Origin of the sequence: Antrihabitans auranticaus (genome assembly GCF_016481275.1) — a bacterium.
Taxonomy (GTDB): domain Bacteria; phylum Actinomycetota; class Actinomycetes; order Mycobacteriales; family Mycobacteriaceae; genus Antrihabitans.
Genome location: NZ_JAEMNW010000004.1, coordinates 288,358 through 346,028, shown reverse-complemented (window position 1 = coordinate 346,028; position 57,671 = coordinate 288,358). Strand labels below are relative to the sequence as shown.

General features: G+C 64.2%; 53 protein-coding genes (2 of these 53 only partly in view). 17 read left to right on the top strand and 36 right to left on the bottom strand.

Going from position 1 to position 57,671, the window contains the following annotated elements; translation table 11 throughout:
• Window positions 1-47 carry the 3' end of a hypothetical protein gene (locus JGU72_RS19610; protein ID WP_199685722.1) on the top strand. Its footprint begins 199 nt before the window's first position, so 47 of the gene's 246 nt are visible here — the last part of the coding sequence; its start codon lies beyond the left edge, outside the window; it ends in the stop codon at window positions 45-47.
• 126 nt (window positions 48-173) lie between these two features.
• Here the strand turns inward: JGU72_RS19610 and dnaG are convergent, their stop codons facing one another.
• Genes dnaG through JGU72_RS19595 form a run of 3 tightly spaced genes read right to left on the bottom strand, consistent with a single transcriptional unit; the run spans window position 174 to window position 4,046 of the window.
• Window positions 174-2,084, bottom strand: a complete 1,911-nt coding sequence (gene dnaG, locus JGU72_RS19605) for a DNA primase (protein ID WP_199685720.1) — start codon at window positions 2,082-2,084, stop codon at window positions 174-176.
• Between the two features lie 25 nt (window positions 2,085-2,109).
• Window positions 2,110-3,369 carry a deoxyguanosinetriphosphate triphosphohydrolase gene (locus tag JGU72_RS19600; RefSeq protein ID WP_374101133.1) on the bottom strand — a complete coding sequence of 420 codons (1,260 nt, stop codon included), beginning with the start codon at window positions 3,367-3,369 and terminating at the stop codon, window positions 2,110-2,112.
• Window positions 3,366-4,046 (bottom strand): YdcF family protein, encoded by a 681-nt coding sequence (locus JGU72_RS19595; RefSeq protein WP_307828538.1) that lies wholly within the window; start codon window positions 4,044-4,046, stop codon window positions 3,366-3,368. The genes JGU72_RS19600 and JGU72_RS19595 overlap by 4 nt, the downstream gene beginning before the upstream one ends.
• 154 nt (window positions 4,047-4,200) lie before the next feature.
• On the opposite strand from JGU72_RS19595, the gene JGU72_RS19590 reads away from it, so the two are divergent.
• Window positions 4,201-6,222, top strand: a complete 2,022-nt coding sequence (locus JGU72_RS19590) for a TPM domain-containing protein (protein WP_199685718.1) — start codon at window positions 4,201-4,203, stop codon at window positions 6,220-6,222.
• 44 nt (window positions 6,223-6,266) lie between these two features.
• Window positions 6,267-7,082: a MerR family transcriptional regulator gene (locus JGU72_RS19585; protein ID WP_199685716.1), complete on the top strand. Its 816-nt coding sequence runs from the start codon at window positions 6,267-6,269 to the stop codon at window positions 7,080-7,082.
• 39 nt (window positions 7,083-7,121) lie between these two features.
• Here the strand turns inward: JGU72_RS19585 and JGU72_RS19580 are convergent, their stop codons facing one another.
• From JGU72_RS19580 to JGU72_RS19560, 5 genes are read right to left on the bottom strand one after another with little or no spacing between them, the layout of a single operon-like run.
• The gene (locus JGU72_RS19580; protein WP_199685715.1) at window positions 7,122-8,477 is read right to left on the bottom strand and encodes an ABC transporter substrate-binding protein; all 1,356 of its coding nucleotides are present in this window, start codon (window positions 8,475-8,477) and stop codon (window positions 7,122-7,124) included.
• A 25-nt stretch (window positions 8,478-8,502) separates the two neighbouring features.
• Window positions 8,503-10,155 (bottom strand): glycosyltransferase family 39 protein, encoded by a 1,653-nt coding sequence (locus JGU72_RS19575; protein WP_199685713.1) that lies wholly within the window; start codon window positions 10,153-10,155, stop codon window positions 8,503-8,505.
• Entirely contained in the window at window positions 10,152-11,576 is a 1,425-nt protein-coding gene (locus JGU72_RS19570; protein WP_199686099.1) for a glycosyltransferase, read from the bottom strand. Before JGU72_RS19570 ends, JGU72_RS19575 begins: the two co-directional genes overlap by 4 nt.
• A 56-nt stretch (window positions 11,577-11,632) precedes the next feature.
• Complete coding sequence (locus JGU72_RS19565; RefSeq protein ID WP_199685712.1) at window positions 11,633-13,150, bottom strand: hypothetical protein; 1,518 nt, start codon at window positions 13,148-13,150, stop codon at window positions 11,633-11,635.
• Window positions 13,151-13,158: 8 nt separating this feature from the next.
• On the bottom strand, window positions 13,159-15,123 hold the full coding sequence (locus JGU72_RS19560; protein WP_199685710.1) for a hypothetical protein: 1,965 nt from the start codon (window positions 15,121-15,123) through the stop codon (window positions 13,159-13,161).
• Window positions 15,124-15,327: 204 nt separating this feature from the next.
• Here JGU72_RS19560 and JGU72_RS19555 point away from each other — a divergent pair, with 204 nt between their 5' ends.
• Window positions 15,328-16,422 (top strand): glycoside hydrolase 5 family protein, encoded by a 1,095-nt coding sequence (locus JGU72_RS19555; protein WP_233532696.1) that lies wholly within the window; start codon window positions 15,328-15,330, stop codon window positions 16,420-16,422.
• Between the two features lie 3 nt (window positions 16,423-16,425).
• Here JGU72_RS19555 and JGU72_RS31280 read toward each other — a convergent pair whose 3' ends face one another.
• Complete coding sequence (locus JGU72_RS31280) at window positions 16,426-17,922, bottom strand: serine/threonine-protein kinase (protein WP_199685708.1); 1,497 nt, start codon at window positions 17,920-17,922, stop codon at window positions 16,426-16,428.
• A gap of 45 nt (window positions 17,923-17,967) precedes the next feature.
• The gene (locus tag JGU72_RS19545; RefSeq protein WP_307828520.1) at window positions 17,968-19,359 is read right to left on the bottom strand and encodes a glycine--tRNA ligase; all 1,392 of its coding nucleotides are present in this window, start codon (window positions 19,357-19,359) and stop codon (window positions 17,968-17,970) included.
• A 225-nt stretch (window positions 19,360-19,584) separates the two neighbouring features.
• On the opposite strand from JGU72_RS19545, the gene JGU72_RS19540 reads away from it, so the two are divergent.
• Window positions 19,585-19,950: an ArsR/SmtB family transcription factor gene (locus JGU72_RS19540; protein WP_199685704.1), complete on the top strand. Its 366-nt coding sequence runs from the start codon at window positions 19,585-19,587 to the stop codon at window positions 19,948-19,950.
• Window positions 19,947-20,369, top strand: a complete 423-nt coding sequence (locus tag JGU72_RS19535) for a Fur family transcriptional regulator (protein WP_199685702.1) — start codon at window positions 19,947-19,949, stop codon at window positions 20,367-20,369. The genes JGU72_RS19540 and JGU72_RS19535 overlap by 4 nt, the downstream gene beginning before the upstream one ends.
• 725 nt (window positions 20,370-21,094) lie before the next feature.
• Here the strand turns inward: JGU72_RS19535 and JGU72_RS19530 are convergent.
• Genes JGU72_RS19530 through recO form a run of 3 tightly spaced genes read right to left on the bottom strand, consistent with a single transcriptional unit; the run spans window position 21,095 to window position 23,078 of the window.
• Window positions 21,095-21,496: a YbjN domain-containing protein gene (locus JGU72_RS19530; protein ID WP_199685701.1), complete on the bottom strand. Its 402-nt coding sequence runs from the start codon at window positions 21,494-21,496 to the stop codon at window positions 21,095-21,097.
• The gene (locus JGU72_RS19525; protein ID WP_199685699.1) at window positions 21,497-22,312 is read right to left on the bottom strand and encodes an isoprenyl transferase; all 816 of its coding nucleotides are present in this window, start codon (window positions 22,310-22,312) and stop codon (window positions 21,497-21,499) included.
• Window positions 22,257-23,078: a DNA repair protein RecO gene (recO, locus tag JGU72_RS19520; protein ID WP_199685697.1), complete on the bottom strand. Its 822-nt coding sequence runs from the start codon at window positions 23,076-23,078 to the stop codon at window positions 22,257-22,259. The genes JGU72_RS19525 and recO overlap by 56 nt, the downstream gene beginning before the upstream one ends.
• A 699-nt stretch (window positions 23,079-23,777) precedes the next feature.
• Between recO and JGU72_RS19515 the strand changes: the two genes are divergently transcribed.
• The gene (locus JGU72_RS19515; protein WP_374101132.1) at window positions 23,778-24,062 is read left to right on the top strand and encodes a hypothetical protein; all 285 of its coding nucleotides are present in this window, start codon (window positions 23,778-23,780) and stop codon (window positions 24,060-24,062) included.
• Window positions 24,063-24,650: 588 nt separating this feature from the next.
• Complete coding sequence (locus tag JGU72_RS19510) at window positions 24,651-25,892, top strand: neprosin family prolyl endopeptidase (protein ID WP_199685695.1); 1,242 nt, start codon at window positions 24,651-24,653, stop codon at window positions 25,890-25,892.
• 4 nt (window positions 25,893-25,896) lie between these two features.
• On the opposite strand, the gene era is transcribed toward JGU72_RS19510, so the two are convergent.
• The 10 genes from era to JGU72_RS19460 form a co-directional block, all read right to left on the bottom strand.
• Entirely contained in the window at window positions 25,897-26,805 is a 909-nt protein-coding gene (gene era / locus JGU72_RS19505) for a GTPase Era (RefSeq protein ID WP_199685692.1), read from the bottom strand.
• A complete protein-coding gene (locus tag JGU72_RS19500; protein WP_199685684.1) occupies window positions 26,798-27,148 on the bottom strand; it encodes a cytidine deaminase in 351 nt (116 codons plus the stop codon). Before JGU72_RS19500 ends, era begins: the two co-directional genes overlap by 8 nt.
• Window positions 27,141-28,457, bottom strand: a complete 1,317-nt coding sequence (locus JGU72_RS19495; protein ID WP_307828519.1) for a hemolysin family protein — start codon at window positions 28,455-28,457, stop codon at window positions 27,141-27,143. The genes JGU72_RS19500 and JGU72_RS19495 overlap by 8 nt, the downstream gene beginning before the upstream one ends.
• Before the next feature lie 72 nt (window positions 28,458-28,529).
• On the bottom strand, window positions 28,530-29,063 hold the full coding sequence (gene ybeY, locus JGU72_RS19490; protein WP_199685681.1) for an rRNA maturation RNase YbeY: 534 nt from the start codon (window positions 29,061-29,063) through the stop codon (window positions 28,530-28,532).
• 37 nt (window positions 29,064-29,100) lie between these two features.
• The gene (locus JGU72_RS19485; RefSeq protein WP_199686096.1) at window positions 29,101-30,138 is read right to left on the bottom strand and encodes a PhoH family protein; all 1,038 of its coding nucleotides are present in this window, start codon (window positions 30,136-30,138) and stop codon (window positions 29,101-29,103) included.
• A 184-nt stretch (window positions 30,139-30,322) separates the two neighbouring features.
• Window positions 30,323-31,084: a 16S rRNA (uracil(1498)-N(3))-methyltransferase gene (locus tag JGU72_RS19480; RefSeq protein WP_199685680.1), complete on the bottom strand. Its 762-nt coding sequence runs from the start codon at window positions 31,082-31,084 to the stop codon at window positions 30,323-30,325.
• Window positions 31,085-31,113: 29 nt separating this feature from the next.
• Complete coding sequence (gene dnaJ / locus JGU72_RS19475) at window positions 31,114-32,265, bottom strand: molecular chaperone DnaJ (protein ID WP_199685679.1); 1,152 nt, start codon at window positions 32,263-32,265, stop codon at window positions 31,114-31,116.
• Between the two features lie 41 nt (window positions 32,266-32,306).
• The gene (gene hrcA / locus JGU72_RS19470) at window positions 32,307-33,350 is read right to left on the bottom strand and encodes a heat-inducible transcriptional repressor HrcA (RefSeq protein ID WP_199685678.1); all 1,044 of its coding nucleotides are present in this window, start codon (window positions 33,348-33,350) and stop codon (window positions 32,307-32,309) included.
• A 103-nt stretch (window positions 33,351-33,453) separates the two neighbouring features.
• Entirely contained in the window at window positions 33,454-34,656 is a 1,203-nt protein-coding gene (gene hemW, locus JGU72_RS19465) for a radical SAM family heme chaperone HemW (protein ID WP_199685676.1), read from the bottom strand.
• 14 nt (window positions 34,657-34,670) lie between these two features.
• The gene (locus tag JGU72_RS19460) at window positions 34,671-35,024 is read right to left on the bottom strand and encodes a hypothetical protein (protein WP_199685674.1); all 354 of its coding nucleotides are present in this window, start codon (window positions 35,022-35,024) and stop codon (window positions 34,671-34,673) included.
• Window positions 35,025-35,204: 180 nt separating this feature from the next.
• Between JGU72_RS19460 and JGU72_RS31440 the strand changes: the two genes are divergently transcribed.
• The 7 genes from JGU72_RS31440 (at window position 35,205) to JGU72_RS19430 (ending at window position 41,739) form a co-directional block, all read left to right on the top strand.
• Window positions 35,205-35,306, top strand: coding sequence for an Ms4527A family Cys-rich leader peptide (locus tag JGU72_RS31440; protein ID WP_374101131.1), 102 nt, complete (start codon window positions 35,205-35,207; stop codon window positions 35,304-35,306).
• Window positions 35,307-35,421: 115 nt separating this feature from the next.
• Window positions 35,422-37,221, top strand: a complete 1,800-nt coding sequence (locus tag JGU72_RS19455; protein ID WP_199685672.1) for a nitrite/sulfite reductase — start codon at window positions 35,422-35,424, stop codon at window positions 37,219-37,221.
• A 26-nt stretch (window positions 37,222-37,247) separates the two neighbouring features.
• Window positions 37,248-37,964, top strand: coding sequence for a phosphoadenylyl-sulfate reductase (locus tag JGU72_RS19450; protein ID WP_199686095.1), 717 nt, complete (start codon window positions 37,248-37,250; stop codon window positions 37,962-37,964).
• Window positions 37,961-38,902, top strand: a complete 942-nt coding sequence (cysD, locus tag JGU72_RS19445) for a sulfate adenylyltransferase subunit CysD (RefSeq protein ID WP_199685670.1) — start codon at window positions 37,961-37,963, stop codon at window positions 38,900-38,902. The genes JGU72_RS19450 and cysD (JGU72_RS19445) overlap by 4 nt, the downstream gene beginning before the upstream one ends.
• A gap of 1 nt (window position 38,903) precedes the next feature.
• Window positions 38,904-40,196, top strand: a complete 1,293-nt coding sequence (locus tag JGU72_RS19440; protein WP_199685668.1) for a sulfate adenylyltransferase subunit 1 — start codon at window positions 38,904-38,906, stop codon at window positions 40,194-40,196.
• A gap of 1 nt (window position 40,197) precedes the next feature.
• Window positions 40,198-40,944: a sirohydrochlorin chelatase gene (locus JGU72_RS19435; RefSeq protein WP_199685660.1), complete on the top strand. Its 747-nt coding sequence runs from the start codon at window positions 40,198-40,200 to the stop codon at window positions 40,942-40,944.
• 150 nt (window positions 40,945-41,094) lie between these two features.
• Entirely contained in the window at window positions 41,095-41,739 is a 645-nt protein-coding gene (locus JGU72_RS19430; RefSeq protein ID WP_199685659.1) for an RDD family protein, read from the top strand.
• 87 nt (window positions 41,740-41,826) lie between these two features.
• On the opposite strand, the gene cysC is transcribed toward JGU72_RS19430, so the two are convergent.
• The 10 genes from cysC to JGU72_RS19385 form a co-directional block, all read right to left on the bottom strand.
• Window positions 41,827-43,704: an adenylyl-sulfate kinase gene (gene cysC, locus JGU72_RS19425; RefSeq protein WP_199685657.1), complete on the bottom strand. Its 1,878-nt coding sequence runs from the start codon at window positions 43,702-43,704 to the stop codon at window positions 41,827-41,829.
• Window positions 43,704-44,615, bottom strand: coding sequence for a sulfate adenylyltransferase subunit CysD (cysD, locus tag JGU72_RS19420; RefSeq protein ID WP_199685655.1), 912 nt, complete (start codon window positions 44,613-44,615; stop codon window positions 43,704-43,706). The genes cysC and cysD (JGU72_RS19420) overlap by 1 nt, the downstream gene beginning before the upstream one ends.
• The gene (gene stf0, locus JGU72_RS19415) at window positions 44,612-45,415 is read right to left on the bottom strand and encodes a trehalose 2-sulfotransferase (protein WP_199685654.1); all 804 of its coding nucleotides are present in this window, start codon (window positions 45,413-45,415) and stop codon (window positions 44,612-44,614) included. Before stf0 ends, cysD (JGU72_RS19420) begins: the two co-directional genes overlap by 4 nt.
• 98 nt (window positions 45,416-45,513) lie before the next feature.
• Window positions 45,514-46,896, bottom strand: a complete 1,383-nt coding sequence (locus JGU72_RS19410) for a sulfatase family protein (RefSeq protein ID WP_199685652.1) — start codon at window positions 46,894-46,896, stop codon at window positions 45,514-45,516.
• 7 nt (window positions 46,897-46,903) lie between these two features.
• Window positions 46,904-47,920 (bottom strand): sulfate/molybdate ABC transporter ATP-binding protein, encoded by a 1,017-nt coding sequence (locus JGU72_RS19405; protein ID WP_199685650.1) that lies wholly within the window; start codon window positions 47,918-47,920, stop codon window positions 46,904-46,906.
• Window positions 47,917-48,723 (bottom strand): sulfate ABC transporter permease subunit CysW, encoded by an 807-nt coding sequence (gene cysW, locus JGU72_RS19400; RefSeq protein WP_199685648.1) that lies wholly within the window; start codon window positions 48,721-48,723, stop codon window positions 47,917-47,919. Before cysW ends, JGU72_RS19405 begins: the two co-directional genes overlap by 4 nt.
• Window positions 48,720-49,475 (bottom strand): sulfate ABC transporter permease subunit CysT, encoded by a 756-nt coding sequence (cysT, locus tag JGU72_RS19395; RefSeq protein ID WP_199686094.1) that lies wholly within the window; start codon window positions 49,473-49,475, stop codon window positions 48,720-48,722. The genes cysW and cysT overlap by 4 nt, the downstream gene beginning before the upstream one ends.
• 172 nt (window positions 49,476-49,647) lie before the next feature.
• Window positions 49,648-50,664 carry a sulfate ABC transporter substrate-binding protein gene (locus JGU72_RS19390; protein ID WP_199685647.1) on the bottom strand — a complete coding sequence of 339 codons (1,017 nt, stop codon included), beginning with the start codon at window positions 50,662-50,664 and terminating at the stop codon, window positions 49,648-49,650.
• Window positions 50,665-50,811: 147 nt separating this feature from the next.
• Window positions 50,812-50,901 carry an Ms4533A family Cys-rich leader peptide gene (locus JGU72_RS31435; protein WP_374101130.1) on the bottom strand — a complete coding sequence of 30 codons (90 nt, stop codon included), beginning with the start codon at window positions 50,899-50,901 and terminating at the stop codon, window positions 50,812-50,814.
• 137 nt (window positions 50,902-51,038) lie between these two features.
• Window positions 51,039-51,218, bottom strand: coding sequence for a hypothetical protein (locus JGU72_RS19385; RefSeq protein ID WP_199685645.1), 180 nt, complete (start codon window positions 51,216-51,218; stop codon window positions 51,039-51,041).
• A gap of 72 nt (window positions 51,219-51,290) precedes the next feature.
• Here JGU72_RS19385 and JGU72_RS19380 point away from each other — a divergent pair, with 72 nt between their 5' ends.
• Complete coding sequence (locus tag JGU72_RS19380) at window positions 51,291-53,327, top strand: glycoside hydrolase family 15 protein (protein WP_199685643.1); 2,037 nt, start codon at window positions 51,291-51,293, stop codon at window positions 53,325-53,327.
• A gap of 65 nt (window positions 53,328-53,392) precedes the next feature.
• Here the strand turns inward: JGU72_RS19380 and JGU72_RS19375 are convergent, their stop codons facing one another.
• Window positions 53,393-53,833, bottom strand: coding sequence for a hypothetical protein (locus JGU72_RS19375; protein ID WP_199685641.1), 441 nt, complete (start codon window positions 53,831-53,833; stop codon window positions 53,393-53,395).
• A gap of 286 nt (window positions 53,834-54,119) precedes the next feature.
• A complete protein-coding gene (locus tag JGU72_RS19370; protein WP_199685639.1) occupies window positions 54,120-55,049 on the bottom strand; it encodes an NAD(P)H-dependent flavin oxidoreductase in 930 nt (309 codons plus the stop codon).
• A 42-nt stretch (window positions 55,050-55,091) separates the two neighbouring features.
• Here JGU72_RS19370 and JGU72_RS19365 point away from each other — a divergent pair, with 42 nt between their 5' ends.
• On the top strand, window positions 55,092-56,603 hold the full coding sequence (locus JGU72_RS19365) for a cryptochrome/photolyase family protein (protein WP_199685637.1): 1,512 nt from the start codon (window positions 55,092-55,094) through the stop codon (window positions 56,601-56,603).
• 3 nt (window positions 56,604-56,606) lie between these two features.
• Here the strand turns inward: JGU72_RS19365 and lepA are convergent, their stop codons facing one another.
• A protein-coding gene (gene lepA / locus JGU72_RS19360) for a translation elongation factor 4 (RefSeq protein WP_233532695.1) crosses the window boundary here: on the bottom strand, window positions 56,607-57,671 show its 3' portion. Its footprint extends 852 nt past the window's final position; only the last 1,065 of its 1,917 coding nucleotides appear in the window; its start codon lies off the right edge, out of view; its stop codon occupies window positions 56,607-56,609.

Sequence of the window (57,671 nt, the reverse complement as noted above, 5' to 3'; positions counted from 1 at the left end):
ACGAGCGGACGACCATCCTCGTCCCGCATGAGCACCTTCGCCGCTGAGCCGCACGCACCGCAAATCCCTCGTTTGCATGCCGAACAGGCGCTTAGCTGACCCAATCGCGAGTAACCGACACGACAGCAGCCCCGCCGACGACCAAGCGGTTCGGCACGCCCTCGAGCGGCAAGCTAGCCGGCAGCAAAGTCCTCGGTGTCGGCGTTGCCCATCGCCTGCTCGAGCAGACTGCGCCGATATTGCTCCAACGCAACAAGATCGCCGAAGAGCGCGTGGTAGTCGTCGGGTGCGTCGGCCGGCGAGATCCGCTGCAGCTTCGATTTCAGCTCGGCGACCTGCTTACCCACCCAAACCTCTTGCAGGCGCGCGAGAACGCCTGTGATGTACCGCGGAATGACGTCCTCGCCCGCCGGTAGGGACTCGACAGCGAGTTCCATGACCAGCGAGCGCGCGGTGAGGTCGGCAGTCTGGTCCGCAACCGTCGACACCCACTCGTTTCCGCCGAGCCCGGAGGCCGTCCCGCCGGCATCCGCGACCGCTTTCCGAACCGCCGCATAGGCGGGGTGCGTAAACGAGTCTCCGGGCAGCGAATCGAAGACCGAGCCGGCCAGTCCCGGGTATTGCAGCACAGCCTTCAACGCGTTCCGCTGCGGACGGAGACTCGGATCCGTCGACGACGGTGGCGCAGCAACGTGCTCGCGCGCCTTCGCCGGCCGCCGCCGCTGGGGTCCGCCGGTCGATGCGGTGCCGCCTTTGGCCGCTTCCTCGCCGACCCGCGCGATGACAGAGGGGATGTCGTCCCAACCGACCCACCCGGCGAGCCGGGTGGCGTACGCCTTGCGCAACGCGTCGTCCTTGATGCGCGCTACCGTTGGGACGGCACGGCGCAGTGCCTCGACCTGCCCCTCCGCCTCCTCGAGGTTGCACTCGGCGAGGACGCCCTTGATCGCGAACTCGAACAACGGAACTCGCCGCGCAACGAGATCACGCAAGGCCGCGTCGCCGGACCGCAACCGCAGATCGCACGGATCCTGACCGTCCGGCGCAACCGCGACATACGTCTGCCCCGCCAGGTTCTGGTCGCCCGCAAAGGCTTTCATCGCAGCCGACTGGCCCGCCGAATCGCCGTCGAAGGTGTAGATGATCTCGCCGCGCCAGAAGTTGTCGTCCATCAAGAGCCTGCGCAGCAGTGCGAGGTGCTCGTCACCGAACGCGGTACCGCACGCTGCTACAGCAGTTTTGACGCCCGCGAGATGCATGGCCATGACATCGGTGTAGCCCTCGACGATGACCGCCTGGTGCCCTTTCGCGATGTCGCGCTTCGCGTGGTCGAGACCGAACAAGACCTGAGACTTCTTGTACAGCATCGTTTCCGGCGTGTTGACGTATTTACCGGGCATGGTGTCGTCGTCGAACAGCTTGCGCGCACCGAACCCGATGACATCGCCGCCGAGGTTCCGGATCGGCCAGAGCAGCCGTCGATGGAATCGGTCGATGGGTCCGCGCTTGCCCTGCCGCGACAAACCGGCCGCCTCCAGTTCCTTGAACTCGAAGCCCTTCTGCAGCAGGTGCTTTGTCAGCGTGTCCCAGCCTTCCGGCGCGTACCCGCAGCCGAACTGGGCGGCCGCAGCGGCATCGAACTTGCGCTCCGTCAAGTACTTTCGCGCGGTCGCGGCGTCAGGACCGGCCAATCGCCCGGCATAGAACTCCTGTGCCGCCGCGTTGGCTGCGACGAGTCGAGAACGAGTCCCCCGGTCGCGCTGAACCGCAGTTCCGCCGCCCTCGTAGGAGATGGTGTAGCCGACTCGGTCCGCGAGCTGCTCGACCGCCTCGCCGAAACTCACGTGCTCGATCTTCTGCATGAACGAGTAGACGTCGCCACCCTCGCCGCAGCCGAAGCAATGGAACAAGCCATGGTTGGGGCGGACGTGGAAGGACGGCGATTTCTCGTCGTGGAACGGGCACAGACCCTTCATCGAGTCGCCGCCCGCACGGCGCAGTGACACGTATTCGCCGACGATGTCCTCGATGTGAACGCGCTCGCGAATGGCGGCGATATCGCGTTCTGGGATTCGACCGGCCACGAGGTGCGAGTCTATGCGCTCCGCGTCAGCGCGTGTGCACGGGCGGCGTCGCCGCGACCCGCTCGAGGCGGCTCTCCGTGTACGACGCAATCTGGTCGACGATCACGCGGACCCGCTCCGCATCCGTTTGTGCGTCGTTCCACCACGGCAGCAAGATCGGGTCGAGACCGTCCGGCGCGGAGGCAAGCAGGCGCTGGGCGACGATGTGGATCCGTTCGCGCTGTTCCTCCTGTTGCACCCGATGGCCGGCGTTCAGCATCACGTAGCGCAGCGCCACCGTCTTCAGCACCGCTACTTCGGCGGCGACGATGGGTGGAACGACGAGGTCGGCGTCGTATCGCGAGAGCGGCGCCTTTCCCGCGACCTGCCGCGTACCGCCGACCGCAGCAGAGGCGAACCTGCCCACCAGGTCGCTCGTCAGCCGCTTCAGGGCGACCGAACTCGCCAGGGTGCCGTCGTAGTGGAACACGGCGGAGACCACGGGCAGCGTCGACAACCGCTGCGCAGCCTCGACGAGTTCGTCGACTCCGCAGGAAGAATGCTGGCGCGCGCCCAGTGCGGCCAACGCACGTTGCTCCGCCGGGTCGGTCAGCGCGCGCAGATCGATCCGGCCTGCGATGACACCGTCCTCGACGTCGTGGACCGAGTACGCAACGTCGTCGGCCCAGTCCATGACCTGCGACTCGAGGCATTGCCGGCGCTCTGGGGCACCGTCTCGAACCCAGTCGAGCCGGTCCCGATCCGGCTCGTATACACCGAATTTCGTGCGCGGTGCGCCGCGTGGCCACGGATACTTGGTCGTCGCGTCCAGCGCTGCCCGGGTCAGATTGAGCCCGACGCTCTCCCCGTCCGGGGTAAGCACTTTCGGCTCCAACCGGGTGAGAATCCGCAAGTTCTGGGCGTTGCCCTCGAAGCCGCCGAACTCGTTGGCAAACTCGTCCAACGCCGTTTCACCGTTGTGCCCGTACGGCGGGTGACCGATGTCGTGCGCTAGTCCGGCGAGGTCGGCGAGATCCGGATCGCAACCGAGACCGTCGGCAATCCCCCGCCCGATCTGCGCGACCTCGAGTGAATGGGTCAGCCGCGTTCGGGGCGTGTCGCCTTCGCGCGGACCCATGACCTGCGTCTTGTCGGCCAGCCGCCGCAAAGCTGCCGAATGCAGGACGCGCGCGCGATCGCGGGAGAACGCGCCACGATGGGCGGCACTGCTCTCGGGCAAACCGGCGGATTTCGGTTGCTCGACGACCAACCGTTCCCGGGAGTGATCGTTGTAGTTCGCGATCACTGCCCGGCCGTGTAACTGAAGTCGGCCGCATAATGCGTGATCTGGTACCAGAGCATGGCGCCCGTCTCACGGGTGATCCCATGCAGTTGCGACTCCCGCGTGAACACAGCGGGGCCCTGCCGCGTCGGCGCGGTCCACGCCTCGAGGCCGTCGTCTCGCGCCATCGTCCGGGTTCGTAGCGAATGCCACGGATCGCTGACAATGACCGCCGACGACAGCCCGAGGTCGTGCATCACATCGCTCACAGCACCGACGCTCTCGAGCGTGTCCGACCCCTTTTCGACCGCGAGAATTTTCCCGGCCGGTACGCCGGCCTCCGTGAGATACGTCTTGCCGGCCGCCGCCTCGGTGTAGAGGTCACCGGGCTGCTTGCCGCCGACCGTGATGATCATCGGCGCGACACCCAAGTCGTACAAGTTCGCAGCCTGTTCCAGACGAGCTTGGAACACCGACGACGGGGTACCGGAGTACTGCGCTGCGCCGAGCACGACGATCGCGTCGGCAGGTGAATGATCGCTGATCCGGGCGACTTGCCAGACGCGAACCGCGGTGCCGCCGACGAGTACGATCGCGATCAGCAACGCGCCGATGAAGAGCCGGATCACCCAGCGAGCTACCGCCGAGCCGAACCCTGCGGGCTCGTCGGAGTAGTAAGAAGGCGCAGGTGGATCGTTCACGGCTGCCGAAATCACTCCCCAAGTCTGCCAGTCGATCGGCACGCGCTCCTGCAGCCCCTGACACGCGCGTGTCTGCAACAGCGTAGTCGCACCGGGTGCGGACTTGCGTGCATGACTTCGGACGCCACACAGGCGACCGGACTAGATTCGTTCCATGCCTCTCGCACGATCCATCGTTGCAGGACTTCGTGTCCGCCGAGCCTCTGCAGCTGGAGCCTCGCTGGCGCTCCTCGCGCTTGTCTGCCTGCCCGCCATCGGAATTGCACCCACGGCCGCTGCAGATCCGCCGCTGCGGTTGTACGACCAGGTGACCGACAACGCCGGCGTGCTCGACGACACACAGAAGGACGACATCCAGACCGCGATCGACGACCTCCACAACACACACAAGGTGCAGCTGTGGGTCGTCTACGTCACCGACTTCGACGGGCAGGATCCGCAGGCCTGGGCGCGCGCAACGGCCGAGAAGAGCGGGCCCTTCACGGCACGCGACATCGTGATGGCGGTGGCGACCGTCGAGCGCGAGTTCGCACTCGTGCCACAGCCCGGGCTCGAAGGCCTCACCCAATCCGAACTAGAGGACATCTACGACAACTCGGTGCGCGGCGATCTGCGCGAGAGTGACTGGTCGGGTGCGGCGATCGCGACCGCAGAGGGTCTGTCGGACGCGCTGTCGTCGTCCGGCGGCGACACCGGAACCGTTCTCCTCGTCGGCGGCGCGGTCGTCGTGGCAGGCGCGGGCGGCGCCGCCCTGTACGCGCGAAAACGTCGCAAAGACAAGTACGGCGCCGATATCGAGGCTGCCCGCACCGTCGATCCCACCGATACGAAGGCCCTTGCAGCACTGCCGATCCCGGCGCTCGACGCACGCGCCAAAGAGATCCTCGTGGAGCTCGACAACGCAATTCGCACCAGTAGCGAAGAGCTGGAGTTGGCCAGGGGCGAGTTCGGCGACGCCGCCGCGCGGCCGTTCGTCACTGTCTTCGACAACGCCAAAGCCACTCTCGCCAAGGCATTTTCGATTCGACAGAAGCTGGACGACACGTTCCCGGAGACGCCCGACGAACAGCGCCGAATGCTTATCGACCTCATCAGCAGTTGCGGTCGAGCCGACAATGACCTCGACGCCGTTGTCGCCGAGTTCGACGGCATGCGCAACCTCCTGATCAACGCAGCCGAACGACTCGATGCGCTGACGCGCGACGTCATCGACCTCACTACCCGCATTCCCGGCTCCGGAGACACCCTCACCAAGTTGACCGGTGAGTTTCCCGCGCCGACGTTGGAACCGATCAAGGCGAACGTGTCGATGGCGCAGGAACGACTTGCGTTCGCGGACAACAACATCACTGCCGGACGACAGGCGATCACGCTGCCTGCGGGCAAACAGGGACCCGCGGTCGGCGCAATTCGCGCCGCCGAAAGCGCTGTCACACAGGCACGAACGCTGCTCGACGCCGTCGACCGCGCGGCAGGCGACATTCGAAACGCCATCGCAACGCTGCCGGCCGCAATCGAAGACGCGCGCAACGACATCGCTGCCGCCGGTCAGTTGCTCGACCACGGCGGTCAGGCGCTGCGCGACGCGCAGAACACGGCCGAGGCCGCTTTGCGGCGAGCAGAAGCGTTGCAGGACAGCAACCCGCTGGGCGCGTTCAACGAGATCGTCGCGGCCGACGTCGAACTCGACAAACTGCTCGCTGCAGCCACCGAAAGCAAGCAGGACTTCGAACGTCTTGCTGCACAACTCGAACAAGCGCTGACCTGCGCCCAGGCGCAGGTCGCCGCAGCGGCGGACTTCATCGGAACTCGGCGAGGTGCGGTCGGCGCCGAACCGCGGACCCGACTCTCGGAAGCTCAGCGGCACCTCGACGAGGCGCAGCGACTCCGCAACAGCGACGTGTCCAACTCTCTGGTACACGCCCAGGCCGCGGCCGACCTCGCATCCCGGGCGTTGAACAGCGCGCAATCGGAGGTGTCGCAATGGGAGTCCCGCTCGGCGTCATCGTCGTCGGGCAGCACGGCGGGCGCTGTCCTCGGCGGCATCCTCATCGAAGGCATGCTGCGCGGTGCCATGAGCGGCGGCCGGAGCCGTGGCGGCGGGCACAGTAGAGGTCCGGGCTCGTTCGGCGGTTCGGGCAGTTCGGGACGGATCGGCGTAGGCGGGCGTTTTTAGTTCTTGACCCTGACACCGTGTGAGGCAATAAACCTGAGGTCGTCATGTTGAGCATCGGAGATTTCGCCAGACACGGGCGCGTATCGGTTCGAATGTTGCGGCACTACGACGCAATCGGACTGCTACAGCCTGCGCATGTAGACGCGTCGAGCGGCTACCGCTTCTACGAAGCAAGCCAATTGACCCGTCTCAACCGCGTGATCGCGCTGAAGGATCTCGGGTTCACCCTGCAACAGGTGCAGGACGTACTCGACAACCAGGTCAGCGCAGCAGAACTACGCGGCATGCTCAGGCTCCGGCAGTCGGAGTTGCAGTGCCAGATCGACAACGACCGCAACCGTCTCGCCCAGGTCGAGGTGCGCCTCCGAATCATCGAAAGTGAGGGTGCTATGCCTACCAATGATGTTGTCATCAAGCCGATTCCAGCTGTTCGTGTCGCCGAACTGACCGGCAGGGCCGGTGGGTTCGAGCCGAGCCACATCAGTCCGGTGATCCAGCCGCTCTTCGAGGAACTGTCCGGCTACCTGGAGAAGGCCGGCATCGCGTTCGCCGGTCCGGCCGTCGCGTACTACGAAGATTCGCCGGACGGTGACGGATCGGTCATCGTGCACGCGGCTGTGCCCGTCAACGCAACCCCCGATCCTGCACATCCGTTCACGATCGTCGACCTTCCCGAGGTGAAGCAAGCAGCAACGATCGTGCACCGCGGAAGTATGGACGAGTGCCTCCCCGACTGGCAGGCGCTCGGGCGCTGGATCGACGACCACGGGCACAGCTCCAGCGGCGCTGCCCGCGAGGTCACCCTCGAATACACCGAGGACCCTTCAGGTTGGGTAACGGAGTTGCAGGTGCCGGTGTAAGAGTTCGCAGCTGCCGGCCGGCGGGGCGTCGGCCGGCAGCTAGCGCTGAGTCCGGTGCGTATCGCCGACCGCTGCCGCGTAGCCCTGAGCCTGAACCAACGCGTCACCGACGGCCTTCCTGCCTGCGATCGCGTCGCTGATCTGTTGGCTCACGCGATTTCCGAGCACGTCGAACTCGGGAATCGTCAAAAATTGAACGCCGTTGTACGGCACCGGAAGCAACGTCGGTTGATCCGGATTCGCCGCCTCCATCGCCGCCAGCGTCAGCGGTCCGTACGCCACGGACGCCGCCTCGTACTCCGGGATTTCGTATGTGGAGATCCTGCTCCCGGGCGGCACGTGCGCCCAGCCCAACCGCTCCCCCACCATTCGGATGTACTCCTTGCTCGTCATCCACGAGGCGAATTCCCAAGCGGCATCCGCATTTCTACTGCTTGCCGGAATTCCGAGCGACCATGTGTAGAGCCAGCCGGAGTGCTCCGAGTACATGACGGGCGCGGGCGCGTACCCGATCTTTCCGACGACCTCGCTTGTCTGCGGATCCTCGAGCATCGAGACCGCTGCGGTCGCGTCGTACCACATGGCCGTCCGGCCATGCGCCAGCTCCGTGGCGCATTCCAGGTAGCCGCTGGTGGCCGCACCCGGCTGACCGTAGCGGCGCACGAGGTCGACGTAGAAGTCCACTGCGCGAGTCACTTCGGGGCTGGTCAGCTGCGCGTTCCACTGCTCGTCGTACCAGCGGCCGCCAAATGTGTTGATCACTGTGTCCAACGGTGCGAGTACTTCGCCCCACCCGGGCTTGCCGCGCAAGCAGATTCCCGACAACCCATTCGGCTTGTCGTCGAGTCTCGAAGCAAACTCCCCAACCTGATCCCAGGTCGGCTGCTCCGGCATCGCGATACCGGCGGCGTCGAAGAGGTCCCTGCGATACATCAAGAACGAGGACTCACCGTAGAACGGCACCGAATACATGGCGCCGTCGTAGGAAAGCGACTGTCGCAGTGAGGGAATGAAGTCGTCGACGTCGTAGCCCGGGGTCGCGCGGATGTAGCCCGAGAGGTCACGCAGCCAGCCGTTTTCGGCCCACTGTTCTGTCTCGTAATTGCTGATCATCACGACGTCGAAATCGTCGGCGGCCGTACTGACAGCGGTTGCAATCGTTTCGCGCGCCTCGTTCTCGGACAACAGAACGAATTCGAGCTCGATGTTGGGGTTTTCCTTCTCGAACTCCGACGCGAGACTGATCGCATCTCGCATCTGCGCGTTCTCGACAATGGCGATCGATACGGTGACGGTGTCGTCGCGCGACAACAGCAGACCGTCGCTCGAACACCCCGAAGCCACGCACGCCAGCACGGCCGCGAATACGCCTCCGATCCGTGCCCGGTTGTGCATCTGCCAGTCCTCTCGTGTCCGTCGCTCAACGCCTGCCGAGTACTTCGAATACTCGCCAGACCGGTTGATCCGCACCATCGTTGGGCACTTCGATGGACAGCGTTCCCACGCCCGCTCCGTTCTCCCAGATCGTCGGGTATCGGCGGTTGACCGCATCGGATTCGCCGCGACCGCGGTTGGGAACGGTCAAGATGTATCGAACGCCGTAGCCGCCAGGGTCGTTCAGAACCTCTGTGAAGTCTTCGTCCGACGGCACCACGAACTGCTCGGGACGGCTCGACGCGGCGATGACCGCAAAGCCGTACACCGTGTCGGTGAGGATCGACCCGGGCGGCAGTTCCTTGGCGTCGAGATACTCTGCGAGCCTGCGCTCGGTTCCGAAGGACGCGATGATTCGCTTCGCGATGGTGGCACTCGGAGTGGCTGATGGGGAGTCGTCGAGAAGATATCCGAGCGCGTACTGCTGCGGGGCCAATCGCGGTTCCAGTACCCCGTAGGCAGTGATCGGGATGCCGACGACAACCGCCGCAACACCGGCGAACGCAAGCGCCCGTGTGTGTCGCGGGGCAGGTCGCGGGTCGCGGATGAACGCGCCGGGACGCTTGGCATGGAACGCGCCTTCACGTGCGGGCGTCAGTTGTGCGGCGAGGACGATCAGCAGGGGCACGGCACAGATGTAAAAGCGCATGAAGCCGAATGTTGTTCCCAGCGCATAACTCGCCGCCTGGAACGCCAGCACCGAACCGAACAGCAACGGCGCGACGACGAACTCCAGATCCCTGCGTCGCCAGGCCAACACGCCGACGACACCAAGCATGATCACGAGTGCCGGTGCAAGCACGAATATTTCGTTGAGGGCAAACACGAGGTTCGCCAAGCGCCCACCCGTCGGTCCACCGCCTGACTGCTCGAGAATCGCCGAATTTCCGTATGCCGAGGAGAACTGCGCGAGCGCCTGACCGGTGATCAGCCAACTCGTCGCCGACCACACGATGAAAGCTGCCGTCCCGGGCGCTGCCACGAGGACCGCATCGAGGATCGCGCGCCGGACCAACGTGGGCGCGTGTCCCCAGCCGTTTCGCGAAAGGGTCACGACGACAACCAGAAAGGCGGCTGCGGCGATGGCGGCGACGGCGTCGTAGCGCGTCAAATAGCCGAAGGCGAGCGCAAGACCGGCGAGCAACAGATCGTGGACATCGTCGGAATGACACCACCGGATGAGCCTGCGTACCGCCCAGCAGATGAAGAACAGAAAGACTGCTTCGCTCATCCCGTTGGCGCCATAACTCGCGATTATCGGGTTCAGCGCGAACAGAGCTGTGAGGCAACCTGATTGGATGGCACCGCAACCGCGGTCGCGACAGATGCCGTGCACCATCACGACCGCCCCGGCCATGAAGACCGCGGACACGGTGATTCCGGTGATGTTGTAGCGGGTCAGCGTCGGCCACCACTGGGAGAACGCGACAATCGGCAACTGCAGTAACGCGGTCAGCGGCGTGAAGATGAAACCTATTGCGCCGACGTGCGGATCGCGGCTGAAGAGGACAGCCTGTGCCGCCGAGGTCCGGCTCAGCGCATCGCCCATCATGAACCCGAAACGAACGCTGAGCGTCAGCCCGAAGGCAAGGTAGGCGGCAAAGGCCGAGCCGAAGACGAACACGGGCCCGCGGTTCATGTCCCGACCTCGGTGGTTTCCGAGGGTGCGGAAAGCCCGTGAAAAGTCTTCTCCCAGTACGACGGATTGCGGATCAACTGCCAGCACCCTTTGAGCGCCGCAACACTCATCATCAGCCAGTACAGCGGCATCGTGAGGCACGGCACCAGCAGGTGCGCGTTGTCACTTTCACGGCACGCAACCAGGTACATGTAGATGGTGGCGATGTTTCCGATGATCATCGAAATCAGCGCGAAGTAATAGATGTAGGTCGGGAAAAGCTCCGCGACCAGGGGCGGCTGCCCGAGCAACCAGGTGACCGTCGTAAACCAGAAGATCATGTTGAGGCAGGCCGAGATCGGGGTGCCCGCAAGCAACAACGTGAACCTGTAGATCCCAACCGCACCGAGCGCTCGGTAGGTCCGCACCGGTCGCCGCATGTGGACGAGCCAGGTCTGGAGATACCCCTTGTACCAACGCGAGCGCTGCCGGATCCAGTTGATCGGATCGCTGTTCGCCTCTTCGAGCGTCGTCGAATCCAGTACCGCCGTCGAGTAGCCGGCCGAGGCAATCCGGACACCGAGGTCGGCGTCTTCGGTCACGTTGAAACCGTCCCACGCACCGATCTCGTCGATGACGTCGCGCCGCAAGTGATTCGATGTGCCGCCGAGCGGAATCGGCGCGTTGCTCTTCATCAAGCCGGGCAGCAGATAGCCGAACCACAGCGCGTAGTCCGCAGTGAACCACCCTGTCAGCAGATTCTGGGAGCCGTTGTGGAACGCGAGCTTGGCTTGGACGCACGCGACCGTCTCGGGTACCTGAGCAAACGCCGCAACCACGCGCCGCAGCTGCAGCGGTTCGGGTAGATCCTCGGCGTCGAAGATCGTCACGATCGTTCCAGTGGCGAAATGCAATCCGTAGTTGCAGGCTTTCGGTTTGGTGCGCGGTTCGCCCGCGGGAACGAGAACGACGTCGACCACATCGCTGACGCCCGACCGGCGGGCCGCTTCGATAGTGACGTCGTCGTCTTCCTCGAGCAACAGCAGGACCTGCAGTCGATCGTGCGGATAGTTCAGCGCCGTCATCGCGGCGATGAGGTCGCCGACGACTTCGGGCTCGTTGTACGCCGGCACCAAGATCGTGTAGAGCGGCAGTTCCTGATCCGGAACAGCAAGGGCCCGTTCGTCACTGATCGTGATGATCGCCGATGCATCGAGTCCGCGCGTGAAGATGAGCACCCGGTCGATCATCATCGCGAGATACAGGACCGTGCACAGGACGCTGAACGCGATGAGCGTGGGCTTCGACCAGACGACGAAGCACGCGAGATACGCCACCAGCGCGAAGATCAGGGTGTACTTCTGCCATGGCACGAAAGCGATTGCCGCGGAGGCCAACGGGTCCCGCCGCGCAAGTCCGTTGATCGCGTCGTCGAGCGCCATCTCACGGAACTCGGAAGTCTCGCTACCCACCTTCGGCGGTTGCGGACGATCGGCCGTCACGATGCGTATCCCGCCCGCAGAAACTGTGCCGAAACCAGCCGCGTGCCGAAGTCGGTCAGCAGAGCGAGATCCTTGTAGTCCGGATTCTCGTTGGACGCGATGTGGTTGCCCCGCAAGAAGACTCCGATGCTGGTGCCGAGGTTCGACGCCATCGACGGTGCCGCAACAGGGAATTGAGCGTCCGGCTCGTGATTGTCCACGCTGATCACCGTCACCCGCTGCGTCGCGTCGTCACGGACCCACGTGAACACCAACTTCGTCCACGTCAGAAGCAGATCGTCGTTGACGGACGTGTAGAGCGAACCCGTCACGCCGTGCCCCAACCGCAGCTCCAACGTTCGACTGGTCCGAGTGTTAGCCAGTCGGTAGAGGGTCGCCTCGGGGTACAGCCCGAGCGTGGCGGCGTTGGTGGTCGTCAGCGTGTCGACAACAAGCCGACGCGGGCGTGCCCGCGCATCCCAGTCCGGATTCCCCGTATCGGCGAGCACCGTCTGCCGGACGAGCGTCGCATCTCTGCCGAAGAACGACCGCACCCACTCGTAGTCCTCGATCCCCACCTGTTCCCACCCCGAAGGCGCGCTGAGCGGCTCGGCCGCGGAGCCCGGCGGTCCCTTCGTCGTCACCTCGGGAACAACCGGCGGCAACGGCAGGAAGAACAGCACGACGGTGGCGCACGCCAGCGCAAGTCCTGATCGGACGACCGTTCGAGCGGTCGTCGGAAGTACCGTGCGTCCTAACGGGCTCTTCGCCTCACCACGCCGCCTGAACAGGAAGAACGCGGTGCCCGTCGCAATGGCTGCCGTCACGCTCGGTACCAACTGAACGACGAGAACATGAGCATTCGGCCAGAACGCCTGCAACAGCCACAGACATCCGACACCGATCACCACTGTGCACACGAATCCCCAAACGGCCCGCCGTTTTGTACGCGCGACCGCGATCCCGCCGGCCACACCGGCAAGCAACACGAGCACCAGGCCGTAGTCGAATCGGCTGCCGCCCATCTCGATTGCCACCATCCGGTAGACCAACGGATTCAACGCGAGCAGCAAGAGCCACACCGACCAGAACCGAGCGACCGGGCGCAGGCCGAACAGCAGTATGGCACCGCTCGCCGAAAACACCAGCGCCGCAAGGATATCCAGGTGAAACAGCGAGTACTGGTCTTCGTACCGCCGTAACCACAAGCCCTCGATGGCGATCGTGACGATCAGCCCGAGTCCACCGACGATGGTGTCGATCTGCCGATCGTGAATCGGCAGTTCACCGCTGCGGCGGCGCGCAATGCCCTGTGCGGCAATGCCCGCGAGTAGCGGTAGCACGAAAATATAGCCGATGACCGTGCCCGCCGCCGCCTCGTCGACGACCCGTTCCCACGTGTGCAGAAATGCGATCATGACGCACACCAGCAGAAACAGCCAGCGCATGGTCAACGCGAGCACAGCATGTTCGATCACCCGGCGAACTGCGGAAGCTTCGTCCGGTCGATCGACCGTGGCTGTCGTCGTGCTCACCTTTCCGCCTAGGCGCTCGCTCGACGACGGCGCAACAGGAGGTACCCGCCGACAACGACGACGAGCAGCACGACGCTCGCAAGCAGGACTTTGCCGACCGACACCCTGCCAGGATCCAGCGCGGTCGCCGATGCCGGATTGTCTGCCAGTGGCGACGTCAAAGTGACAGGTTCACGGCCGGGCGCGACGAACAGCACTTCGCCCTTCAACGCGTACCAGCGCTGTGTGTCGGCACTGAGCCAGCCCAGCGCGCGATCGAGTTCCTCGGGGGCGTTCGCCGACATGGCTACCAACAGAGTCCGGTTCGACTGCTGGTCGTAGGCGACTTGCAACGTGCCGTAGCGCAGTTCGCTTCCGAGCGTGATCGCCTGCTCGAACTCGACGTGCGGGTCGGTGAAAGTGAGAGTGCTCCCCTCGGTCGTCCGGAGCGGGAGTTCGACCGAGTCCGGCACGTTGCCATCCGGAGCGACCAGAATTCCGGACGCGTCGCCATCGACGAGATCCGACGCGGAAACCAGCTCAGGCGCCAACGGACCGGTCGACATGCGCTGCAACCCGGCGACGATGGCAACGGCACGGGCAGTGTTCGGGAAGTTCTGCTCGGTCAGTGCGATCGGCACCTGCGGAAGTAATGACTGTGGCAGCGACTCGAACCCGGGCGGAGAGGGCGAGCCCAGTGCCGATGACGTGACGACCGTCGACGAGTCGATACCGAGCGACACCGTAGGACCGTTACCGCAGCCGAGATCGGACCCCGCACGGAACGCGACGTCGAGATTGGTCACGCGCCCCAGCACCGACGCCGGTACGTCGATCCACCGATCGAGAACGCCGTCGGTTTCCGCGGGCCAGGTCGCAATCGCCCGGCCGCCGACCGATACCGACAGCGACCCGCCGACGTCGGTGGTCAGCGGCGTGTACGAACCGATGAGATGCACTCGTACGCTGCGAGCTGCCCGGCCGAGGCGTGTCTGATCGAGGGGAACAGTCACGGTGACCTGCGTGATTCCGGTCGAACTCGGGCCACGAACGCCGAGATCGGTCAACGTCATCGAGTCCGCGGTCAGGATCGGGCGCGGGGTGCTGGTACCTGCGCTCGCATTGGTCGAGATCGCGAGCGCGGCAAGATTACTCGTCACCATCCTGACTTGGTCGAGAAGTGCGGGACCGGTCCCCGTGATGTACAGCCGCGGCGGTGCGGGCTCCTCGGGATAGATCAGTTCGGTATTCCCGTCGGAATTGGCGCGAATTGCCGCGGACCGGTCGAACGGCCCATCCGGCGGGGCGCTCGACAGTTCGCGGTCGGGCCGGAGCACGATTCGAACCGGTTGTGCACCGTAGTGCTGGACTATCGCCCCCGCGAGTGAAATTGCTGCTTCGGACTGTTCCTCTGTCGGCTGGTCGGAAATGAATACGGTGAACTGCTCCAGTACCGGTGGCAGAAAGTCCGCGATCGTTGTGGGCAATGCCGGGGGGCCGAGGTAACTAACAACCTGATCGCGGAGAATCAACTGCGCATCGAGGGGAAAGAGGAAGCAATATCGATCAAGCGGCAGCATCGTCGATTTGATCGTGAGCACGATGAGGTTGTCCGGAGGTTGCGGCACCGCCGAATCGAGCGGAACGGTCACCGGGACGGTCGTGGAACCCTCGGGCACATCGATACGCGCCAACAGAGCGTCGCCTACCGACACGTCGAGCCAGCCACGCCAAACACCCGCGGGAACAACAGCATTCGCACTGAAAACCGTTGCGCGGGTGCCGTCCGGAATCGGTAGCGTGAGGGTGGTCCGTCCGTCCGCGGCACTGATCGACGTTGTCGGGCCGAGCCCCAGATCGATCGAATTGAGGTCGAACGGCGATTCGTCGTCGGCAGGCGCAAGCGGCGCGAATGCGACGGGAATCGGCAGAGCGCACAGCGCCACAACAACGATCTCCAACAGAATGGCGCGAACGCCTCGGATATTCGTCATGGATTCCGTTTCGTTGCCACTCTCACGCCGACAGCGGCGTGCTGCGTAGAAATGATCGATTCTCAGTGTGCTGCGTTACACCGGAATGTTCTCGACAATCAGGCAAATCCGTCCCGAGCTCGGAACCGGCACGCGAAAGAATTCGTGGCACAACTATCCTTCGGCCCTAGTCGACTGGCATCCGGCACTAGCTATCGTGAGGGCATGATCGGTCGACTGATGCTCGCGCTCGGCATCGTTGCCGCATCGGTCGCCGGGTGCGGCGGGAACAGCAGCGCACAGGAAGCGAGTGGACGCGTCACGGTCGGCAGCGGTGGCATACTGCTCGACGGGCAACGCTGGGAGCCGTACGGATTCAACGCATATCAACTTGCGACCGACTGGAACATCAATTCCGGCTGTGGTGCGGCCGTCGATCTGGACCGGTTTTTCGCCGCGTTGCCGCGTCGTTCACTCGTCCGGTTCGATGCGTTTCAGGCACTGGCAACAAATCGCGTCACCGGTGAACTGAATTTCGCGCCGATCGACGCAGTGTTCGCGGCAGCCGAAAGGCACGACCAACTACTGATTCCAGTTCTCTCACCACAAGACGGCTCGTGCGACGGCAACAGGTTCAAGGAACGGCAGTGGTATGTCGACGGCTGGCACGAGGCCGCGGCACCCTTCACGCTCAGCTTTCGCGACTGGATGACGGCCGCGGCGGATCGCTGGAAGGATTCGCACGCACTCGCTGCATGGGAACTGGTCGGCGAGCCCGAAACGAGCACGTGCGCAGACGCGGCGTGTTCGTGGTCCCTGCGGGATTGCACAGCGGACGCGGCAACCGTCCTCCGCGCGTTCTTCGATACCGCCGGTGCCGAACTGCGCCGGCACGACCCTCGCACCCTCATAACGGCCGGACTGGCGGGCGGCGGTCAGTGCGGTGCACAGGGCGACGAGTATCGAACAGTCGGCGCTTCCCCGTTCGTAGACGTGCTGCAGTATCACGACTACGGTGCCGATACGGTCGCGCTGCCCGGCGACGAGTGGAACGGATTGGGCCAAAGACTGCGTCAGGCAGCCGAGCTGGGTAAGCCCCTGCTTGTCGGCGAGGTCGGCGAACTCGCCGGATCGTGCGAGTCGGTCGACGCCCGTGCAGCCAACATCGACGCGAAGCTCGATGGCCAGCGCGCAGCCGGGGCCGCCGGTGCTCTGGTCTGGTCATTCGTCCCCGACCCGCGGACCCAGGCCTGCACCTACGACGTCGGATACGACGATCCGCTGTGGTCCGTCGTTGCCCGGCATGCGGACCGGTCGTAGCTCCTACTGCTCCAACCACTTCCACGAATCGAGAATCGTTTCGTACTGCGCCACAGCGCCGTTGAACGACTGGCTGTCACCGGTGAAGGTCACGATGTATTCGACTCCGTCGTGGCGGGTGTAGAGCTGGCGACCACGCGCCTCGATGCCGTCGTTTGCCGCGGCGGAGACGGTGTAGGTAAATCTGCGCGCTGCCTCGCCGTCGACGGTCGTTGCCTCGGCTCCACCGGAATCGATGGTCACGCCTTCCAGTTCCTTCACCTGCGCGATGTTGTCTTCGGTCGCCTGGTCGAGCGACTGGCGTAGATTCGCCTCGGTATTGATGCTGACCAGGAGGTTGGCGTTGGATCGCGAGACCGCAGATTGCAGCTTCAGCAGGTAGCCGTCCTCTTCCTGGATCTCCCAGTCTTCCGGAATGCTGACGGCGAAGCTGTCGTCGTTCGCCTTGGCCACGTCCCCCGGCGGCAGATCCTCGGTGGTGGTCACCGACGTCGTCGATTTCCCACCGGCTTTTTCGTCGCCACCCGAATTGACGGCGATCACGACTCCGATTGCCACAAGTGCCGCCACTGCCGCCGCGGCTGCGCCGATCAAGATCGGCTTTCGTTTTGCGGGCGGGCGCGCAATGGCCGCCGTGCCGCTCAACGTGGTCGGCAAGTTGAACGCGCGGGCAGCGTCGTCCGCCAGTTCGCGGCACGTGTTGTAGCGCTGCGCGGGATCCTTGGCCATGGCACGAGTGATCACCGCGTCGATGGCGTGCGGCAGGCCAGGGTTGCGTTCCGACGCTTTCGGCGGCGGCGCGTTCACGTGCGCGTTGATGATCGCGATCATCGAATTGTGCTGGAAAGGCTTTGTCCCGGTGAGCATTTCGAAGAGCGTGCACCCGAGCGCGTAGATGTCGGACCGATGATCGATATGGGCTCCCGCCAGCTGCTCCGGCGAGGCGTAGTCCGGCGTGGCGAGAAACGATCCAGCCGTGGTCAGGTTCGACGACGATTCCATCGGCTTGGCGATACCGAAATCGGTGATCAACGCGGACTCGCCACTGGGTTCGTCGGCGTTGGCCGTTATGAGGATGTTCGCCGGCTTCACATCTCGGTGCAGAAGTCCGCCACGATGCGCATAATCGAGCGCCTTCGCGACGTCGCGGATAATCCCGACGGTCCGAGTCGATGTCATGACCTGCGGCCCGGCCTTGATCAGCTCCGAGGCGTCACGACCCTCGACGTACTGCATGGCGATCCAGAGCTGATCACCCTCGGTGCCACGGTCGTAGACGGCAACGATGTTCGGATGACGCATCCGCGCGGCGCTCTCGGCTTCGCGTTCGAAGCGCGCGCGAAATTCGGCGTCTCCCGAAAGTTCACTACTGAGCAGCTTCAGCGCGTCGTAGCGCGGCAGACGTGGGTGCTGGACGAGATACACACTGCCCATTCCGCCCTTGCCGAGCGGCCGAATGATTTGGTATCCGGCGAAGGTCGAACCTGGGTTAAGCGTCACCGGCCGAGAATATCCGACCGGTGAGCGCCGATCACACCCCCGCGCTCAAGCGCCGATCAGGCGCTGCGCCAAGTAACCCTCGACCTGATCCAGGCTGACTCGTTCCTGTGCCATCGAGTCGCGTTCGCGCACGGTGACCGCCTGATCCTCGAGGGTGTCGAAATCGACCGTGATGCAGAACGGCGTGCCGATCTCGTCCTGGCGGCGGTACCGCCGGCCGATGGCGCCGGCGTCGTCGAACTCGATGTTCCAGTTCTGGCGCAGCGCCGCGGCGAGGTCCTTCGCCTTGGGTGTGAGGTCCGCATTGCGTGACAACGGCAGCACGGCGGCCTTGACGGGTGCAAGCCTGCGGTCGAGCCGCAGAACCGTGCGCTTGTCGATGCCGCCCTTGGCATTCGGCGCCTCGTCTTCGGCGTACGCGTCGACCAGGAACGCCATCAGCGACCGCGTCAATCCCGCCGCCGGCTCGATCACGAACGGGGTATAGCGCTCCCCCGACGTCTGGTCGAAGTACGAGAGGTCGGTGCCGGAGTGCTTCGAGTGCGTCGACAGGTCGAAGTCGGTGCGGTTGGCAACGCCTTCGAGCTCACCCCACTCACTGCCCTGGAATTGGAAGCGGTACTCGATGTCGACCGTGCGGGTCGAGTAATGCGAAAGCTTGTCCTTGGGGTGTTCGTAGAGCCGCAGGTTCTCCGGGTCGATGCCGAGACCCGTGTACCAGGCATGCCGAGTGTCGATCCAGTACTGGTGCCACTCCTCGTCCTCGCCGGGCTTGACGAAGAACTCCATCTCCATCTGCTCGAACTCGCGCGTGCGGAAGATGAAGTTGCCGGGCGTGATCTCGTTGCGGAAGCTCTTGCCGATCTGGGCGATACCGAACGGCGGCTTCTTGCGCGCCGTGGTCACCACGTTCGCGAAGTTGACGAAGATGCCCTGAGCCGTTTCCGGCCGCAGATAGTGCATGCCCTCCTCGGACTCGATCGGGCCCAGGTAGGTCTTGAGCATCATGTTGAAATCGCGCGGCTCGGTCCACTTGCCGACCGTTCCGCAATCGGGGCAGACAATGATGTCCATCGCCACCGAATCCGGATTGTCGATGCCCTTCTTCTCCGCGTACGCCTCTTGCAAGTGGTCCTGGCGGTGTCGCTTGTGACAGTTGAGGCATTCGACGAGCGGGTCGTTGAAGACGCCGACATGACCGGACGCAACCCACACCTCACGCGGCAGGATTACCGACGAATCGAGACCCACGACGTCGTCGCGGCTGGTCACGATGCTGCGCCACCACTGCTTCTTGATGTTTTCCTTGAGCTCGACGCCGAGTGGGCCGTAATCCCAAGCCGACTTGGTGCCGCCATAGATCTCGCCGCACGGATAAACCAACCCTCTGCGCTTGGCGAGGTTGGCAACGGTGTCGACTTTGGACTTGGGGGCCACGCGCGAGCTCTCCATCTGGCGAATAGATGCCGGGTTATGCGGATTCTGAACGACTCCAGCCTATCCGCCCACGTCGAACGCGACAGGCACCGGCCTTCGGTAGATGCTCTGCTGGACTGCGTCTCGAGCCGCGGCGTTTGACATGCGCATTTATGCATATCAAAATGGAATCGGTTTGCAATAAGCTCACCGTGTGTCAGGTAGAGCAACTGAGGAGGGGTCGAAGTGACCGCAGCGGAAACGGGTGACCTCGAATTCACCGAGCACCGCCACGACCCATTCGAGACGCATCCGCCGACTCCTCTACCGCCGAAGGCTACGCTCGACGCCGCGGGCGAGATCTTGCGCGCGCTGGCCGCACCGGTCCGGATCGCGATCGTGCTGCAACTGCGCGAATCCGGCAGATGTGTCCACGAACTGGTCGGCGCGCTCGGCGTCACCCAGCCGTTGATCAGCCAGCACCTGCGAATCCTCAAGGCCGCCGGCGTGGTTCGCGGTGCACGTAACGGGCGCGAGGTGCTGTACGAACTGGTCGACGATCACCTCGCCCACATCGTCGTGGACGCGGTTGCGCATGCGGAGGAAGGATGACGGTATTGCCTGACGCTTCGAGTCGAGCATCGGTCGGCGTGCGGAGTACGCGCCAGCGAAGCGCGATCTCCGCCTTGCTCGACGACATCGACGAGTTCCGCTCCGCGCAGGAACTACACGACGAACTGCGCAAACGCGGCGAAGGCATCGGCCTGACGACCGTCTACCGAACCCTGCAAACTCTCGCCGAGGCGGGCACTGTCGATGTGCTGCGGACCGATTCGGGCGAGTCCGTCTACCGCCGGTGCTCCTCGGGACATCACCACCACCTCGTCTGCCGGCATTGCGGATACACCGTCGAGGTCGAAGGTCCGACGGTCGAGCAATGGGCCAAGGGCACCGCGGACCAGCACAGCTTCACCGACGTCAGCCACACGGTCGAGATCTTCGGGGTCTGCCAGTCCTGCCGCAACAACTAGCCCCCACACGTGGTGGGCACGAACATATGGTTCGCCGCACCCCGTTGCGGCAGGTCCACCCGGGTGATCACGAGCAAGAGGCTCGCCCCACCGGCGTGTCGCCGACCATTCGCTCGTGATCACCACGCCATGGCGTGGGCACGGCCAAAAGGCTCACCCCACCGGCGTGTCACCGACCATTCGCTCGTGATCACCACGCCATGGCGCGAGCACGACCAAAAGGCTCGCCCCCGCGCGAGCACGAACAAAAGGCGCGCCCCACCCGCGTGTCACCGACCATTCGCTCGTGATCACCACGCCTCGGCGTGAACACGAACGAAAGGCTCACCCACCCCGCGCGACCACGAACAAAAGGCGCACCCACCCCGCGCGACCACGAACAAAAGGCGCACCCACCCCGCGCGACCACGAACAAAAGGCGCACCCCACCAGCGGGTCACCGACCATTCGCTCGTGATCACCACGCCATGGCGTCAGCACGACCAAAAGGCTCACCCACCCCGCGCGACCACGAGCAAGAGGCGCACCCCACCAGCGGGTCACCGACCATTCGCTCGTGATCACCACGCCATAGCGTGAGCACGACCAAAAGGCGCGCCCCACCGGCGCGACACCGACCATTCGCTCGTGATCACCACGCCATGGCGCGAGCACGACCAAAAGGCGCACCCCACCCGCGTGTCACCGACCATTCGCGCGTGATCACCGCAGGCCGGGCGCGCCGATCAGGGCAGCAATCCCTGCCGGCTCCGGTCGGCGCCGGACAGCACTAGCAGGAGCATCGTCGTCAACGCCTCGTCGTCGAGGCCGGCGGCGGGGAAGGTGTATCGCATCATCACGTCGGCGAGTTTCCCGTTGCCGATTACGGTGATCGACCCGAATTGCAGCGCGTCGTTGCGGTCGGCCACTCGTTTCAGCAGTGCGGGCTTGAGCGGGCGATCCCAGGCAAGCACGCAGGTCAGCGACAACACATCAAGGCCGGGCGAGAGGTTGACCGCACGAATCGAGCACAGCGCCCCCGCGTACTCGAAACCGAGAGACAGGTCGTCGTTGACACGGAGTTCGACGAATGGTGCCAGGACCGCAAGTGCGCGTTCCTGCAGAGCGGTCGCAGTGTTTTCCGACATCTACTTCACTCCCCCGAATCTGCGGTCGCGCGAAGCAAATTCGACACAGGCCGCCCACAGGTCCCGGCGGTCGAAGTCAGGGAACAGCTTGTCCTGGAAGACGAATTCGGCATAGGCGGACTGCCAGAGCAGAAAATTGGAGGTCCGCAGCTCACCGGACGGACGCAGGAAGAGGTCGACGTCAGGCATGTCCGACTCGTCGAGGAAGCGCGCCACCGTCGCTTCGGTGACCTTGTTCGGGTCCAGTAGACCGGCCGCCGCCAGTCGCGCTATCTCCTTCGCGGCGTCTGCGATCTCGGCCCGGCCGCCGTAGTTGACGCACATGGTCAGCGTCATGACGGTGTTGTTCTTCGTCAGCTCTTCGGCGACTTCGAGTTCCTTGATGACACTGCGCCACAGGCGCGGCCGCCGACCTGCCCATCTGACCCGGACGCCCATCTCGTTCATCTCGTCGCGCCTGCGACGAATCACATCGCGGTTGAACCCCATGAGGAATCGCACCTCGTCGGGACTGCGGCGCCAGTTCTCTGTCGAGAACGCATAGGCCGACAGCCACTTGACCCCGATCTCGATACAGCCGCAGACCGTGTCCATCAGTACCGCTTCACCGCGCTCGTGACCTGCGGTGCGCGGCAGTCCGCGCTCTTGAGCCCATCTGCCGTTCCCGTCCATCACCAATGCGACGTGGCGCGGGATCAGCTCGGGCTGCAGACCGGGCGGTCGAGCACCGGAAGGGTGCGGGTCCGGCGGCCGGATGCCGCTAGGCGGAACTTCGCGTTGCGACGTGGGGTCGGCTCGTCGAATCACGGTCTCCATCCTGCCCGACGGACACGCGCGCCAAGTCATCCGGCCGGGACCGCTCGACGAGCGGCAGCGTCCGAAGCTGTCGCTCGAGGTGCCACTGCAAGTGCGCGGCGATCAGCCCGCTGGCCTGCCGACGTACCGGATCCGCCGTGGTCTCCGTGAACGCCCAATCGCCACGACAGAGCGCATCCATCAGGTCGAGCACGCCGGGTGACGGAGTAGCAGCGCCCGGTGGCCGGCAGTGCACGCAGACAGAGCCACCCGCAGCGACGTGAAACGCCCGATGCGGACCGGGTGTCGCGCACTTCGCGCAGGCATCGAGCGCCGGCGCCCAACCCGCAAAACCCATGGCACGCAGCAGAAAGGCATCCAAGATCAATTCGGGCGGCCGCGCCTGCTCCCCCACTGCACGTAGAGCACCGACAGTCAGCCGATGCAACGCAACCGCGGGCGCACGTTCCTCACCAGCCAAGCGCTCTGCCGTTTCGAGCACAGCGCAGGCGGTTGTGTAGCGACCGTAATCATCGACGATATCGCCGGCAAAGGCATCGACAGTGTGAACCTGGGTGACGATGTCGAGGTTGCGCCCGGGATATAGCTGCACATCTATGTGCGCGAAGGGCTCCAGCCTGGCACCGAACTTCGACCGGGTGCGGCGAACGCCTTTCGCGACCGCGCGAACCAGGCCATGCTGCGCAGTGAGCAGCGTGACGATACGGTCGGCCTCGCCCAGCTTGTGCTGGCGCAACACCACCGCATTGTCTCGGTACAGCCGCATCTCGCAGACCTTCCGACGGTTCGCTTGCTGGTCTTTCAGTCTTTCACGCCTCTCCGACACAATCGGGAGGCGCGCACGACACGACGATAGTGAAAACCTCGAATTTCACCCTATCGAGCCGAAAATTATCTTGCAAGACAACGTTTTTCGACGCGTTTCGTGGTGTTTTGGCCCGAAGGGGCGGCTTGCATGCGGGCCGACGATGTGGTCTTCTCTCATGTGGGGGCTGCCACAGTCGGCAGTGGAATGTGCAATACGCGACGGGACGCGCCAAAGATGCCGATCCCGCCTGTCCGAGATGGGCCGTCCCGCGATGGCCCGTGGAAGCGATGATGCAAGCACGGAGGCAACGTGGCGATCAAGGTTGTGCCCAGCTCGACGGGACGACGGACATGGGAAATCCGCTGCAGCGGTTGCGATCGCAGGCTGCTGTGCAGCGTTCGCGCACAGTCGTCCGCCGTCGCCACCGCTCGCGCTGACGGCTGGGTGATGAACGAGCGCATCCTGTGCCCCGCCTGCGAACAGCTCCCGCGCTGACCCCCTGATCCGACAAGTGCCACAAACCACGTCTCGTTTGGTCTGCGGCCGCGCCCTTCCGGTGTAACTTTCCAGACATCGCCACCAGGCGATCGACCACTGATTGCCAGCCCATGGTTTTCGCTCAGTTGGTTCTCTTTCATGGAATGTGGGGATACGACCGTGGCGAAGAAGCGCGATGCCGTGCCGGACAAGGCACCGAAGCCCCAGCAGCCGGCTCCGACATCAGTCGGTTCGCGCGTTGTCACGCGACATTCGTCCGATTCCGAACTGGCCGCTGACCAGTGGCCGAAGGCCGCGGGCATCATCGTCGACGACTTCGGCGACACCGCCGGCCATGACAATTCGTACGGCCGAGACTGGGCGATCACGCGACGCTGGGCAATAGCACTCGACGACGGCCCCCTCGTCTTCCGCAACGACAACGAAATCGAGGCCGAGGACTGACTCCACAGTCTTAGACAAGACCGCACGGTATGTTGCATCGGTGCGGTATCGAAATGGTCACGGATATGTCACACTGCGTATGTGGTGTTAGCCACACTCATTCCTGTTCTATCGGCCCTGCAGCCGGTGGACGAGCAACGGAGAAGCAAATGGGAATGCAAACGGCACGCAGCAGCACCGGATCCGTAAGTTGGGGTATCCGTTGCGACAGGTGCGAACGATGGACCTACTCACCGGCGCGCTCTGCCGCCGCTTCAGCGATCCGCAGCGCGCAGTCCAAAGGCTGGATCGTTTCCGACCGCGACCTGTGCCCGGCCTGTGTGTCGGCACTACGTCGCCGGTAGAAGTCCTCGACTTCTTTCGCCTGGACGCAATTCGGGTGGGTCGGGTGTCTTTCCCGAATTGCGTCGGCAATCCGCACCAACAGGACAAAATTCTCTTTCGGCGCAACACTTTTCGCTAACACGAGCTGGCTCCGAGAATCCCCGCAGGACCTCGTCGATATTCCATCTCTGCCTCCACGCTTAGTGGCAGGATTTCGGTAGCGATTCCATTCGCACCCAAATCTTGACCAATGGAGGCGTCGAAGTGGCACAAAGCCCCAATCAGCGAAACCCTGAGCATGACAGTCGCAAAGGCAAACGACTCCCCCGCCGCCATACGGCCGAGGAATCGCAGCAATGGGTTGCCGCTCGGAACGAAGAGATCCGCCAGTACCTTCGCGACCGGCACGACCGGTTGGAGATTGTCAAAACCACGCGAACGGCATCCGGCCAGCAACTCGACTGGATCCCAATCGAATCGCAGCCCGGCGTCACCAAGGTGGCAACACCGCCGGACGAAGACCGTTCCGAAGAGACCATCGGTGGCGACCGGAAGGTCGATGCGGTGCGCTTCGAGCTGCAGACGGCCCGAACGTTGGGTCCGTCCGGGACGGTTCCCATCGTCCGCAAGCCGATCGACCAGATAAATCCCGGTGTCGCACTCAACGATTGGCTTGCGAAAGGTGTGCACGCCCGGCGCCTGCGCCCACCGGACGATCCAGCCGGCGACACCGCGCCGGACGGCGTCGAGCACAAGTACGGCTACACGAGCCAGCGTGTGCCTTGCTTCGGTACCGAAGGCAGCATCAACGTCTGGGATCCCTACGTCGAGTGGTCGAACGAGTTCTCGCTCGGGCAGCTGTGGCTCACCGCCGGTGAAGGTGGCGAGAAGCAGACGATCGAAATCGGGCACCAGGAATACCGCGACAAGTACGGCGACTGGGTCCCGCATCTGTTCGTCTTCTTCACGACGAACAACTACACCGATCCCGGCAACAACAAGGGTGGATACAACCAGGAAGTCGATGGTTGGGTTCAGTACTCGAACCAGATCTATCCCGAGGCGACGTACAACACGCTGAGTCACGAGGACAGCGCCCAGTACGAGCTGCAGCTGAAAGTCCAGCTCTGGGAGGGCAACTGGTGGATCCGCGTCAACGGAATCTGGATGGGTTACTACCCCGGCTCATTGTTCGACGCGAACGGTCTGCAATCCGCGGCGAGCAAGGTGGCGTGGGGCGGCGAAGTGATCGACGCCGAACACTCGGGGACGACCCGCACCGATATGGGCAACGGCCACTTCCCCGAGGCCGGTTGGCGCAAGTGCGCTTTCATGCGCAATCTGAAGTACCAGGCGAGCCGCACCGGCGCGATGAACCGCTACGAACCGGTGACGTGGGAGTCCCATCCGCTCGCCTATGGCGTCGAGGGCCATTTCGACAACACCGACAGCTGGGGTTCCTACTTCTGGTGGGGCGGAAGCGGAAAGAACGCCGCGTTCAACTGACCGCCTAGAAGCCCAGCCGCCCGAGCTGCTTCGGATCGCGCTGCCAGTCCTTTGCGACCTTCACATGGAGTTCGAGAAAGATCTTGGTGCCGAGCAGCTTTTCGATCTGGTGCCGCGACGCGGTGCCCACCTCGCGCAGGCGGGCACCACCCTTGCCGATGATGATGCCCTTCTGGCTGGACCTTTCGACGTACAGCAGCGCGTGAACGTCGAGCATCGGCGGGTTGTCACCGATGCTCTCGCGCTCGACGATTTCTTCGATGACGACAGCGAGCGAGTGCGGGAGTTCATCGCCGAGGCCTTCGAGCGCAGCCTCACGAATAAGTTCCGCCATCAGTGTTTCTTCGGGCTCATCGGTGAGGTCGCCGTCGGGGTAGAAGGCGGGTCCTTCGGGCATCGCAGCTGCGAGCACGTTGACGAGCACCTCGACTTGCTCGCCCTTCTTTGCCGAAACGGGGACGATCTCGCACGCGGGTCCGAGCAACTTCGAGACTGCCATGAGCTGCGGTGCGAGCTGCCCCTTTCCGACGGTGTCGATTTTCGTGACGACGCCGATGACCGTTGTCTTCGGTGCGAGTTGCCGGACCTGCTCGAGAATCCACCGGTCCCCCGGTCCGATCTTCTCGTTGGCGGGAATGCAGATAGCGATGACGTCGACTTCTGAATACGTATCTCGCACAAGGTCGTTGAGCCGCTGCCCGAGCAGAGTCCGCGGCCTGTGCAAACCAGGTGTGTCGACGAGGATCAACTGACTGTTCTCGCGGTGCACGATGCCGCGAATCGTGTGCCGCGTCGTCTGCGGACGCGACGACGTGATCGCGATCTTGGATCCGACGAGCGCATTCGTCAGCGTCGACTTGCCGGTGTTGGGGCGACCGACGAAACAGACGAAACCGGAACGGAATTCAGCCACGAGATTCGCCGCCCACGACTACCGGCTCGGTGCCGTCGCGGCGCGTCACGATGAGCGCCGCCGACGGACTGACTTCCGACAGCGCCGCGAAACCGGGCTCGTCGGAATCGGCGCTTCCACCGACCACGACACCGGCCTCGAATCCCGCGGCACCACTGGAGATTGCCGCCGCAACGGCTGCTTGCATGGCGGTGAGGGTCAGGGACTGCAGGGAAACCTCGCCTGCCGCATAGGTTCTGCCGTCGCTGTCACGGACGGCGGCACCCTTCGTGCTGCCAGCGCGTCCCATGGCGCCACGTGCGAGGATGACGAGCTTCGCGTCCTCCGGATCGAGCTCAGTCATTCACTGCCTCCTCGGCGGCTTCTTGCGTTTCTTTGTTTTCCTTGGACTTCTTCGCCGGTGCGCGGCGGACCAGAACGGTGTTCACACGCACTCTGCCACGTGCGTCCGCGCCGCCCTCACCACGAAGGACCAAGCCGTGGCTCACCACCTTCGAGCCAGGCAGTGGCACGCGGCCGAGGACATGTCCCATCAGCCCGCCGACCGTCTCGACGTCGTCGTCCTCGATCTCGACATCGAAAATCTCGCCGAGATCGTCGACCGAAAGTCGGGCGGACACACGGTATTTGCCGTTGCCGAGGTCTTCGATCGGCGGCGTCTCGTCGGTGTCGTATTCGTCGGCAATCTCGCCGACGATTTCCTCGAGCACGTCCTCGATGGTGACCAGTCCCGCGATGCCGCCGTATTCGTCGACCAGCAACGCCATGTGGTTACGGTCCCTTTGCATTTCGGCGAGCAGGGTGTCCAACGGCTTCGAGTCGGGAACGAACACCGCGGGCCGCATCACTTCGGCGACCACTGCGTCGCGATCGCGTCCCGACGATGTGTTCGTGCGCTGCACCAGATCTTTGAGGTAGACGACGCCGAGCACGTCGTCGACGTTCTCGCCGATGACCGGGATTCGCGAATGACCGCTGCGAACCGCAAGCGAGATCGTTTGGCCGATCGTCTTGTCGGCCTCGATCCACACCATCTCGGTGCGCGGAACCATGACGGCGCGTGCCGCGGTATCGCCGAGTTCGAAGACGGACTGGATCATCCGGCGTTCGTCGGCGGCGACCACGCCGCGTTCTTGCGCCATGTCGACGATCTCGCGAAGTTCGATTTCAGATGCGAACGGACCGTTGCGAAAGCCCTTACCAGGCGTGATCGCGTTACCGATCAGGATGAGCAGGCGGCTGAGCGGGCTCAGCAATACGCCGATGGCCTGCAGGGGCACTGCCGCGGCGAGCGCAATGGTGTAGGCGTGCTGGCGGCCGAGCGTTCGGGGACCGACACCGATCACCATGTAGTTGACGAGCACCATCACGGCCACTGTGAGGAAGAGAGCGCGCTCGGTGCCGAGGAACTGGATGAGCGCACCAGCAAGCAATACCGTCGACGCGATCTCGCACAGGATGCGGAGCAGCACCATGAGGTTGATGTAGCGCGGCCGATCGGACACGACCCGACCCAGTGTGGCCGCACCCGGCCGACCGTTGCGACCGATTTCCTCGACTCGCGCAATCGAGATCGTGTTGAGCGCGGAATCGACCGCTGCGAACAACCCGCCGATCGGCACGAGCAGGATTGCCAGGACGAGCAGGGTCACCGGCTCCTCCGGCACCCGTGCGCGGTTGGAGAGTCCACGGACTCGCTAAGCGCGCACAGGCGGCGCAGCCGCCTAAGCATCGAAGAATCCAGCCTTACCGAGCAGACGCCTGTCACGCTCGGCCAGTTGCGCCTCGCGGCGCGCCTGCCTGCGCAATTCGAGCCATTCCGCGAGAAGAGAGTTCTGCAGTTCGAACATCTCCTTCTCCTCGTCCGGCTCAGCGTGGTCGAAACCGAGCAGGTGCAGGACGCCGTGGACAGTCAGCAAGGCAAGTTCGTGAGCGAGCGAGTGGCCGGCCTTCTTTGCCTGCGTCGCCGCGAACGCCGGGCAGAGCACGATGTCCCCGAGCATGGCAGGTCCGGGCATCGGGCTGTCCGGTCGGCCGCCCGGCTCGAGCTCGTCCATCGGAAACGACATGACGTCTGTCGGACCGGGCAGGTCCATCCAGCGCACATGCAGATCGGCCATCGTGTCCAGGTCGACAAGCACCATCGACAGCTCAGCGGCCGGATGCACGTTCATCCGCGCAATCGCGAAACGCGCGACGCTGATCAGATCCTCCTCGGAAACGTCCATTCCCGATTCATTGGAGACTTCGATGCTCATCCGTCAACCCTAACGGCCGACAGACCCGCTGCCTGCATCAACGGCGGGCGGAGCGAGCGTGACCTGCGCGACGCTGGGCACGATTGCCGAGGCTCGTCCGGTCCGGATCGGCCTCGAAACGCTCGTACGCATCCACGATGTCCGAAACCAACCGGTGCCGGACCACGTCGCTGCTGGTCAGCTCCGCAAAGTAGATGTCATCGATGTCTGTGAGAATCTCGCTGGCCGCACGGAGTCCGGAGCGGGCGCCTCCGGGCAGGTCGACCTGTGTGACGTCACCCGTCACCACGATCTTCGAGCCGAAGCCGAGCCGGGTCAGGAACATCTTCATCTGCTCGGCAGTTGTGTTCTGGGCTTCGTCCAGCACGATGAATGCGTCGTTGAGTGTGCGACCACGCATGTACGCGAGCGGCGCAACCTCGATGACGCCCGCAGCCATGAGCTTCGGAATCGCTTCCGGATCCATCATGTCGTGCAGCGCGTCGTAGAGCGGCCGCAGGTAAGGATCGATCTTCTCGTTCAGCGTGCCCGGCAGGAAGCCGAGCCGCTCCCCCGCTTCGACGGCCGGGCGCGTCAGGATGATCCTCGTCACCTGCTTCGCTTGGAGTGCCTGCACGGCTTTCGCCATCGCCAGGTACGTCTTGCCGGTACCCGCCGGACCGATGCCGAAGACGATCGTGTTGGCATCGATCGCGTCGACGTAGCGCTTCTGATTCAGCGTCTTCGGGCGGATGGTCTTGCCGCGGCGAGACAGGATGTCGAGGCTGAGCACCTCCGCCGGGGACTCCGAAACACCCTGCGTCAGCATCGAATACGTGTGCCGGACGGTCTCGGGTGAGATCGACTGACCGCGCCCGACCAGCGCCACCAATTGCTCGATGACGCGTTCGGCGAGCGCAACCTCGGCCGGTTTACCGGTGAGTGTGATCGCGTTGCCGCGCACATGAATGTCTGCGTCCAGGAGGCGCTCGAGCTGACGCAGGTTGACATCTGCGGAACCAAGAAATGGAAACACGGCTTCGGGGGCAAGCTCGATACCGGAGCGGACCGTCCGCGCGGCAGGAGCTTGGGGTATTCCAGCCGCATCGGGCCGGAGCGAATCTGGAACCGAGGAACCGCGCACACCGTCGCTTTGTGCTGTCACGTGGTCGCTATGGCCTTCTTTCAGGTTCTCGTCAACTTGTGCTTCGAATTCTAGCCCTCGCGGCTTTCGACCGCCGAACGGTTAATTTGCGGCGCCGCAAATCTCGGGACCGACGTCAGTGCAGTGGCGAAGAATCCCAGCGCTTCGTGAGTGCGCCGAGCGCTCCGAGGGCGACGGCCGCAGCGGTCGAGGTTCGCAGTACGGTCGGGCCGAGCAGGGCGGTCGCCGCCCCGGCATTGGTGAGCCGCGCGAGTTCTTCGTCGGCCAGGCCACCCTCGGGTCCGACGATCAGCACGACCTCCTCGGCCGCGCCGAGCAGAAGCTTGCCGAACGGCATGATCGCCGATTCGTGGAGTGCGACGACGAGGGCACCGCGCTGGACTGCTTCGCCGATCAGTGCCTCGACCGCCTTCGTGTCGTGCAGTTCCGCCACTGGCGGAATGAATGCTCGGCGCGACTGCCTCGCGGCGGCGCGAACTGCCGAACGCCACTTCGTGACGCCCTTCTTCGCCTTGGGGCCCTCCCACTTCGCGACACAGCGGGACGCTTGCCACGGCACGATCGCGTCGATGCCCGCCTCGGTCGCCAGCTCGACCGCGAGTTCGGACCGATCCGATTTCGGCAGGGCCTGAACCAGCGTCACGGTCGGATGCTGTGGCGTGGCGCGCCGCCGCGACGTGACCTCGAGTTCGAGTCGATCACGCTCGGCACCAACGACTTTCGCCTCGGCGACACCACCCTTGCCGTCGGACAGCGTCAAGTGCTCACCGACGCGAGTACGAACGACCGTCGCGGCATGATGACCCTCGTCACCGTCGAGAACCGCGATTTCCCCGGTTTCCGGCAGCGGATCGAGATAGAAGACTGTGGCAGCCACTGTGCTGTTGTATCCGCTCTCGGCTCGGGTCAGCGACCGCTGAACGTCGAACGTAGCCGGGAGAAAAGCCCGCCGGGCGTCGCCGAGTGCGACGAAACTACCTCAGCCCGCTCGCGATCCCGCAAGCCCTTGTAGTCACGCAGCAGATCGGCCTGTTTGGAGTCCAGCCGAGCCGGCACAACGACCTCGAGATGTGCGTGCAGATCGCCGCGCGCGGCTGCTCGAAGCTTCGGCATGCCCTGCCCGCGAACGGTCGAAACCGCTCCTGGCTGCGTTCCGGGGTCCACCGTCAACTCGATCGGTCCATCGAGAATCGTCTCGATGACGACCGTCGTGCCGAGCGCCGCATCGACCATCGGCACCCGGATCGTGCAGTGCAGATCGTCGCCGTCACGGACGAATACGTCGTGCGCCTGCTCGACGATCTCGACATGCAGATCGCCCGCTGGACCGCCGCCGGGGCCGACCTCGCCCTGACTTGCAAGCCGCACGCGCATGCCGTTTCCGACACCCGCAGGGATTCGTGCGGCGATCTCGCGACGGGCGCGGACGCGGCCGTCGCCACCACACTTGTGGCAGGGATCCGGAATGACCTCACCGGCACCGCGGCAGGTCGGGCAGGGGCGCGACGTCATGACCTGGCCGAGGAACGACCGCTGCACCGACTGCACTTCGCCCATGCCACGGCAGGTTTCGCAGCGCGTCGGCTTGGAGTCGCCGTTGGTGCCCGCACCGATACACGAGTCGCACAGGATCGCTGTCTCGACCGTGATGTGCTTCGTGATGCCCCGCGCGCACTCCTCGAGAGTCAGCTTCGTTCGCAGCAGTGACGACGCACCCGGCTGCACGCGGCCACGCGCCCGGCGGGTACCGCCTGCTGTCGCACCGCCACCGAAGAAGGCCTCGAAGACGTCGCCCAGACCACCGAAACCGGCGCCGGAAAAACCTGCACCGCCGCCACCCGACTCGAGTGGGTCGCCGCCGAGATCGACGACGCGGCGCTTCTCCGGATCGGAGAGCACCTCGTACGCCGTCGAAATCTCGCGGAAGCGCACTTGTGCCGCTTCGTCCGGGTTGACGTCCGGGTGGAGTTCACGAGCGAGCTTGCGGTAAGCCCGTTTGAGTTCCTGGTCGGTCGCCTTCTGGCCGACACCGAGCGTGCCGTAATAATCGCGTGCCACGTTGAATCTCTCGTCCTGTCAGTTTCGAATTGCCCGGTCGCCTACCGCTCGGCGAGCACCTCTCCGATGTATCTCGCAACCGCCGCTACCGAAGCAATTGTTCCCGGGTAATCCATTCGAGTCGGCCCGAGAACTCCCATTCCACCCAATATTGTCCCAGCTGATCCGTATCCGGTCGAAACGACCGAGGTTCCGCGCATCTGCTCGACCTGAGTTTCCTCACCGATCTGTACCGTGACCTGGCCTGGATGCTGCGCGGCAGCGATCAGCTTCAAGACCACCACCTGCTCTTCGAGTGCTTCGAGCACCGATCGCAGCGATCCCGGGAAGCCGTTCACGCCGGCGAAGTCAGCGGCGTTGCGCGTCAAGTTCGCCGTGCCACCGAGCACGAGCCGCTCTTCGGGATGCTCGACGAGGCTCTCGATCAGTACCGTGGCTGCCCGAGTGATCGGATTGCGCAGGTTCTGTGGCACGTTCTCGGCCAGTTCCGCGACCGCCGTCGACGCAGCCGCAAGCCGCTTGCCTTCCAATGCAGCGCCGAGGAGCGCCCGCATCTCCGAAAGCTCGACATCGGTGATCACGTCGCCCAGTTCGACTATGCGCTGATCGACGCGCCCGGAGTCGGTGATCAGGACCAGCAGCAGTCGTGCGGGGTTGAGTGCGACGACCTCGAGATGCCGCACCGATGACACCGACAGCGTCGGATACTGCACGATCGCAACCTGCCTCGTCAGCTGCGCAAGCAGCCGGACACCACGGCGCAAGACGTCGTCGAGGTCTACACCGTGCTCCAGAACCTCGAGAATTGCCCGTCGCTCAGCCGCCGACAGCGGCTTGACCTCGGCGATTCGATCGACGAACTGCCGGTAGCCCTTGTCGGTCGGTACCCGCCCGGAACTGGTGTGCGGCTGGGTGATGTACCCCTCGGCCTCCAGCACTGCCATGTCGTTGCGGACAGTCGCGCTGGAGACGCCGAGGTTGTGGCGTTCGACCAGAACCTTCGAACCGACCGGCTCTTTCGTGGACACGTAATCGGCAACGATCGCGCGCAGTACTTCGAACCGCCGGTCTTCCGCAGTCGACACAGATACACCTCCCCACGCTCCACATGACCTCGAGAAGGTCCAGTGTAGTTGCGGGTCAGGCCGTCCTGCGCGCGTCACGCTCCGGGCGGGGAGAAATCACCGTTCAGGCGAGGATCGATCGGATCACGCCGTCGGCGAGTAGCCGGCCACGGTCGGTCAGAACGAACCGGTCACCCGTCGCGGACAACAGACCGTCGGTGACCGCGGAAGCTGCTGCCGCCCGCTCGCTCTCGGCCAGCGCGCCGACCGGAATGCCGGTTGCGAGGCGCGTGGTCAGCATGACCCGTTCGGTGTGCTGTTCCACTGCGGTGAGAGTTTCGACACCGCCGACCGGCAATGTCGCTTGTGCGAGCACGTCCGCGTAACGCGCCGGGTGCTTCAGGTTCCACCAGCGGACCCCGCCGATGTGACTGTGCGCTCCCGGACCCGCACCCCACCAGTCGCCGCCGTCCCAATAGCCGAGATTGTGGCGACAACGGCCGCTGTCGGTCTTTGCCCAGTTGGACACCTCGTACCAGGTGAACCCGGCCTTCGAGAGCGCGTTGTCGACCCGTACGTAGCGGTCCGCAAGGACATCGTCGTCGGGCATCGACAGCTCTCCGCGCCGGATTCGGCGAGAAAGCGCGGTCCCGTCCTCGACGATGAGCGCGTACGCCGACACGTGGTCCACACCGGCCGATACGACGGCTTCGAGTGAGGTGTCGAGGTCTTCGTCCCGCTCGCCGGGGGTGCCGTAGATGAGGTCCAGGTTGACGTGCTCGAAGCCGGCGCGACGCGCTTCTGCCACGGACGTCTGCGCCCGACCCGGCGTGTGAACTCGATCGAGCGTGGCGAGAACGTGCGGTACCGCGGACTGCATCCCCAATGACAGGCGCGTGAATCCCGCGGCAAGGAGGTCGCCGAAAAACTCGGGCGAGGTCGACTCCGGGTTCGATTCCGTCGTGATTTCCGCGTCCGGTGCCAGCCCGAACGTGTTGCGCACGAGGTCCAGAACGCGTCCGAGCATCAGCCCGCCGAGCAGAGAAGGCGTGCCGCCACCGATGAAAACGGTGTTTGCCCGCGGGATTCCACCGGGCGACTGCGCCAGCAGGTCGGCGGCCAATTCCAGCTCTCGCGCCATGGCTTCGAGCCACGATTGCGGAGACGCGGAGCTGCCCAGTTCACCGGCCGTGTAGGTGTTGAAATCGCAGTAGCCGCAGCGGGTGGCGCAGAACGGCACATGGATGTAAATCCCGAACGGTCGGGTCCCAACGCCTTCCAGCGCGGCACTCGACAGTCCGAAATTTACGGTTTGCGCGGAATTCACCTAACTATTGTCGCTCAAGGTGAAGGTGCCGGGTTTGCGGGCGTCGACGGCGACGGCGACGGCGGTTGCGGCGGCGGGGCGTTGTCGCCCTGCATCGGTCCGCGCCGCATTTCGCCGCCGAACGGCATCCCCGGACCCATTTCGTCGTGAATCATCCGGATGTGCGGTCCGTGGCGGTCATGATCGTGGCCACCCGCCGCCAGTCCCGCTGCGAAGCCCACGCCCCCGATGACGATTGCTGCGAGAACCGCGACCACGATCTGCACAGCCCGCGAGGCATGCCAGCGACCGGACTGCGCGACGACCGGTGCCGGTTGCTTGGGCTCGTCCGGCGACGCCTGTTCGTCCGTCCGATTGTCTTCTGCCACAGCTGTTCCCTTCGTTGGAAAATCCGACCTACCGGACAAACGTAAGAGCAGAGTCTGCGATCGGACTGGCATCAACCTCCGGGTTTGCTGTGAGTTCCAGCCTGTGCGCCCTGTGTGATTTCCCCCAAAATTCGGGGAAATCTCGTCCGATGGTCGGTTCGGCCACTTTGACGTGGCAGAATGGAGCGCATGACTGGAGCTGGAGTGCGACTCGTGGCGCGTCGCCATGTCGACTTCAAGCGTGTGTGCAGCTCCTGCTGTCTGCCTTCGAGCCTCTGCTAGACCAGCCAGCCCATCGCTTCACCCCAGACTTTCCGCAGGCTGCGGTTGTAGAACAGCGCGTCTCAGCCCCGCGCCCTCACCGCGCGTGCGAATCCCGATTTGCAGGAGTGACCCTATGACGAGTGCACCGGAGACGGAGAGCACCGCCGGTCCAACACCTGGTCACCACACCAGGCCCGACAAGCCCGCTTCGGAGCGGCGCGTCCGCGCCGATCGCCCGCGCCGCGAGGTCTCGGCCGCGCCCCGCGAGCGCACCGCCCGTCCCGCCAAGCGGCGTGGCGAAGGCCAGTGGGCGCTCGGGTACCGCGAGCCGCTCAACCCGAACGAGCAGGCCAAGAAGGACGACAACCCGCTCAACGTGCGCGACCGCATCGAGCACATCTACTCGAAGAACGGTTTCGACAGCATCGACAAGGGCGACCTTCGCGGCCGCTTCCGCTGGTGGGGGCTCTACACCCAGCGTGAGCAGGGCTACGACGGCACGTGGACCGGCGACGAGAACATCGACCTCCTCGAGGCCAAGTACTTCATGATGCGTATCCGGTGCGATGCCGGTGCGCTCAACGTCGAACAGTTGCGGACTCTCGGCCAGATCTCGGTCGACTTCGCTCGCGACACCGCCGACCTCTCCGACCGCGAGAACGTCCAGTACCACTGGATCGAGGTCGAGAACGTCCCGGAGATCTGGCGTCGTATCGAAAGCGTCGGCCTCAAGACCACCGAAGCCTGCGGCGACTGCCCGCGCGTCGTGCTCGGGTCTCCCCTGGCAGGCGAATCGCTGACGGAGCTCCTCGACCCCACTCCCGCGATCGACGAGATCGTGCGCCGCTACATCGGCAAGAAGGAGTACTCGAACCTCCCCCGCAAGTTCAAGACCGCGATCTCCGGCCAGCAGGACGTGGTCCACGAGGTCAACGACGTTGCCTTCATCGGCGTCAACCATCCCGAGCACGGACCGGGTCTCGACCTCTGGGTCGGCGGCGGCCTCTCGGTGAACCCGATGATGGCCCAGCGCGTCGGTGCCTGGATCCCGCTCGACGAGGTTCCGGATGTCTGGGAAGCAGTGGTCTCGCTTTTCCGCGATTACGGCTACCGTCGCCTGCGCGCCAAGGCGCGCCTGAAGTTCCTCGTCAAAGACTGGGGCATCGAGAAGTTCCGCGAGGTGCTCGAAACCGAGTACCTGAAGCGCAAGCTCATCGACGGACCCGCTCCTGAAAAGCCGACGAGCCCGATCGATCACGTCGGCATCCAGAAGCTGAAGAACGGCCGCAACGCGGTCGGTGTCGCACCGATCGCAGGCCGCGTCTCCGGCACGAAGCTGCTGGCTGTCGCAGCGGCCGCCGAGAGAGCCGGGTCGGACCGAATTCGGTTCACGCCGTACCAGAAGCTGATCATTCTCGACGTCGCCGACGACAAGCTCGATCAGCTCATCGCCGATCTCGACGCACTCGAGCTGCCGGCTCGCCCCTCGCGATGGCGGCAGAACCTCATGGCGTGCAGTGGAATCGAGTTCTGCAAGCTGTCGTTCGCCGAAACCCGCAAGCGCTCACAGGCTCTCGTGCCCGAGCTCGAGGAGCGGCTCGCAGACCTCAACACGCAGCTGGACGTCCCGGTGACGATCAACATCAACGGCTGCCCCAACTCGTGCGCGCGGTCCCAGATCGCCGACATCGGATTCAAGGGACAGCTCGTCGACGACGGCACCGGGAATCATGTCGAAGGTTTTCAGGTTCACCTTGGAGGCAGCCTCGGCTTCGACAGCGCCTTCGGTCGAAAGCTTCGGCAGCACAAGGTGACCACCGGCGAGATGGGCGACTTCATCGACCGGGTGGTCCGGAACTTCATCAAGCATCGCAACGAAGGCGAACGGTTCGCACAGTGGGCCGTAAGGGCAGACGAGGCGGACTTGCGATGAGCGAAGCGAAGAGCCAACAGCGGCCTATGGCTACAGCGAAGAGCCAGAAGCTTTCCGAGGCCGACCTGCGGTCTCTCGCAGAAAAGGGCGCCGCGGAGCTGGACGGCGCTTCGGCTCTGGAGTTGCTGCAGTGGACCGAAGACAATTTCGGTACCGACTTCATCGTCGCGTCGAATATGCAGGACGCCGTGCTTGTGCACCTTGCGACTGAGGTCCATGCCGGCGTCGACGTGCTCTTCCTCGACACGGGTTATCACTTCGCCGAAACAATCGGCACGCGTGACGCGGTCGAGGCCGTCTACGGCGTGAACATCATCAACGCCAAGTCGGAGAACAGCGTCGAGAAGCAGGACCGGTTGTTCGGGAAAGACCTGTTCGCCCGCGATCCCGGCGAGTGCTGCAGGATGCGAAAAGTTGTGCCGCTGAAGAACACGTTGAAGGACTACAGCGCCTGGGTCACCGGTATCCGTCGCGTGGAAGCACCGACGCGCGCCAACGCTCCGCTGATCTCGTTCGACGACGCGTTCGGTCTCGTGAAGATCAATCCGATCGCCGCCTGGTCCGACGATGACATGACCACCTACATCGAGCAGCACGGCATACTCGTCAATCCGCTTGTCGACGAGGGGTATCCGTCCATCGGATGCGCTCCATGCACATTGAAGCCCGCACCGGGCGCCGATCCCCGAAGCGGCCGCTGGGCCGGCCTCGCCAAGACCGAATGTGGGTTGCACGCATCATGACCGCAGAAACGACGTCGATCGAAAGAGCTCTTGCGGGACTCGACCCCGAGTTCGACACCCTTGCTGCACTCGAATCCGAGGCAATCCACATCTTCCGTGAGGTCGCAGGCGAGTTCGAGCGTCCGGTCATTCTGTTCTCGGGCGGTAAGGACTCCACGGTTCTGCTGCATTTGGCGCTCAAGGCATTCTGGCCCGCGCCGCTGCCGTTTGCGCTGTTGCACGTCGACACGGGCCACAACCTGCCCGAGGTGCTCGAGTTCCGTGATCAAATCGTCGAGCGGTACGGGCTGCGTCTGCACGTCGCCAACGTCGAGGACTACCTCGCCGACGGTCGCCTGGCCGAACGCGCCGACGGCATCCGGAACCCTTTGCAGACAGTGCCTTTGCTCGACGCCATTGCCGACAACCGGTTCGACGCGGTCTTCGGCGGCGGACGTCGCGACGAGGAACGTTCGCGTGCGAAGGAGCGAATCTTCTCGCTGCGCAACGCCTTCGGCCAGTGGGACCCGAAGCGGCAGCGCCCCGAGCTGTGGAACCTGTACAACGGCAAGCACGCTCCGGGCGAGCACGTTCGCGTGTTCCCGCTCAGCAACTGGACCGAGCTCGACATCTGGCGCTACATCGCGCGCGACGACATCGATCTCGCGAGCATCTACTACGCCCACCAGCGGCCCGTCTACCAGCGCGACGGCATGTGGATGACGCCCGGCTCCTGGGGCGGACCACGTGAAAACGAATTGCTGGAGACCCTTTCGGTGCGTTACCGCACCGTCGGAGACGGCTCTAGCACTGGCGCAATCCTTTCCGATGCAGGAGACAACGAGGCGATCCTCGCCGAGGTCGCCGCGTCGCGACTGACAGAGCGTGGCGCCACCCGCGGAGATGACCGTGTCTCCGAAGCAGCCATGGAAGACCGAAAGCGTGAGGGCTATTTCTGATATGAGTGACCTACTACGACTGGCCACCGCCGGAAGTGTCGACGACGGCAAGTCCACCCTGGTAGGTCGACTGCTCTACGACACGAAGTCCGTTCTCGCCGATCAGATCGACGCCGTCACACGCGCGTCGGTCGACCGTGGTCTCGCGACTCCGGACCTCTCGCTTCTCGTCGACGGCCTCCGCGCCGAACGCGAGCAGGGCATCACCATCGACGTTGCGTACCGGTACTTCGCAACGCCGACAAGATCTTTCGTTCTCGCAGACACGCCTGGACACGTTCAGTACACGCGTAACACTGTGTCGGGCGCGTCAACCGCGCAGCTCGTCATCCTGCTGGTCGACGCACGCAAGGGTGTCATCGAGCAGACCCGCAGGCACGCAGCCGTTCTCGCTCTGCTCGGCGTACCGAAGCTCGTGCTCGCGGTGAACAAGATCGACCTCGTCGACAACCCCGCCGAGGTCTTCGCCAGCATTTCTGCCGAGTTCAACCATCTGACGAGCACGCTGGGCTGGTCCGACGAGGACGTTCTCGAGATCCCGGTCTCCGCCCTCCACGGTGACAACGTCGCATCACGGTCGGCCAACACGCCGTACTACGACGGCCCGTCGCTCATCGAGCACCTCGAATCCGTTCCCGTCGACGCCGACAGTATGGGGCGGCATTCGATCGGTCTGCGGTTCCCGGTGCAGTACGTGATCCGTCCGCGCACCGCGGAATACCCCGACTACCGCGGCTATGCGGGACAGGTCGCGGCCGGTTCCGTCGCACCCGGTGACGAAGTTGTCGTGCTGCCGTCGGGCATCAAGACCACGGTCGAGCGAATCGACACCGCCGACGGCGAGTTGGCACTGGCGCAGGTCGGGCGCAGCGTGACACTCGTGCTCGCCGACGACGTCGACATCTCGCGCGGCGATACGATCGCCTCCCCTGCCGACGCACCCGAACCGCTCGGCGAGTTCGACGCCACCGTGTGCTGGCTCGCAGAGAAGCCACTCCGCCCCGGCGCTCGCTTGCTGCTCAAGCACGGAACACGCACGACGCAGGCAATCGTCGGTTCGTTGGTCGAGCGTTTCGACGAGCAGAAGCTCGTCGCACAACCGGACCCCGAATCATTGGAGCTCAACGACATCGGCAGAATCTCGATCCGGGTCGCAGAGCCGATCGTTGCCGACAACTACGCAGTCAACCGCCACACCGGCAGCTTTCTGCTGATCGACCCCGCGGGTGGCAACACGCTCGGCGCGGGCCTGATCGGTGACGTTCTCAGCGCCGTCGAGGTTGGCACGGTCTGACATGACCGCGCTGTCGAGGTCGGTTTCGCCTCCGCTGATCGCGGTCGCGCACGGTAGTCGCGACCCGCGCTCGGCGGCGACCATGCAGAGCGTGGTCGCGCGAATTCGCGAGGCCCGTCCCGACCTCGACATACGCCTCTGCTTTCTCGATCTGAATGCACCATCCGTCGAGCAGGTAATAGCCGGTGTTGCGGCTGACGGATACCGGTCGGCCGTTGTTGTTCCACTCTTACTCGGCAGTGCCTTTCATGCGCGCGTCGACCTGCCCGGAATATTGGACGCGGCGCGAGATCGCCATCCGCGACTGGAAATTGCCCAGGCAGAGGTGCTCGGCACCGACGACCGGCTCGCTGCGGCCGTTCGGTCGCGCATTCTCGATACCGGCGTGTCCGCTTCCGACCCCAGCGTCGGAGTCGCGGTTGCCGCGGTCGGATCGTCGTCGGCGACCGCCAACATCCGGACCGCCGCGGTCACCGCTGCCGTCGTCCGTGGCACTTCGTGGCACGCCGATATCTGCTTCGCAACAACCGAACCCAGTGTCACACTTGCAATTTCACGTCTGCGCACGCGTCGGGCGAGTCGGATCGTCGTCGCGCCGTGGTTTCTCGCACCCGGCCTGCTCACCGACCGCGTCGAAGCGTCCGCCCAGCATGTCCGGCACGCCGCGACCATCGGCGACCACGCCTTTTTGACCGATGTTGTTCTCGACAGGTACCTATCGACGTGCACGATCACTATTGCCGCGTAGAGTTCGGGATATGCGCACACAACGTGCGGAATGAGCGTCCGAAACTGCCGATAACTTAAGAAAACGCTTGATCGAAGGTCTAGGTCAGTCGCCCATTTGCCCGTAATGTACGCACTCGTCGGAGTTAGTCCAACGCAAGGGGAACTTACAATGAGCTCAGGCGGATACGACCCAAATCAGTACCCGCAAGGCGATCCTAAGCAAGGCCCGCCGCCGCAGCAGCCTTACGGACAGCAGCCGCAGCAGCCTTACGGGCAGCCGCCGCAGCAGCCTTACGGGCAGCCGCCGCAGCAGCCTTACGGACAGCAACCTTCTTACGGACAGCAGCCCTACCCCGGTGGTCAGCAGCCATACCCGGGCGGTTACGGCAACCAGGGCTACGGTGCACAGCCGGCTGACGTGTGGATTCGTTTTGGCGCCCGCATCATCGACGCCATCATCGTCGGCATCGTCGTCGCCATTCTGTTCATTGCGATCGACAGCTACCTGTTCGTCGGAATCCTCGGATCCCTGATCCAGCTGGGTTACTTCGTCGGCTTCGAGGTAACTCAGGGCTGGACGCCGGGTAAGAAGATCCTCGGCCTGAGCGTCCGCGGTCCGAATGGCGCACCCCGGCCGGACCCGCAGCAGTCGCTCATCCGTAACGCCTTCATTCTGCTCGGCGTGATCCCGTTCATCGGTGGGCTCCTCAGCCTGATCGCGGTCATCTACATCGCGGTCACGATCAACTCGAGCCCGACCAAGCAGGGCAAGCACGACGAACTCGCCGGTGGTACGCAAGTACTCAAGGGCTGATCGGCTACTCGAGGTACACAACAAAGGGCGCGCTCACACTGTGAGCGCGCCCTTTGTTGTCGACTATGAACCCGCCGAGCGGGATTGTCACTGCTCGCGGTTTGCGAGCACCGCGAGCACCTCGGCCACAAGGTCGTCGATATCGGCGCCGGTCGTGTCGATCACCAGGTCCGGGTTCAGCGGAGCTTCGTACGGTGCGTCCAGACCCGTCAGGCCCTTGAGCTCTCCGGCACGCGCCTTCCTGTAGAGGCCCTTGGGATCTCGGCGCTCGCATTCGGCCAGTGGTGTGCTGACGTGCACCTCGATGAACGGCAGCTTGGCCGCGGCGTTCAAGGCGCGGGCGATCGCGCGATCCGATTCCAGCGGTGAGACCAGCGATGCAAGCGCGACAACGCCCGCGTCGGCGAACAATCTCGTCAAATGACCCACGCGCCGAATGTTTTCCGCGCGGTCACCGGGTGAGAAGCCCAGATCGTCCGACAGTCCGTGCCGGACGTTGTCGCCGTCCAGCAAATAGGCCGCGCGCCCCGATTCGACGAGCGCCCGCTCGAGCGCTACCGCGACCGTCGACTTACCTGATGCAGGCAAACCAGTGAACCAGATTGTCGCGCCTCGCTGTTCGATCGTCGACCATCTGTGCTTCCGGTCCAGTGCCGACGGATGCCAACGTACGTCGCGCCGAGTTTGTGCCCCCGGCTTGACCTCTCGGGCTTCCAGAATCGTCCCGGCACCGACTGTGTCGTTGGACGATTCGTCGATCAGGATGAACGCACCGGCATCACGATTGCTCGCGTAGTCATCCGCGACGACGACCGAACTCGTTCGCAAAGTGACAGTGCCGACGTCGTTGAGCGCCAACTCGATTGGATTGTCGTTCTCGTCGAGGGTCTCGGGGTCCAGACGCGAATGCAACGCTTGGACGGTTGCCCGAACGGTCGCTGTCGTGTGCTTGAGGGCGACGCGATCGCCGGCACGCAGCGGCGTCTCGCCGAACCAGCACACAGATGCGTCGAGTTCGCGAGCGAGCACCGGAAGGTGCGCGTCGTCGAGTCCGCTGACGATGACGTCGCTGCGGCCGATGTCTATGTCGTCAGCCAGTTCGACCGAAACCGAGAGCGGGGCAACGGCAATCGAGCGTTCGTCGTCGAGAGTGTCGAGCGCGGTGACGGTGGAGCGAGTCCCCGCGGGCAACGTGAGAATCGAGTCGCCGACGGCCAGTGTGCCCGCGGACAGGCGACCGGTGTAGCGTCGCCGCTCCCCCGCGGTCGGTCGGGACACCCACTGCACCGGTAGCCGGACTTCGCGCGGTTCGGCCTGCGGTGCAACGAGTTCGACAGATTCCAGGTACTCGAGCAGGGTCGGTCCGCTGTACCACGGGGTGTTCTCCGAACGCTGCACGACGTTGTCGCCGTGCTTCGCGGCAATCGGAATCACGAGCAGCTCGGCGCCGCCGAGCCGGTGCGCCAACTGTTGCAAGTCCTGCTCGACCTGCTGGAAGACATCCTTGTCGTAGTCGACGAGATCGATCTTATTGACCGTTGCGACAAGGTGTTTGACGCCGAGCAACGCGGAAATACGCGCGTGGCGACGGGTTTGGCGAAGGACCCCGGTTCGCGCGTCGACGAGCAGAATAGCCACGTGTGCGTTGGACGCTCCGGTGAACATGTTGCGCGTGTAGCGCTCGTGTCCTGGCGTATCGGCAAGAATGTAGCTTCGGGTCTCCGTCGAAAAGAACCGGTACGCAACGTCGATCGTGATGCCCTGCTCGCGTTCCGCGCGTAAACCGTCAGAAAGCGCGGCGAGGTCGGGCTCGCCGTCGGCGTCCGTCACCGACTCGAGGTGGTCGAGCGGGAGGCTGTCGGTGTCATGGAGTAGCCGGCCGATCAACGTGCTCTTACCGTCGTCGACAGATCCTGCAGTCGCTATTCGCAGCAACTGTCGCGTGCCAGAAGCCTTGGCGCTCATCAGAAATAGCCTTCCCGCTTGCGATCTTCCATTGCGGCAGCCGAAGTCCGGTCGTCCGCACGAGTTTCACCGCGTTCGGACACCGTCGCCGCGGAGATCTCGCGAATCACTCCGGTGATATCCGTCGCGCGGGACCGAACCGCGCCCGTGATCGTGAGGTCACCGACAGTTCGATACCGAACCCATTCGACACCAACCGATTCCGCGTCACCGGGCACGGTGTGCTCCGACGTCGCGAGAAGGATCCCATCGCGCTCGAACACCTCACGCTCGTGGGCAAAGTAGATCGGCGGTAGCTCCAACTGCTCGAGTTCGATATAGCGCCAGATGTCCAGCTCGGTCCAGTTGCTCAGCGGGAACACGCGGACCTGCTCACCGCGCCTGATCCTGCCGTTGTACAGCGACCACGGTTCCGGCCTTTGTGCACGCGGATCCCACTGGCCGAACTCGTCGCGGAAGCTGAGCACGCGCTCCTTGGCACGCGATCGCTCTTCATCGCGTCGCGCCCCACCGAACGCGGCGTCGAATCCGCCGGCCTCCAGCGCGTCGAGCAGAGTCCGCGTCTGTAACCGGTTGCGGGACAGTCCAGTTTCCTGCACGCGTCCGGAATCGATGGACTCCTGGACAGACGCGACGATCAACTTGTGGCTGGCTTCCGCCAGCCTCCGGTCACGAAAAGCGATGACCTCGGGAAAATTGTGGCCGGTATCGACATGCAGCACCGGGAAGGGCACCTGCGACGGCCGAAATGCCTTCTCCGCCAGGCGCAGCAGGACGATCGAATCCTTTCCTGCCGAGAAGAGCAGCACGGGGCGCTCCAGTTCGGCGACGACCTCGCGAATGATGTGTACCGCTTCGGCTTCCAGCACGCGAAGCTCGTCGACGAAGCGTGTATCGAGAGCGGTGGTCATACCGGCAACCCGTCCCTTTCCGCATCTGCGAGATACCGTTCGACCCACTCGCCCGAGCGGCCGTTGGACTGCCGTCGCAGCGGCGGGTCGGGAGCAAGTGCGGGATCGAGGCCCAGCGCCTCGAGTATGCCCGCGACAACCTTCTTCGAGTGCGCGGCGAGGTCGTTGTGGTCGACCCAGTGCGGCGAAATGCCCTCAGCCGCAAACCAATCACGCCATCCACGCTCTTGGTCGCGCAGTATCCCAACCAGGTGGGCGATGCCGAGCGGATGATACTGCGCATTGTCGACGTCGTCACCGTCCTTCGGTGCGCGCCAGACCTGTGTCTGCACTGCCCGCCAGAACGACACTGCTTGCGCGACCACGTCGTCGCGATACACGTAGACGAACAGCACATCGTCACCGAGGACGTCACGCAGAGCCGAGCGTAGGTCGTCGCCACTGCGGTCGGGCAGACCGGCCGCGCGCTCGACTACCAGCGGGGTCTGGTTCCACATGAGCTTTCCGCCCCACACACCGTTTTCCGACGCGCCTATCCGCCGAATTCTCGCGCGCCATTCTTCGCTCGACTCCGTGTCCGGGGTGCCGGGATCCAGCGGCGCCAGCAGTCGAAGGACGCTCTCGTCCTCGACTCCCGCGAACCACTCCCGTGGTTGCGGGGAACGGCCGGTCGTCGGCAGGTACTGGAAGAACTCTTCGGGCTCGCCCGCAAGACCTGTGGCACGCAGCGATTCCACGAGGAGAGTGCTACCACTGCGCTGGGACGCGAGCACCAGATAGGAACTGGGATGGTCGGACATGAAACGAGACTACTTTGGCTCCAAAGATATTGCACGCCAGGATCTTTCAAATCAGGACGAGCGAAAATATGTGCAGCTCAGCAGCATTGGCGTCCGACCTATAGATTCGACTCCTCCGCCAACCGTCTATCGGCAGCGGTCGCAGCGCGCGAGGTGAGCTCGAGCCCGTTGAGCCGGACGTAGTCCTCGGTGTAGCGCTCCGAGATTCGCGTACCGACGAACTCCGACGGTATGACATCGCCCGTCTCCATTCGCCAGTTGTGCAAGCGCAGCGCGAGTTCCTCGGCCACATCGTCGTGCTCGCCGGAATCGAGCAAATTCACGATCTCGCCTGGGTCGGCACGCAAGTCGTAAAGCTCCCGCTCGGGGCGGCTGCGCAACACCGTCGGCGCAACCACCCTGCCCGACGGACTGTCCGCGATGTCCCACGGGAGGTCGAGCACGGGTCTGTCCGCGTAGTTCTCGATGTAGCTGAAGTCCTTCGTGCGGACTGCCCGGATCGGATCGAACGAATCGTGATAGGTCTTCGTCGTAAACACTTCGGTACGCACCGGAGCCACCGACACAGGTTGCGACACAAGGTTTTTCGCGTGCGATACGCCCTCGATGTCGCCCGGCTGGTCGACCCCGAGGATGCCGAGAATAGTCGGCAACAGGTCAACGCCGCTGAACAGCTCGTCGTACACGTGCGGCTCGATCCCGCGCCCGACCGGCGGCCGAACGATGAGCGCTATACCCGTCCCCTGTTCGTAGAGGGTGGATTTCGCGCGCGGGAAGGCCGGTCCGTGGTCGGTGACGAATACGACCCACGTGGTGCGGTCCAGGCCGGTCTCGCTGAGCGTGTCGAGTAGTTCCCCGACGGCCGCGTCGGCAACATTGATCGAACCGTAGAACTCACCGAGATCGCCGCGGACCGCCGGCGTATCCGGTAGATAGTCGGGCACCTCGAGGTCGCCGTTGGCAACCGGCTCGTAGCGGTCGGCCGGATAGGGCCGATGGGTTTCGAAGAATCCGGCAGTGAGCAAGAACGGAGCCTCGTGGTCGGTCCGCAGCCATTCGTTGGCGCGCGCAACCACGTACTCGCAGAACGAGTTCGACACGTCGAATTCGTCGAAGCCGAGGCGTGCCGGTGACGCAGTCTCGTGCTGCATTCCGAAAAGTGTTGTGTGCCAGCCGGCGTCGGACAAAATCGCCGGTAGTGTGCGCACGCCGGGCCGATACTCCCACCCGTGGTGCGCGAGGCCGATCAGGCCGTTGCTCTGCGGATAGCGGCCCGTGAACAGCGACCCCCGCGACGGCGAACACAGGGGCGCCGTCGCATGCGCCCGTGTGAACAGAATCCCTTCGGCCGCCAGAGCATCCAGCCGCGGGCTGGAAACGCCCGCGGTCCCGTACACGCCGAGGCTGCGACCCAGGTCGTGCCAGTGGACCAGCAGGACGTTGTCAGGGGCTGCGCCCCTGTGCGCGGTTGGGGAGTCCATGGACTCTCTAACCGCGCACCGGGGCGAGGCCCTTTTCCGGCAGATGCGGAATCCGCGTCGCCCGTGCGTAGACGGTCTCGCCTTCCTGCAGGCCGAGTGCCTCACTGTCGCCGCGCGTGACCTGCGCCTGGAACAGGTCACCGGTTGCCTCGTTGCGTAGTTCGACGCGAACTTCGAAGCCGAGGTGGACAACCCGCTCGACGGTCGCCCGAGTGACGCCTGCCTGCGCAGCCGTCCCCTCCTGCTGGACCAGCGACATGCTCGGATCGCGGCCGACCCGTATGTCGTGCGGACGGACGAGGTGCCCGTTCAACTTCGCCACTTCACCGAGGAACGACATGACGAACTCGTTCGCCGGTCGGTCGTAGAGATCCTCCGGGCTGCCGACCTGTTCGATCCGCCCCTTGTTCAGCACCGCGATCCGGTCCGCAACGTCGAGGGCTTCCTGCTGATCGTGCGTCACGAGCACCGTGGTGACGTGCACTTCCTCATGCAGGCGGCGCAGCCAGGTTCGCAGGTCCGCGCGCACCTTTGCATCGAGCGCGCCGAACGGCTCGTCGAGCAGCAAAACCTGCGGGTCGACCGCGAGTGCCCTGGCCAGCGCCATGCGCTGCCGTTGACCGCCCGAAAGCTGCGCGGGGTAACGGTGCTGGAAGCCGTCGAGGCCGACGATCTTCAGGAGCTCGTCGACGCGGGTCGCGATCTCTTTCTTCGGCCGCTTGCGAATCTTCAGCCCGAAGGCGACGTTGTCACGCACCGACATGTGCTTGAACGCCGCGTAATGCTGGAAAACGAAACCGATGTCGCGCTTCTGCGGCGACACACCCGTCACGTCTTTGCCGGAGATCGTGACAACCCCCGAGTCGAGCGATTCGAGTCCGGCGATGGACCGCAGCAATGTCGATTTGCCCGAGCCCGATGGGCCGAGCAGAGCGGTCAGCGATCCGGACGGGATATCGAGGCTCACGTCGTCGAGCGCGGCAAAGGTGCCGTACCGCTTGTTGGCGCCGAGAACGGTAATCATTTGGAGACTCCCTTCTTTCGGTCGAGGAGTGTCATCAGAAGAAGGGTGATCAGCGCGAGGCCCATCAACAGCGTCGCTGCAGCATAGGCGTCGAATTCTCTTGCCTCGTGGTAGCGACTGTGCACGAGCAGTGTGAGCGTCTGCGAACTGCCGGCGAAGTTCGACGACACGATGATCACCGCGCCGAATTCGCCGAGCGATCGGGCGACGGTGAGGATCACGCCGTAAGTCAGGCCCCAGCGAATCGCCGGCAAAGTGACTCGCCAGAACGTTTGCCAGCCGGAGGCACCGAGCGTCGCCGCCGCCTGTTCCTGGTCGTCGCCGATTTCGTGCAGGACGGGTTCGACCTCGCGCACCACGAACGGCAGGGTGACGAAGATCGTCGCGAGCACCATGCCGGGGAGGCTGAAGATCACCTTGATGCCGAGACTTTCCAATCCCCCGAACCAGCCGTTCACGCCCCACAGGAGCACCAGCGACACGCCTACGACAACCGGGGAGACCGCGAAGGGCAGATCCACGACGCTCTGCAGAATGCGACGGCCGGGAAACCGGCCGCGCACCAGAGCAATTGCCGTGACAACGCCGAAGATGACGTTGAGCGGGACAACGATCAACAGAATCGTCAGCGACAAGTTCAGCGCGGAGATCGCGGCGGGCGTCGTGATCGAGTCGATAAATGCGCCGATGCCACGCTCGAACGTTCGCCACAGAATGACGGCGATCGGAAGCAACAGCAACACGCCCAGGTACGCGAGCGCCACGACACGCAACGAAAGCTTGGCGGGGAGCGAGAGATTCATGATTTCGCCTCTTTGACCGTTCCGCGCTCCGCAACAAAGCGCAGAACCAGCAGCGTGACGAACGAGACGAGCAACAGGGCCACGGATACTGCCGCTGCCTGCAATTGGAAGTCCCGCTCGATCTGCTGCTGAATGTACTGCGACGTGACCTGAGTTTCGCGCGGAATGTTTCCACCGATCAACACGATCGAGCCGTACTCACCGATCGCGCGTGCGAACGCGAGACCGCCGCCGCTCAGGACAGCCGGCATCAGCGCGGGCAGGACCACCCGGCGGAACGTCGTCCAGTTGTCCGCGCCCAAGGATGCCGCCGCCTCTTCGACTTCCCGGTCGGTTTCGATCAGCACCGGCTGGACGGACCGCACCACGAACGGCAGGGTCACGAACGCCAGCGCAACGATGAGACCCGGCTTCGATGCGTACAGGTGAATGTCGACCGGGCTCTTCGGGCCGTACAACGCCATCAGCACGATGCTGGCAACGATCGTCGGCAGCGCGAAGGGCAGGTCGATCAACGCGTTGACGATTCGCTTGCCGGGGAATTCGTCGCGGACGAGGACCCAGGCGATGAGGGTGCCCATGACGACGTTCACGACCGCAACGATCGCCGACACCACGATCGTGATTCGCAGCGACGCCAGCGCGTTGGGCGAGGTGACCGCGTCCCAGAAGCCACCGAATCCGGATTCGAACGATGTAACCGTCAGCGCTGCCAACGGCAGCAGCACGATGATGCTCAGCCAGAGCACCATGGTCGCGATTCCGAGCGGATTCACTCCCGAAAAGCGAACTGGCCGATGACGTTTGGGGGGACTGGCTGTCTCGAGGTCGGGCGACCCGGGGGCGGGCGATTCTGGCCCGCCCCCGGGCGCCGACTTCTGCAAGTTGGTCACAGCAGACCTACTCTACCGATCTGTCTCTGACTCAGCTGAAGAGCTTCGAGACAGAACCGTTCTCACCGAACAGTTCCTGGTCGACCTTCGACCAGCCACCGAGGTCCGCGATCGTCCACAGCTTGTCCGGGCTCGGGAACTTGTCTGCGAACTCCTGCGCGACCTGCGGGTCGACCGGACGGAAGCCGGCCTCGGCCCACAGGCGCTGTGCGTCGGCGGTGTAGAGGTAGTCCTTGAACGCGTTCGCCTTCTCGAGGTTCGCGCTGTCCTTCAGAACGGCAACCGGGTTCTCGATCTTGAACGTTTGCTTCGGCGTGACGTGCTCGACCTCTTTACCCTGCGACTCGATGAGCAGCGCCTCGTTCTCGTAGCTGAGCAGTGCGTCGGCGTTGCCGTTCAGGAACTGCTCGGTCGCGTCGCGACCCGAGGCCGGGAAGCTTTCCGAGTGCTCGGAGATGAGCGTGCCCAGGTAGTCCAGACCGGCCTGCGGGTTGGTGCCACCCTGGCTCTTCTCGGCGTACGGCGCGAGCACGTTCCACTTGGCCGAGCCGGAGCTCAGCGGGCTCGGGGTGACGATCTTGATGCCCGGCTTCAGGAGGTCGTCCCACGACTGGATGTTCTTCGGGTTGCCCTTGCGGACGACGATCGTGACGACCGAGCCGAACGGAACGCCGTTATGGGCGTCCTTGTTCCAGTTCTCGTCCACACGACCCGCTTTGACGAGCCGGTTGACGTCTGGCTCGACGGAGAAGTTCACGACATCGGCAGGACCGCCGTTGGCGACGGAACGCGACTGGTCACCCGACGGGCCGTAGGAGTCGCTGATCTCGACGCCCTTGCCCGGATCGGTCTGCGCAAACGCCGGAAGAATCTTGTCGAACCCGACCTTCGGCACCGCATAGGCAACAAGCTTGAGCGACCCCGCGCTGCCGTCGCCGGTCCGTGCGTCGCCGCCGGTCGAGTCACTGGCGCCGCCGCCGCACGCGGTGAGAGCGACCGCTCCGACAGCTACGAGAGCGGTTGCAAAGATGCGAGATCTGCGTCTCATTGGGATCTTGCCTTTCATAGAACTCTCCACACCGATGTGTCGAGAGGTAGGGACATGCGGATGCCCCGCGGTGTGCGCGGCGCAATCCTGGAGTTGAAACGAGGGACGCAAGAGGCGTCGAATTGCGCGATGCGCAAGAAAATTGGGTCAGCGACAGTCGATGTCGGCGACCGCGAGCATGCCGACAGCAAACAACGCCAAGCGATGGCGAACCTTGCGTACGACGTCAGCAGACACGCGGCAGACTTTAGCAGAGCACTTGCGGGCACTCGAATCGAGCGAACACCCCACGCGGATTCAGCGGGTGAAGAGCCACACGATGACGATCAAAGCGATGAGCGCAAAGAGCGCGAGGGTGACCGGCGAACGACGCTTCATTGATCCGATCCCCTACCCAGCCGAGAAAGAATGAAGTTCAGCGATTTGTCGAGGATCCAGGCGATCGAAAAGCTGATCGGAATCACGACCGACAACATCAGCACGAACTGCGGAATGAACGGCAAGCCAACGACCCACAACTCGAGGGCGTCGAGCCAGCTTGCGATGCGATCCACCGGGCCAGGGTATCGGACACGCCATCAAGATCGATCATTGCGCAGTAGGCACACAGCGTCGATGATGTCCAAATGGCGAAGTCCAACGGCAATTCCGATGCTCCCGTCACCGAAGCATCCGATTCCCCATACGAAGTCCCATCGGCCGAGGACGCGCTCAAAGAAAACGAGTCGGACTCCTCGAAACCCCTCGAGCTTGCCTCCGCACACCGCAGCACTTTCCCACCGATCGACGACTACGCCTTTTTGTCCGACTGCGAAACGACGTGCCTGATCGCACGCAACGGCGCGGTCGAGTGGATGTGCGTGCCGCGGCCCGATTCGCCGAGTGTGTTCGGCGCAGTCCTGGACCGCAGTGCGGGCCACTTCCGGATCGGGCCCTACGGCCAGAACGTGCCCGCGGCACGGCGATACCTACCGGGCGGCTTGATCGTCGAAACGACCTGGCAGACCGAAACAGGCTGGCTGATCGTGCGCGACGCACTGGTTATCGGCAAGTGGCACAACACAGACCAGCGTTCGAAGACGCACAAGCGCACGCCGATGGACTGGGACGCCGAGCATATTCTGCTCCGGACGGTCAAATGCGTCAGTGGCGTCGTCGAACTCGAATTGAGTTGTGAGCCCGCATTCGACTATCACCGTGAACCTGCGGTGTGGGAGTACACCGGAAAGGTCTACGAGCAGGCGACCGCCCACGCCAAGCACAAGCCCGACGACCACTGTTCGCTCTCGCTGACAACCAATCTGCGCCTCGGAATCGAAGGCCGTGAAGCGCGGGCCCGTACTCGAATGGTTGAGGGTGACGACGTATTCGTCGCGCTGTCGTGGTCGGAGTTGCCGCCACCGAGCACGTTCAAGGAAGCTCAGCAGAAGATGTGGCAGACCGCCGAAGGCTGGCGGCAGTGGATCACGATCGGCCGATTCCCCGACCACCCATGGCGCGGTTACCTGCAGCGAAGTGCGCTCACATTGAAAGGCCTGACCTACGCCCCCACGGGCGCCCTGATGGCCGCGTCGACAACATCGTTGCCCGAAACACCTCAGGGCGAACGCAATTGGGACTATCGCTACGCGTGGGTTCGCGACTCGACCTTCGCACTGTGGGGGCTCTACACACTCGGCCTGGACCGCGAAGCGAACGACTTCTTTGCCTTCATGTTCGACGTCAGCCAAGGCGATGACGGCAAGGCCGTCCCGCTGCAGGTGATGTACGGCCTCGGTGGTGAGCGAACGCTCGAGGAAAGCGAACTGCTGCACCTGACCGGGTACGACGGTGCGCGACCGGTCCGGATCGGCAACGGTGCTTACAACCAGGAGCAGCACGACATCTGGGGCACCATGCTCGACTCGGTCTATCTCCACATTCGCTCCCGCGAGCAAGTTCCCGAGACCTTGTGGCCGATGCTCAAGCGCCAGGTCGAGGAAGCCGTCAAGCATTGGAAGAAGCCTGACCGCGGCATCTGGGAGGTCCGCGGCGAGCCCAAGCACTTCACGTCGTCCAAGATCATGTGCTGGGTAGCGCTGGATCGCGGCTCGAAACTCGCGATACTGCACGGCGAGAAGAACTATGCCAAGCAGTGGAACGAGCTCGCCGAAGAGATCAAGGCCGACATCCTCGAGCACGGTGTGGATTCGCGCGGCGTCTTCACGCAGGCCTACGGCATGAAGGCACTCGACGCATCGCTGCTGCTCGCTCCCCTACTGCGATTCCTGCCCGCGGACGACAAGCGCATTCGCGCGACCGTCCTGGCGATCGCGGACGAACTGACCGAAGACGGTCTCGTATTGCGTTACCGCGTCGAGGAAACCGACGACGGCCTGTCCGGCGAGGAAGGCACGTTCACCATCTGTTCGTTCTGGCTGGTGTCCGCGCTGGTAGAAATCGGTGAACTCGATCGCGCGAAGCATCTGTGCGAGCGGCTGCTCGGGTTCGCAAGCCCGCTCAAGCTCTACGCGGAAGAGATCGACACGAAGTCGGGTCGCCACCTCGGGAACTTCCCGCAGGCGTTCACGCACCTGGCTCAGATCAACGCGGTAATGCACGTGATTCGCGCCGAGGAGGCTGCCCGCGCCGGACGCTTCAAGCCGGCACACGCGGCGCCGTAGAGAGCCGTAAAAATAAAACGCGCCGTTGGCGGAACCTCCGCCAACGGCGCACTCGGCAAGAAGTTCTAGCCGGCGAGGCGATGGACCTCCGCCAACTCCACCAGCCGCGGCTGCGACCGGGGTGCGGGCTCCCCAGCGAGTCGTTCGATGACGCCACGGCGGAGATCTGCGACGCGCTCGATACTGCGGTTCAGCTGCTCACGCGCCACGAAGGCCGGGGTGAGGAACCATTCGACGAGCTCGAGGATCCGGTTGACGCTCTCGACGACCGAATGCGCTTCACGGCGGGTGTACCCCAAGCCTGCTACTTCGCGGCGGCACTCGGCGATCAGGTCCTCGAGACCGGTCTCGGCACCGTCGAGGCGGTCGACGATGATCGAGAGGTCGTCGATGAGAAGCGACGCAGAAACGGCCACTTCCTCGGACTTCTTGATCGCGGAGTCTGCGCTGAGAGCAGCCTTCGTGAGCCGACGCAAACGGCCAGAGGACCCGGTTTCTGCTACCACCTTGGGAACAGCTCCTCACGCAATCGTCGAGATTGTTCTGTACCGAACGCGCCATCGCGCACGGCTCACGCATCTACCGATCACCAAATCTGCTGTGCGGCCGCGACGTACGATCGATCCGAACGGTCGGGCGCGAGTGCCAACATAGCGTGTTCTGCGTCACGTTACCGGATTTCCCGGTGATTGATCACAGCGCCGCAGGTCGCCTCGCGTGTCGCGGAATGTCTGAGGTCAGCGGCCAAAACGGAGGTCGCGCGCCCTCATTTACATAAGGTGGCGTGGTGTCTCAGAAGCGCCCGAGCAGGGTCTCGGCCTGCGCGGCAATCGACCTTACGATCTCGCCGGCAGGGTGGGTGCCACGCACCATGCCTGCCGCCTGACCTGCGTATACGACGCCGACGCTCGCGTCGGAGGGGTCGTAGGACTCGACGATTTCGTCGACCGGCGCGCCGGTGCCGTCGTACTTCTTGGTGAAGTCGTTCACGAGCGCGCGGCCGAACCAACGCGACGGCCAAGGCTGGTGCCGGGCCTGATCGAAGACAGGCGTGTAGACGGTGTCCGCGCTGCTCGCTTCGAGGATCTTCGAACGCGCGTAGTCCGGTCCGATGGTTTCCGGACTCGCCAGCAGGATCGTGCCCACGAGTACGCCCTCACCACCCGCCGCAATGACCGCTGCCAGGCCGCGTCCGGTCGATATCCCACCGGCCGCCAGTACGGGCAGGTCCGTCGACTCAAGCACCTCCTGCAGCAATGGCAGGGTTCCGATCCGTCCGGTGTGCCCGCCCGCCTCACCGCCCTGCGCAACGATCAGCTCGATACCTGCCTGCTCGGCCAGCACGAGGTCGTCGATCGTGTTGATCTGCGACATCGTGGTGATCCCCGCCGCGCGTACGCGGTCCACATAGCGAGCGGGATCGCCGAACGAAAGCGCGATGACGGTCGGCTTCTCTGCAATCGCGGCGTCGAGAATCGAGGAGTCCTCCGCCAGCGACCACGTCTGCAGGCCGATGCCGAATGTGCCGCCGCCGACCTCGCGGGCGACCGCCGCCTCTTTGGCGACCCACTCGGGATCCGTGTATCGCGCGGCACCCAGCATGCCGAGGCCGCCCGCCTTCGAGACCTGGCCCGCGAGCTCACCGCCCGCACGCCCACCCATCGGTGCGCCGATGATCGGCACCTCGAGTCCGAGCTCCCTGGTCAACCACGTCTGGATCATCAAAGCTCCCCACAGTCCGACGGCCGCGTCGGTATCGACGATATGCGTACGCTCGAAAGGGTGAACGCGAAGGTTCGCGACGACACCCCGTTATGGCTTTTCGCCGATCAACTCGGCACACATGTCCATGGCGGCGAGCACGCACACCGCGACGTGCTCCTGATCGAGGCGACGTCTGCGCTGCGTCGGCGGCGATACCACCGCCAGAAACTCCACCTCGTCCTCTCGGCGCTCCGGCATGCCGAACGGGATCTCGGCGACCGGGCGACATTGCTTCGCGCCGGCAACTACAGCGAGGCGCTGAAGGATTTCGGCCGGCCCGTGCTCGTCCATGAGCCCACATCGTTCGCCGCCGAGCGGTTCGTCGAGAAATTGCACGCCGACGGACTCGTCGCAGACATCCTGCCAACGCCGACGTTTGCGTTGTCCCGCAACGATTTCCGCGCATGGGCGGGCGACCGCGAACGCTTTGTGATGGAAGACTTCTATCGCGATCAGCGCCGTCGGTTCGACGTGCTGATGGAAGGTTCGAGTCCGGTAGGCGGTCGCTGGAACCTTGATGCGGACAACAGGGAACCCCCACCCAAGAAGCAGCGGACCCTCGAGGCCCCGAAGCCGTACCGCCCGCGCGAGAACGACATCGACGACCAGGTTCGGCGCGATCTCGACGCCATGGACATCGAGACGGTCGGTGTAGACGGTCCCCGGCTGTTTGCCGTGACGCCCGACGAGGCAAAGCGGGCGCTGACTCGATTCGTCGAACAACGACTGCCGTTGTTCGGTCAATACGAAGACGCGATCATGGGCGACGACTGGGCGATGGCGCACTCGCTGTTGTCCGTGCCGCTCAACCTCGGAGTGCTCGACCCGCTCGACGCGGTACACGCCGCAGAGGACGCGTGCCGGTCGGGTTCGGTCCCATTGGCTGCGGCGGAGGGATTCATCCGCCAAGTCCTCGGCTGGCGCGAGTACATGTGGCACCTGTACTGGCATTTCGGTCCGCGCTACACGCAAAAGAACGAGCTGACAGCACACACGGCGCTGCCGAAGTGGTGGCGTGAACTCGACGCCGACGCCGTCGACGCGCAGTGTCTGCAGCACGCGCTCGCGGGTGTCCGTGATCGCGGCTGGACCCACCACATCCAGCGGTTGATGATTCTCGGCAGTCACGGCCTGCAGCGGGGGTATCGCCCGGACGAGTTGACGGAATGGTTCGCAACCGCGTTCGTCGACGGGTTCCGTTGGGTGATGCCGACGAACGTCGTCGGCATGAGCCAGCACGCCGACGGCGGCAAGCTGGCGACGAAGCCATACACCTCTGGTGGCGCATACATCAACCGGATGAGCGATCACTGCCCGGACTGCCGGTTCGACCCCAAGAAACGCGTGGGTGACGATGCCTGCCCGTTCACCGCCGGCTACTGGGCGTTCGTCCACCGGCACCGAGATCTACTCGCGGGCAACCGGCGCACCGCCCGAGCCGTTTCGACGATGGACCGACTGTCGGACCTTGACGCCCTGCTCGAGCAGGAAGCCGACCGCGACCGCTTCTAGCGTCTACTTCTTGGGCTTGTCCGAGTCCGAAGACAGGGCGGCGACGAAGGCTTCCTGCGGAACTTCGACGCGACCGATGGTCTTCATCCGCTTCTTGCCCTCTTTCTGCTTCTCGAGGAGCTTGCGCTTGCGGGTGATGTCACCGCCATAGCACTTGGCGAGGACGTCCTTGCGGATCGCGCGAATGTTCTCGCGGGAGATGATCTTCGAGCCGATCGCAGCCTGAATCGGGACCTCGAACTGCTGGCGCGGAATCAGCTCGCGCAGCTTGCTCGTCATCTTGTTGCCGTACGCGGCTGCCGCGTCCTTGTGCACGATCGCGCTGAACGCGTCGACCGCCTCGCCCTGCAACAAGATGTCGACCTTGACCAACTGCGAGACCTGCTCGCCCGACTCTTCGTAGTCGAGGCTCGCGTAGCCGCGGGTTCGGGATTTCAGCGAGTCGAAGAAGTCGAAGATGATCTCGGCCATCGGCAGCGTGTAGCGCAGCTCGACGCGCGTTTCCGACAGATAGTCCATGCCGCCGAGCTCACCGCGCCGCGCCTGGCACAGCTCCATGATGGTGCCGATGAACTCGCTCGGCGAGATGATCGTACATTTCACGATCGGCTCGAAGATGTTGCGCGCCTTACCTTCCGGCCAATACGACGGGTTCGTCACGACGTGCTCGCTACCGTCCTCGAGTTCGACGCGGTAGACCACGTTGGGTGCCGTCGAAATGAGTTCGAGGTCGAACTCGCGCTGCAACCGTTCGCGCGTGATCTCCATGTGGAGCAGTCCGAGGAAGCCGCAGCGGAAGCCGAACCCGAGGGCGACCGACGTCTCCGGCTCGTAAGTAAGGGCAGCGTCGTTCAACTGCAGCTTGTCCAGCGCGTCGCGCAGGTCCGGGTAATCCGACCCGTCGACGGGATACAGACCCGAGTAGACCATCGGGCGCGGCTCGCGATAACCGGTCAACGGCGCGGTCGCACCATTGCGCGACGAGGTCACGGTATCGCCGACTTTCGACTGGCGCACGTCTTTCACGCCGGTGATCAGATAGCCGACCTCACCGACACCCAGGCCGAT

Bases quoted from the DNA above. Each gene is read 5' to 3' on its own strand.
- JGU72_RS19590 (WP_199685718.1), top strand. From the start codon at position 4,201: ATGCCTCTCGCACGATCCATCGTTGCAGGACTTCGTGTCCGCCGAGCC.
- cysW (WP_199685648.1), bottom strand. From the start codon at position 48,723: ATGAATCTCTCGCTCCCCGCCAAGCTTTCGTTGCGTGTCGTGGCGCTC.
- ybeY (WP_199685681.1), bottom strand. From the start codon at position 29,063: ATGAGCATCGAAGTCTCCAATGAATCGGGAATGGACGTTTCCGAGGAG.
- recO (WP_199685697.1), bottom strand. From the start codon at position 23,078: ATGCGGCTGTACCGAGACAATGCGGTGGTGTTGCGCCAGCACAAGCTG.
- JGU72_RS19405 (WP_199685650.1), bottom strand. From the start codon at position 47,920: ATGATTACCGTTCTCGGCGCCAACAAGCGGTACGGCACCTTTGCCGCG.
- cysC (WP_199685657.1), bottom strand. From the start codon at position 43,704: ATGAGCGCCAAGGCTTCTGGCACGCGACAGTTGCTGCGAATAGCGACT.
- JGU72_RS19555 (WP_233532696.1), top strand. From the start codon at position 15,328: ATGATCGGTCGACTGATGCTCGCGCTCGGCATCGTTGCCGCATCGGTC.
- JGU72_RS19440 (WP_199685668.1), top strand. From the start codon at position 38,904: ATGAGTGACCTACTACGACTGGCCACCGCCGGAAGTGTCGACGACGGC.
- JGU72_RS19370 (WP_199685639.1), bottom strand. From the start codon at position 55,049: ATGATCCAGACGTGGTTGACCAGGGAGCTCGGACTCGAGGTGCCGATC.
- stf0 (WP_199685654.1), bottom strand. From the start codon at position 45,415: ATGTCCGACCATCCCAGTTCCTATCTGGTGCTCGCGTCCCAGCGCAGT.
- JGU72_RS19435 (WP_199685660.1), top strand. From the start codon at position 40,198: ATGACCGCGCTGTCGAGGTCGGTTTCGCCTCCGCTGATCGCGGTCGCG.
- JGU72_RS19560 (WP_199685710.1), bottom strand. From the start codon at position 15,123: ATGACGAATATCCGAGGCGTTCGCGCCATTCTGTTGGAGATCGTTGTT.
- JGU72_RS19455 (WP_199685672.1), top strand. From the start codon at position 35,422: ATGACGAGTGCACCGGAGACGGAGAGCACCGCCGGTCCAACACCTGGT.
- cysD (WP_199685670.1), top strand. From the start codon at position 37,961: ATGACCGCAGAAACGACGTCGATCGAAAGAGCTCTTGCGGGACTCGAC.
- JGU72_RS19430 (WP_199685659.1), top strand. From the start codon at position 41,095: ATGAGCTCAGGCGGATACGACCCAAATCAGTACCCGCAAGGCGATCCT.
- JGU72_RS19585 (WP_199685716.1), top strand. From the start codon at position 6,267: ATGTTGAGCATCGGAGATTTCGCCAGACACGGGCGCGTATCGGTTCGA.
- JGU72_RS19580 (WP_199685715.1), bottom strand. From the start codon at position 8,477: ATGCACAACCGGGCACGGATCGGAGGCGTATTCGCGGCCGTGCTGGCG.
- JGU72_RS19500 (WP_199685684.1), bottom strand. From the start codon at position 27,148: ATGACTGAGCTCGATCCGGAGGACGCGAAGCTCGTCATCCTCGCACGT.
- JGU72_RS19390 (WP_199685647.1), bottom strand. From the start codon at position 50,664: ATGAGACGCAGATCTCGCATCTTTGCAACCGCTCTCGTAGCTGTCGGA.
- JGU72_RS31440 (WP_374101131.1), top strand. From the start codon at position 35,205: ATGGAGCGCATGACTGGAGCTGGAGTGCGACTCGTGGCGCGTCGCCAT.
- JGU72_RS19380 (WP_199685643.1), top strand. From the start codon at position 51,291: ATGGCGAAGTCCAACGGCAATTCCGATGCTCCCGTCACCGAAGCATCC.
- JGU72_RS19535 (WP_199685702.1), top strand. From the start codon at position 19,947: ATGACGGTATTGCCTGACGCTTCGAGTCGAGCATCGGTCGGCGTGCGG.
- JGU72_RS19525 (WP_199685699.1), bottom strand. From the start codon at position 22,312: ATGGAGACCGTGATTCGACGAGCCGACCCCACGTCGCAACGCGAAGTT.
- JGU72_RS19530 (WP_199685701.1), bottom strand. From the start codon at position 21,496: ATGTCGGAAAACACTGCGACCGCTCTGCAGGAACGCGCACTTGCGGTC.
- cysD (WP_199685655.1), bottom strand. From the start codon at position 44,615: ATGACCACCGCTCTCGATACACGCTTCGTCGACGAGCTTCGCGTGCTG.
- JGU72_RS19575 (WP_199685713.1), bottom strand. From the start codon at position 10,155: ATGAACCGCGGGCCCGTGTTCGTCTTCGGCTCGGCCTTTGCCGCCTAC.
- JGU72_RS19570 (WP_199686099.1), bottom strand. From the start codon at position 11,576: ATGGCGCTCGACGACGCGATCAACGGACTTGCGCGGCGGGACCCGTTG.
- JGU72_RS19365 (WP_199685637.1), top strand. From the start codon at position 55,092: ATGCGTACGCTCGAAAGGGTGAACGCGAAGGTTCGCGACGACACCCCG.
- cysT (WP_199686094.1), bottom strand. From the start codon at position 49,475: ATGGTGCTCTGGCTGAGCATCATCGTGCTGCTGCCGTTGGCAGCGCTG.
- JGU72_RS19450 (WP_199686095.1), top strand. From the start codon at position 37,248: ATGGCTACAGCGAAGAGCCAGAAGCTTTCCGAGGCCGACCTGCGGTCT.
- JGU72_RS19410 (WP_199685652.1), bottom strand. From the start codon at position 46,896: ATGGACTCCCCAACCGCGCACAGGGGCGCAGCCCCTGACAACGTCCTG.